A 54,886-nucleotide genomic window follows, 5' to 3' on the forward strand; every position below is an offset into this window, starting at 1 on the left:
ACATCGCGCTCTGGACCGACGTGCTGCGCCGGGCCGAGCCGGAGTTCATCGCCGCGCCCGGCTCGCTGCTCACCTTCGCCGCTTGGCGGGCGGGCCACGGGTCGTTGGCGGCGGTGGCACTGGAACGCGTGCTCACCCTGCACCCCGGGTACTCGCTCGCCCTGCTCCTGGACGACCTGCTCCGGCGCGGCGTGCCGCCGGCACACCTGGACGGCTGGCCGGCGGTACGGCTGCCTGGCGTGGTGCGCCGTCGGAAGCGGGGTCGACGTGGCCCCCGCTAACTTCCGCTACCTGCGCGGGCGGCGACTCCGGTCACGAAGGCGTGCCAGGCGGTCGGCGTGAAGTTGAGGGTGTCGCCGTCACGGTCCTTGCTGTCGCGGACGAGGACGACCCCGGGCAGGTTGGCGGCGACCTCGACACAGTCGCCGCCGTTGTTGCCGCTCCTGGTGCTCTTGCGCCACCGGGCGCCGGTCACGTCCATGCTTCCGCCGCTTCCTTGAGCAGTCCCCGCGATCGTCCCCTGGGAAGTGCCTGTCCCCGGATGATTTCCCAACGTCGATCCAGCGTAGCAATTTCCGAGGGCTGCTCGATGATCTGTGCCTGGGCCTGGCTGTCGACGTGGGCGACCCGCCCGCCCTCGGCCAGTTCGGCGATCGTGAAAGGTCCGCCGAGTCCCGGGTACATGCCGACGTCGGCCGGAACGACGTGGACGTGGACCGACGGAAGGCCGGCGCACTCGGCGAGGTAGGCACACTGCTCGCGCATCAGGTCACGGTCGCCGTAGGCCGACCGGCGGAGCACGGCTTCGTCGATCACCGCGATCAGCAGAGGCGGCCGAGTGCGGCGCAGGATCGCTTGACGCGACAGTCGGGCGGCGACCAGGGCGTCCAGCTCTTCGGCCGCTAGTGGCTCGTCGGCCAGGGTCGCGCGTGCGTACGCCTCCGTCTGCAACAGGCCGGGCACCCAGGACAGCTGGTAGGCCCGAAGCGCTACGGACTCACGCTCGATGTCGGCCCACGGCCGGAACCACACCGGTTCGCGGCGTTTGAGGACGTCCGGCCAGAGGTCCCCTACGTCACGGCCGAGCAGGGCGGCGACACGGGACCGGTGGCGGGGTTGCGGGATGCGTCCCGGGTTCACCCACCGTTGTGCGGTCTTCGGGTCGACGCCGACCTGGCCTGCGAGGGACTCCGCCGTCTCGCCCGCCTCGGCCATCGCCGCGATGAGGACGTGGTTCATGCCGCCTCCACTGAGGACGTCCAGGATTTCCGGTAACCATATCGCAACGCTGTGTAGCCGTCCGGCCGCGATCGACAGGATGGGGCCACGTCGATCGTCCACCTGGGAGGTTTCCGTGAGTCTCGTGGTCGGCAGCACGATCCGGGTGCCGGAGGACTCGTACCGGTTCGGCACCGGACCGCTGGTCCTGCACATCTCCGAGGTGCTCGGCCGTACCGTGATCGAGGGGCACGAGTGGGCCGAGCTGCGCGGGCGGGAGGTCCGCGAGGACGGCTCTGTCGCGGTCCGCGAGCGCTACGCCTCCGTGCGTGTGGACCGGGTCCGAGTGGTCCCGCGGTGAGCCGCGTCCGGGCGCACCTGCCGACGCGGCCGACGTGGCGCTGTGCGGCCTGCGGCATCGCCTGGCCCTGTTCCCCGGCCAAGCTCCGCCTGCTCGGGGAGTACCGGACCGACCGTCCGGCCCTGCTGATCTACCTGGCCACCCTCCAGGCGGAGGCGGGGGACGACCTGGCCGCGCTCGACGGCACTACCTCGCCCATCGACCTCAACGATCGCTTCATCTCCTGGGCGCGCGTTCGCACATGACCGATCCGCGCGCCATGCGGGCGATTGCCCACCCCACCCGGTTACGGAGGCATCGGTGCGGCACCTGGGAGGCCATTCCGCTCGGTGCCGTTAGCGCGGGCGTCGCCAGCGAGCACCTCGGCACCACGCCGACGCTCGTCGCGGTCGGTGCCGCGTACCTCCTGGCGGTCCTCACGCCTGCTCGGCGGCCCGTGGCGGACCATGGCCCGGCACTGTTGGCGGGCGGCCCTTCATCTACCGCAGGCGTTGAAAGGGGACCTTTCCTTGCGCCGCGTCCGTCGAAGGATGTACGCGCTGTTCGTGCCCCAGGGCGAGTGCAGCGGCGCTCCGGCAACGGACGATTGGTCGGTGATCGGAATCGGAAGTGACCGCCGGTGAGCGCCGGCCTGCTGCTCTCCCTCGCCGGCCTGGCGCTGATCGACAGCACCAGCATCGGCACGCTGTTCATCCCGGTGTGGCTGCTGCTGGCTCCCGGGCCGGTCAGCGTACGACGGATCCTGACCTACCTCGGGACGATCGCCGGCTTCTACCTCGGGGTGGGCCTGTTGCTGTTCTGGGGCGGCAGCAGCCTGGCCGACCTGCTCGACGGCGCCCTGGACACCCGGCCGGTGCTGTGGGGGCAGCTCGTGCTCGGAGTGGGCCTGTTCCTGCTCAGCTTCCGGTACGGCGGGAAGCGCAGGACGGGCGGCGGCGGTGCGGTCCTGCGGTGGCGTGACCGGGCGACCGCCGGTGACGCGTCGGTGCGCTGGCTGATCGGGCTGGCCCTGCTCGCCGCGCTCGCCGAGGTGGCGACCATGCTGCCGTACCTCGGTGCGCTCGGCCTGCTCGCCACGTCCGGGCTCGGCGGGCCGGCCGTGGCGGGGGTGCTCGCTGCGTACTGCCTGGTGATGGTGCTGCCAGCGGTGCTGCTGCTGGCGGCCCGGGTGGCCTGGCCGACCTGGATCGAGCCGCTGCTGGCACGTCTCAACGGCTGGATCACGCGGACGTCGGGCAGCACCCTGGGCTGGGTCCTCGGCATCGCCGGTTTCCTCATCGCCCGCGACGCCGCCGCCCGTCTGGGCCTCTTCGAGGGGTGAGGATCAGGCGGCCAGAGCGACCCCCCACAGCAGCGCGAGCCCGGCGAAGAAGCCGATGGTGTGGATGGTCTTGTCGTGGGCGGCCGGTCTCGTGGTGAGTTCGGGGACCAGGTCCGCCAGCGCGATGTAGATGAAGTTCCCGGCGGCGAACGGCACCAGCACCGCCACGTCGAGACGCCCGGCGAGCCCGTACGCGGCGACCGCGCCGACCAGCACCGCCGAGGCGGAGATCAGGTTCCAGACCAGGGCTCGTCGCCGGCTCCAGCCGCTGTGCACCAGGATGCCGAAATCGCCCATCTCCTGCGGTATCTCGTGTGCCGCCGCGATCAGCCAGGTGACGATGCCGAGCCGGACGTCGGTGACGAAGGCGGCGCCGATGGCGAGCCCACCGATGAGGTTGTGCAGGGCGTCGGCGATCAGGATCAGGTATCCGACCGGCCGGTGTGCCCCAGGCGGGCGGTGGCAGTGATGCCAGTGGAGGAACTGCTCCAGAACCAGGAAGGCCAGCACCCCGGCGGCCAGCCACGTGTAGACGGCGAGGTCGTTGCCGAGCCTCGCGACCGACTGCGGCAGCAGGTGGAACAGCGCGCCGCCCAGCAACGAGCCGGCGGCCAACGCGACCAGCGGTAGCACGATCCGCTCGAAGATCCGTTCGGGCAGGACGAGGGTCAGGCTTCCGCTCAGCGCCAGGAGGGTCATCGCCGTGCCGGCCACGATGATCCAGGCCAGTGTCGGCACGGCTGTTCACCTCCTCCTGCCGGCCGTCAGGTGCTGAGCTCAGTGCACCACGCGCTGCGGGTTGGCGTAGACGTTCATGGAGCGGCCGCGCAGGAAGCCGACCAGGGTGATGCCCGCCTCGGCGGCCAGGTCGGCGGCGAGCGTGCTCGGCGCCGACACCGCCGCGAGCAGCGGTACGCCCGCCATCCACGCCTTCTGCGTCAGCTCGAAGCTGGCCCGTCCGCTGACCAGCAGCAGGTGACCGGCCAGCGGCAGGCGCCGCTCGCGGACCGCCCAGCCGACCACCTTGTCCACGGCGTTGTGCCGGCCCACGTCCTCGCGCAGCACGACGAGTTCGCCGTCCGCCGTGAACAGCCCGGCAGCGTGCAGGCCGCCGGTCCGGTCGAAGGCGTGCTGCGCCGCGCGCAGCCGCTCCGGCAGGTCGACCAGGACCGCCGCCGGCACCCGCAGCGCGTCGTCAGCCACCGCGAAGAGCGACCGGGTACGCACCGCGTCGATGCTCGCCTTCCCGCAGACCCCGCAGGAACTGGTGGTGTAGAAGTTGCGGGCCGGGTCGGTGGCCGGTTCCGGCACGCCGGGCGCGAGCACGACGTCCACCACGTTGTACGTGTTGGGTGTCTCCGCACCGGCGCAGAGCTGGGCGGTGTGCACGTCGTCGGCCGACCGGATCAGCCCCTCGGTGAGCAGGAAGCCGACTGCCAGGTCCAGGTCGTCCCCGGGCGTACGCATGGTGACCGCCAGCGGTCGCCGCCGCCCGGGACCCGCCGGGCCGACCCGGATCTCCAGCGGCTCCTCCACGGCGAGGGTGTCCCGGCGGCGGACCGAGGTGCGCCCCTCCGCCGCGTCGAGGTCGATGCGCAGTACGCCGCGCCGGTCAGTCGCCCGTCCCATTCCGCCATCCTGCCTCCGGCGGCCGGGGTGATCCACTCGATCTCCGGGAGCGGGTCGATCCACCCGATGCCGCCGGCATGGCGGCATCCGGGACGCGGGACACCGCGATGCCGCCGGCATGGCGTGCGGAACGCCGGAGACCGCACTGCCGCCGGCACCCGGCGGCAGCGCTGGCGGCTACGGTGGCCGGGTGAGCGCGTACGCGGCGGTGGTGCTGGCCGGCGGTGCCGCCCGGCGGATGGGCGGCGTGGACAAGCCGGCCCGGCCGGTCGGCGGCCGGCCCATGCGGGACCGGGTGCTGGCCGCGGTCGCCGACGCAGCCCCGCGCATCCTGGTCGGCCCGGCGGCGGCGGTGCCGGATGGCGTGCTGGTCACCCGGGAGGAGCCGCCCGGCGGCGGGCCGGTCGCCGCGACCGCGGCCGGGTTGGCCCTGCTCCCCGGGGACGCGACCGTGGTCGCCCTGCTCGCCGCCGACCTGCCGCTGCTCACCCGCACCGCGATCGGCGACCTGCTGCGCCACCTCGACAGCGGGTCCGACGGCGTGTGCTTCGTCGACGAGGCGGGGCGGCGGCAGACCCTGTGCGGCGTGTGGCGGGTCGCCGTGCTGCGCGGCTCGGTGGACCGGCTCGCCGCCCGCCGGGCACCGGGGCGTACGTCGACAGCCGGCCTGGCCGGGGCGCCGCTACGGGCGCTGCTGCACGGGCTGACCGTCCAGGAGGTGCCGTGGCGCGGGGAGGGCCCGCCGCCGTGGTTCGACTGCGACACTGACGAGGACGTACGCCGGGCGGAGGAGTGGGCACGATGACGGTGATGGACGAGTGGGTCACGGCGGCCTGCGCGGAACTCGGCCTCGACCCCGCCCAGGTGCCCGTCCCGACCGTGCTCGACCTCGCGAAGGACGTGGCCCACCAGGTTCTGCGCCCGGGCGCGCCGGTCACCGCGTACCTCCTGGGGCTCGCGGTCGGCGCTGGCGCGGACCCGGTCGGCGCCGCGGCCCGGCTCCGCGACCTGGCCGCCAACTGGCCCGTCGAACTGGGCGCCGAAGGCCCCGGCGACCACCCGGCCTGACCGCGCGTCCCTGCTGTCCGATCCCGGTCGGCCCTGATTCGCACCACCCGGTCCGTGGGTAGGGTGACCTTGAACGGACGGAGGCGATCATGACGGCGGACCACCCCCCGACGCCGGCCGGCGGCCTGCCGGAGCACCACGAGTCGATCCTGCTCGACGAGCCGACCACGGCCGACCTGCGGGCGAAGGTGACGCAGGCCTGGCGGGAGTTCGCCCGGGCGCTCGCCGAACGACTGGGCTCGCTGCCGGCCGGAGCGCACGTCGACCTGACGCTCGACCCGACCGCCTCCGGCACCGGCGACGCCGTCTACTCCATCGGCATCGACGTGGGCCCCGACGGGACGCTCGCCGCCAGGGCGGTCGGCAATGCCGGCCTGCCCGCGGGCTACCGGCTGGACCGTGCGGCCGTGGCGGACATGGTGGCGCTCGGTTGGTCACCGCCCGGTGTCGTCGAGGGTTCCGGCGAGCAGTTCGGCCTGGACGGCACCGCCGCCGAGGCGACCCAGCTCGCGGCGCTGTTCTCCCGCACGCTGCGTGACGTCTACGGCGCCCCGCACCCGGCCTTCCTCGTGTACCTGATCCACGACGCCGACGGGGAGCCGCTGGAGGGCGCGCCGCTCGGCACCGCGCGCAGCGAGTTCGGCGTGGACCGCGACGTCGAGGCGGACCTCGACGAGGCGCTGAACGCCGCGCAGCCGGCCAAGGACGACGTGCTCGGGCTGGCCGAGCGGGTCCGTACGGTCGTCTCGACGATGCTCAAGTCGGATTCCGACCGGCTCCAGGTCGACTCGGACGGGGACATCAACATCCGGGCCGGCTCGGCGATGGTGTTCGTCCGGGTCCGGGACAATCCGCCGCTGGTCGACGTCTTCTCCCCGGTGCTCACCGAGGTCGAGCCGACCGAGCGGCTGTACGTGAAGCTGTCCGAGCTGACTAACCGGATGCCGATCGGCCGGCTCTACTGCGCCGACGACACGGTCTGGGCGTCCATCCCGGTGTTCGGCCGCAACTTCCAGGCCACCCACCTCATGCTCGCGGTGCAGGTGATGACCGGCCTCGCGGACGAGCTGGACGACCGGCTGCACGGCGAGTTCGGCGGGAAGCGCTTCTTCGGCGAGGGGGACAAGCCGGTGAAGCGCGAACCGGGCGAACACCGCACCGGCATGTACCTGTGACGTCGCGGCGCCGGCCGGGGACCTGACGATGGGTGAGGCCCGGAACCCCGAACGACCGGGCCCCACCCACCGGGGGAGGGAGGGTCAGGTCGAGGGGAGCCAGGCGAGGCTCCGTGCGGTGCCGGGGTCGCTGGCCCGCAGGCCCGCGTCCGACACGGTCCACAGCACGCCGTCGACGAGCAGCGACCGGGTGACGGCAGCCGCCGGGTGGGTCACGGCACCCTGCTCGGCGATCGTGTCGCCGGCGACCCGGAACAGGCGTACGCCCTGGTCGACCGGGACGGCCAGCAGCCCGGTTCCCGGTTCGTACAGGAAGGCGTGCGGGTCGTGCTCGGCCCTGGACCAGCCGCCGGGCCGGTGCCAGCGGTCCAGCCGGGCCGGCCGGGCGGGATCCCGGACGTCGAAGAGGGAGACCTGGACGCCCTCCGCCCGGCCGTTCCGGTCGGCCTCCTGCCCGACCCCGAGCAGCCGGCCGTCCGCGACGGGGTGCAGGTACTCCGAGTACCCGGTGATCTTCAGCTCGCCGGCGACCTTCGGGGCGGCGTGGTCGGTGAGGTCGAGGGCGTAGAGCGGGTCGGTGCGCCGGAAGGTCACCACGTACGCGGTGCCGCCGAGGTAGCGCACGGAGTAGATCCGTTCGCCCCGGCCGAGCCCGGTGACCGCGCCGACCGGCACCAGGGCGTCGGCCGTCCGGCGCAGCACGTGCACGCCGGACTCCGAGGTGCGCTCGCCGGTGCCGGTGGTGGTGGCCACCCGCAGGTGGCCCTCCCACTCCGACAGCGCGTACTGGTTGACGAGCCAGCCCGGCACGGTGCCGGCGGCGACGTAGCGTGGGCGCCCGGGGGATCCGGTGTCGAACTGGTAGATGTCGGTGACGAAGGGACCGGTCGGCCGCAGCCACCGGCCCGGGACCGGCTCGCCGCCGACCACCCGCTGCGCGGCCAGGTAGAGGCTGCCGCCGGTGCCGTAGACGGTGTCCGCGTCGGCGGCCACGCTGACCGGGTCACCGTCGGCGAGCCGGTCGGCCGTGAGGTCGAAGCTGAGCACGGTCAGCACCGAGGAGCCGGTGGCGGTGGCTGGCCGGCTGAGCCGGTCGCAGCCGACCCGCCCGGTCCGCTGTTCCGCCCCGGCCGTCCACTCGTACGCCGGGAGCCACGCGTCGATCCCGGCGGCGGCGACGGCGGCCCGGTTGGCCGTGGTCCGGACCGCCTCGTCGCTGGCGGGCAGGTATGGGAACGCGACCCGGGCGCCGGAGCGGACCACGACCCGGGCGGTGGCAGCGGTCTGCCGGGCGTCGACGGTGCCGCCGTCGATCCGGTACGTCCCGAGCACGCGGGGAGCGCCGGCCAGGTCGACCAGCACCAGCCGGGTGCCGGGCAGCCGGGTGGGTGCGAAGGGCTTCTCGGCGGGCCGTCCCTCGGGTACTCGGATCGCCGGCCCGGCGGGGGACATCGCGGAGTCGGTGAGCACCAGGGCGCGGTCGCCGTGCAGGAACAGGTCGTGCTGCGCCCAGCGGAGGTCGGCGGCACCGTCGCCGGCGAGGTCGAGCCGACCGGTGATCCGCCGGGTGGCGGGGTCGACGACCCGGAGGACGCCGCCGGTGATCGTGATGATCCGCCGACCGTCGGTCTTGACCAGGTCCGGCTCGTCGACGCCGCGTTCCTGGACGTTGGTGCCGGAGTACGCCTTGGCGCCGGCCTGTTCCGCCGTGGCGCCGGCCCGTTCCGCCGCACCGGCGGCTGCGGGCTGCATGTCGAGCGTGCGGCGGCCCGGCCACGCCGTCCCGTCGTCGGCGAAGCCCCACGGGCCGACGTGCGTGGCGGCCGCGGCGCGCAGGTCGGCGAGCGCGTCGGCGCAGGAGTCGAACGAGACCAGCCGGAGCGGGGTGCCCGGTCCGGTGGGTGCCGACCGGGGGGTGTGCGCGGGTGTGGTGGCGGGCAGCACGCTGCTCCCCGCGAGCAGGGTGAGGGCGAGCAGCGTGCCCGCCGCGACGGTCGGCCGTGCCGGTGTCATGCCCACTCCGACGCCGCCGGCCCCCGCCCGGTTCCCGGTAAGGAAGGGCCCCTTTTAACGCCTCCGGTAGAGGAAGGGACCCTTCCAATCACCCCCGGGCCGGTTCAGCCGGCCGACGGGCCCACGCCGGGCGATTCCACCAGCCGGGAGAGCACGATGGTGCTGCGGGTGGAGGTCACGAAGGACTCGGCGCGCAGCCGTTCCAGCGCCGCCTCCAGGTGGGCGATGTCGGCGGCGCGCAGGTGGACGAGGGCGTCCGCCTCGCCGGAGACGGTGTACGCGCCGACCACCTCGGGGTGCCGTCGGGCGGCCACTCCGATCTGCGCCGGGGTGGTCCGGCCGGCGCAGAACAGCTCGACGAACGCCTCGGTCGTCCACCCCACGGCGGCCGGGTCGACGACGGCCGTGAATCCCCGGATGACCCCGGCCGAGCGGAGCCGATCGACCCGTCGCTTGACCGCCGGAGCGGAGAGTGAGACCCGTTGCCCGATGTCGGCGTACGAGGCACGGGCGTCGGCGACGAGCAGCGCAATGATTCGCTGGTCAACCGCGTCTATCTGCAACGTTCCGCCTCCGGGAAGCAATGGTTGTGGCTGTTACCGATGTTCCACGGTACCTACCCTTGGTCACCGTGAACCAGCAGCGAGTGCCGCGAAAGCGGACATATCTCATGTGCTCGCCCGAGCACTTCGCGGTCGAGTACGCGATCAATCCGTGGATGGACGTGACCACCGCGGTCGACGCGGAGTTGGCGGTCAAGCAGTGGGACCGGCTGCGCGAGACGCTGGTCGGTCTCGGCCATGAGGTGCACCAGCTCACCCCCGAGCCGGGCCTGCCCGACATGGTGTTCGCGGCCAACGGCGCCTTCGTCGTCGACGGCACCGTCTACGGCGCCCAGTTCAAGCACGAGCAGCGGGCCGCCGAGGCGGCCGCCCACCGTGCCTTCTACGAGGCGCAGGGCTGGCGGTTCATCGCGCCGACCGTGACCAACGAGGGCGAGGGCGACTTTGCGTACCTGCCGGAGGCGCACGGCGGCCTGATCCTCGCCGGGTACGGCTTCCGGACCGACCCGGCCGCCCATGCCGAGGCCCAGGAGGCGCTCGGTCGGCCGGTGGTTTCGCTGCGGCTGGTCGACCCCCGCTTCTACCACCTCGACGTGGCGCTCGCGTCGATCGACGACACCAACATCGTCTACTACCCGGGCGCCTTCTCGGTGGCCAGCCAGAAGGTGCTCGCCCAGCTCTTCCCGGACGCGGTCGTCGCCGACGACGAGGACGCGCTCGCGTTCGGCCTGAACCTGGTCAGCGACGGCCGCAACGTGGTGCTCAACAGCGAGGCCACCCGGCTCGCCGGGAAGCTGAAGGCCGCCGGCTACCAGCCGGTGCCGGTCGAGCTGGCCGAGCTGAAGAAGGGCGGCGGCAGCGTGAAGTGCTGCATCGCCGAGCTACGCCACTAGGGCCTTCGTCACGACCCGCAGGCCGGCCAGGGACTTCGACAGACCCTGGCCGCGGCTGGCGACGGGACGTCGAGAGGCGTCCCGGCGCGGAGCACGAAGGGCCGGCCTCCCCCGCCAGGGGAGGCCGGCCCTTTCGCGTCGGTTCCGGCCCGGAGGCCGTCGGTTCAGCCCAGGGTGGCCAGTTCGGTGATGAGGACGTTCGACAGCACCTGGCCGTCCATCTGGACCTCGCGCAGGTACCACTTCTGCTGCGGCGTACGCGGCTGGTTGAACTGCCACACGCCACGCGGGCTGTCGATTTGGCCGACCCGGCCGAGCGCGAGGTTCACCTGCTGCGGGGTGGGTGAGTCGCCGGCGATCCGGATCGCCTGGTCGAGCACCTGCGCCGCGTCGTAGGACGCCATGGCGTACGTGGTCGGCGAGCTGCCGTGCTTCTTGCGGTACGCCGAGGCGAAGAGTCGGTTCGCCGCGTTGTTGATGTCGGCGGAGTAGTTCAGGGCGGTCTGGATGCCCAGCGCGTCCCCCGGCGTGTTCTCGAAGCTCTCCAGCACCTTGCCCTCGGTGAGGAAGCCGGGGGCGTAGACAGTGCCCCGGAACCCGGCGTCGCGCAACTGCTTGATGAACTTGACCGCCGCCTCGCCGTTGAAGAAGCAGAACATCGCGGTGGGCTTGGCGTCGAGCGCCTGATCGATGTCCGTGGCGTAGTCGGCCCGTTCCGCGACGGCGTCCGTCGTCCAGGTCACCGGGTCCTCGATCCGGCGGTCGGACTCACCGAACTCCTGCCGGAAGCCGCGCAGCACGTCCTCGCTGGCGAGGCCCTTCGGCATGACGATGGCCAGCTTCGCCGACGCCGGGAGCCGCGTCCGCAGGTAGCTGCCGAGCGCACGACCGGCCTCGTCCAGCACGTACGACGTCCGCCAGATGTAGACGACGCTCTGGAGGCTGGTCGGCGAGGCGTTGGACCCGACGAGTGGCACCCGCGCCTGCTCCACCGTGTCCCGGATGCCGAGCATGACGGCCGAGCTGGCCACCCCGGTGAGCGCCAGCACACCCTGCTTCAGCAGGCCCTCGACGGCGGCCTTGCCGCTCTCCGGCTTGCCGCCCTCCTCGGCGGTCAGCAGTTCCGTCGGATGGCCGCCAAGCTGCGCCTGGTTGAGGTCGAGGAAGAGCTGGAAACCGTTGATGATCTCGGTGCCGATGACCTTGAGGTCGCCGGTCTGGGGCGCCACCAGGCCGATCTTGATCGGGCTCAGCGTCGGGGTGGAATCGGCCCCGCTGTCGTCGGTGCCGCATCCGCCGACGAGTCCGGTCGTACCGAGCGCGGCCAGCAGTTGTAGGGCCCGCCTGCGGTTCATCTGCGACACCGAGTTCCTTCCGAAGGGGTGCAGGGGCGGGTCTCGCCCCTCCGGCGTTCTACCTGCTCCGCGACGCTCCGTCAATGCCTAATGATCTTCATGCAATGACCGCAACGCAGCGGCAACCTCGGACCAGGCCGCGGACTCGGGGTCGATCAGGCCGAAGTGCTCGCAATCGGGCAGCTCAACGAGGCGTACGTCACTTCCGGCGGCCTGTGCCGCAGCCGCGAACTCCCGGCTCATGCCGACCGGCACCTGGCGGTCGAGTGCACCGTGAACGATCACGCTCCGTGTCCGAATGGGCACCAACGATCGTGGATCACAAGCGGCGTACCGGTCCGGTACGTCGGCCGGGCCACCGCCGAGCAGCGCGGCGACCGCACCGGAGTCCAGGTCCAGCCGGTACGCCTCGGCCAGGTCCGCCACCGGCGCGAGGGCCAGCACCGCGCCGACCTCCACCGGCGCGACCGCCGCCACGAAGAGGGCGAGGTGGCCACCGGCCGAGTGGCCGACCAGGATCGGCGCGCCCGCAGCCACCCGGCCGGGCAGCGCCTCGGCAGCCAACCGCGGCAGCTGGGTCACCGCGGTCAGGACGTCGGCGAGGGTTCCCGGCCAGCCGCCGCCGGGTTGCCCGGTCCGGCGGTACTCCACCTGGGCGACCGGGTAGCCGAGCGCGGCCAGCGCGTTGGCGAGCGGACCGGTGTGCCCCCGGTCGTACTCCGCCCGCCAGAAACCCCCGTGCACGACGACCACCAACGGCAGGGCCGGTCCGCTGCCGGCCGGCCGGCGCAGGTCCGCGATCTGGTCCGGGTGGTCGCCGTACGCGACGGTGACGTCCGGCGCCGGCGCGGGGCGGGTGAGCACGGCTCGCGGGTCGCTGGGCATGCCCGCGACGGTAGCGCGCCACCGGCACCCGATCGTCGTCGACAGCGGCTCCCGGGGCGCATCCCGGCGGGCGACTGGGTAAAGATGGACCCCATGACCGAAGCGCACTCCGTTGGACAGAACGACGAGCCGGACCAGGACGGCACCGGTCGCTCCGGCACCGTGGTGGTGGTCGGGCCCGACGGCCGGCCGGTCGGCACGGTGCAGACCGACGAGGGGCCGGGAGAGGACCCGTCCCGCCTGGTCGAGCAGCCGGCCAAGGTGATGCGGATCGGCAGCATGATCAAACAGCTGCTGGAGGAGGTCAAGGCCGCGCCGCTGGACGACGCGAGCCGGCACCGCATGCGGGAGATCCACGAGCGGTCGATCGTCGAGCTCAAGGAGGGGCTCGCCCCCGAGCTGCGGGAGGAACTGGAGCGCATCTCGCTGCCCTTCACCGAGGAGAAGGCACCCAGCGAGGGCGAGCTGCGGATCGCGCACGCGCAGCTCGTCGGCTGGCTGGAGGGGCTCTTCCACGGCATCCAGGCGGCCCTGGTGGCCCAGCAGATGGCGGCCCGGGTCCAGCTGGAGCAGATGCGCTCCGGCCGGCCCGCGCTGCCCAGCGGGCCGGGCGGAATGGTCCCCGGGATGCCCGGCATGGGCCAGCCGCAGGGCGGCGAGGGGCACGGCACCGGCCAGTACCTCTAGGGCTCGGTCCGTGAGGCACGCCGGCGCAGCCGGGCCCGGCCGGTGCACCGGTGACCGAGCGGCCGGCCGGCTTCCGGCCGGCCGCTCAGTCCAGCCCGAAGACCTTCTCCAGGTACGCGGCGACACCGTCGGCGGTGTTCGCCGTGGTGACGTCGTCGGCGATCTCCAGGACCGAACGGTGCGCGTTGGCGACCGCGACTCCCCGACCGGCCCAGGTGAGCATCGGCACGTCGTTGGGCATGTCCCCGAAGGCCAGCACGTCGGCGGCGTCGATCCCGTGCCGCGAGCAGTACCAGGCCAGGCCGGCCGCCTTGGTCACGCCGGCCGCCGAGATCTCGACCAGCCCCGAGTACGACGAGTGCGTGGCCTCGGCCAGCCCGACCAGCGCCCGGGCGACCAGCGCGGCGAACGCGTCCGGGTCCTGCTCGCCGGCGCGGGCGAGCAGCTTCACCGCCGGGGCGGCGAGCAGCTCCTCCGGGGTCTCGACGGCTCGGATCGCCGCGTGGTCGGCGTCCCACCGCAGCGGGTAGTGCGTCTCGTGCCGCATCTCCCGGCTGTTGACGATCTCCACCGCGAAGGTCACCTCGGGCACCTCGGCGCGCAGCCGCCGGGCCACCTCGGCGAGGAGTTCCGGGGCGAGCGGATCGGCCCGCAGCACCTCGTCCGCCACCGGGTCGTAGACCACCGCGCCGTTGGCGCAGATCGCCGGCAGCGGCTCGGCGAGCTGGTCGTACACCAGCTTGAGCCAGCGGATGGGACGGCCGGTGACCAGCACGACCGGCGTGCCGCGCGTGGAGATCCGGGCCAGGACGTCGGCGGTCTGCGGACTCAGCGTCCGGTCGTCGCGCAGCAGCGTCCCGTCGATGTCCGTGGCGACGAGGCGGGGTGGCTCTCCCATCAGCGGGACAGTAGTCGATCGAGGTACACCGCTACCCCGTCGTCGTCGTTGCGCAGGGTCGTCTCGTCGGCCGCCGCGCGGACCGCCGGGTGGGCGTTGGCGACCGCCACCCGGGCCCAACCGGCCCAGGCGAACATCGGCAGGTCGTTGGGCTGGTCGCCGAAGACCAGCACCTCCGCCGGGTCGACGCCGAGCCGCTCCGCCACCACGGTGAGCCCGGTCGCCTTGTCGACCCTGGGCGGGCAGATCTCGACGAAGCCGAGCCCGGCCTGGGTGAGCGTGGCGACCTCCGGTGGGACGATCCGCCGCGCCACGTCGAGCAGCTCGTCGACGTGGTGGTCGGCGGTACGGGCGAACGCCTTGATCACGTCTCCGGAGAGGCACTCGGTCCGGGTGCGGGCCTCGAACCGGTCCTGGTACGGCCAGCTCGGGTGGTAGTCGCCCCAGAGCGGCGCGTCGTGCTCGTCCGACGCCTCCACCATCACGGTGAGCGGGCCGACCTCGGCCTCCAGGGCGGCCAGCAGGCCGGCCAGGACGGCGCCGGGGAGGCGCTCGTCACGCAGCACGACCGGCCCGCCCGGATCGCTCTGGTCGACCACCCGCCCGCCGCCGGCCATCACCAGGAAGTCCGCGGCACGGATGTCGTTGCGGGTCAGCTCGGTGAGCCGGGGGCCGCGACCGGTCGCGCCGACCACCGGGATGCCGGCGGCCCGTACCCGGTCGAGCACCTCATGGGTGTACGCGGAGACGGTCTCGTCGCTGCGGACGAGCGTCCCGTCCAGATCGGTCGCGATCAGCTTGGGCAGGCCCGGGCGGGTCATCGTTCCTCCTTCGCCCGCCGCCGTCGCGGCCAGCCGTTCCGGTCGTGTGACCCGGCGTGACGGCGGGCAGCAACCGTACCTCGCGGAAGCGGTCGCGACCATGGCGATCAGACGAATCCGGTGCCAACGGGGAACGACTGACCTGTGGTGATCGCGTCGGGCTGCCGCCGACGGGTCGCAGGCTGCCCAGGGCACGTCGCGGACGGCCCGCCCGGCCCCCGCCGCCCGACTCAGCCCGGCGGTTCCGGGCGGGTGAACGGCGTGGCGGGCCCGACGGTGAGGTCGGCCGGGGGCGGCAGGGCCTCACCGGGGTCGTCCCGCCGGGAGCGACGCCGCCGGGCCGGCGGGATCGACACACCGCTCTCCGTCTCGGCGGCGGGCGCGGCGGCGGACGGGGTGGGCAGGAGCGCCGCCCCCAGCAACGCACAGGCGAGGAACGCGGCGACCAGCCCGCGTCCGTACTCGATGGCGAATCCGTCCTGGCCGCCGTAGTAGATGGCCCGCAGGTCGGCGTCGCCGATCGTGATGGCCGCGGCGGTCAGCACGGCGAGCAGCGCCCCGGCCAGCACCAGGCCGGCGATGCGGGCGTTCGGGCGGGCCGCCTCGGTGCCCCGCAACGCGAGCGCGACCGCCACCACCAGCGCGAGCAGACCGGCCAGGTACGCGCCGCCGAACCCGCCGACGTTGGAGACCCCCTCGGGGAGGCGGAGCCCACCGCCGTCGGGCCCGGCGTTGGGCATGGTCAGCATCACCCACTCCCCGATCAGCGAGGCGAGGCCGGCGGCCGCCCCGAGGCCGGCGAGGACGAGGGGCAGGCGGCGGTCCCGGGCGAGGCCGGTGAAAAACTGCCCGGCCCGGCCGGGTGGCCGCGGATCGGACCCACCCCACTCCACGACGGCGGGGCCGTCGTCGGACCGGTCTTCCTGCCGGGGGATGGGGAGGTCCTGGGACATCGGGGGACATCCTTCCGCGCTGACGCCCGTTCCGTCGGTGCCGGCCGGAAGGCGGACCGGACCGGCCCCGAGGGGATTCGAGAGGCCGCACGGTTTCCCGACCGCCTCCGAGCGGAATCATGACACAGCCAGCGTCCGGCGGGCGGTACCGCGAGTGGCGGGTGCGCCGGTCGGTCGCCCCGGCGTCTGGTTTCGACTAGCGTCGGGTGCATGCCTATCCGTACCGCTTCCGCACGTTGGCAGGGCAACCTCACCGAGGGGTCCGGCACCCTCCGCACCGGCAAGGGCGGCCTGGAGGGGAACTACTCCTTCAAGTCGCGCTTCGAGGAGGGCGAGGGCACCAACCCGGAGGAGCTGATCGGCGCCGCGCACGCCAGCTGCTTCTCGATGGCCCTCTCCAAGCAGCTCGCCGACGCCGGCGCGACCGGCACCTCGGTGGAGACCAGCGCCAAGGTGCACTTCGACAAGACCGACGCGGGCATGACCGTCACCCGGATCGACCTGGAGACGGTCGGTCAGGCGCCCGGCATGGACGAGGCGCAGTTCACCAAGCTCGCCGAGGCCGCCAAGGAGAACTGCCCGATCTCGCGCCTGCTCTCGCCGGGCGCCCAGATCACCCTGAACGCCCGCCTCACCTCCTGACATCCGGTCGCCCGCACCGCCCGGGTTCCCCGGGCCGCCCGGTTCGCCGCACTTTCACGGGAGGAGTGACCATCCGGGGACGGATGGGCCTCCTCCCGTGGGGGTGGGCGGAACCGTTCCGGGGAACGCCGGGATCTTGCGGGTGCCGATCGGTGGGCAGAATGGGGGTGTGGCGGTGGAGATGAGCCGGGAGCGGTTCGAGGAACTGGTCGGCGAAGCCCTCGACGAGGTCCCGGAGGAACTGCTCGCCCTGATGAGCAACGTGGTCATCCTGGTGGAGGACGACCCGCCCCCGGGTGAGGACCTGCTCGGCCTCTACGAGGGGCACGCCCTGACCGAGCGGGGCTGGGACTACTCGGGCGTGCTGCCGGACCGCATCCTCATCTACCGCAACCCGATCCTGCGTATCTGCGACAGCGAGCACGACGTGGTGGACGAGGTCGCGATCACCGTGGTCCACGAGATCGCCCACCACTTCGGCATCGACGACCACCGCCTGCACGAGCTGGGGTGGGGCTAGGCCCTGGCGGCTGTCGGGACAGCGTCCGAGGCTCCGGTCGGCCGATGGCCGTCCGTTGCGCTGCTGACCTACCGTCGGGGCCAAGGCACCGCGAACTGTAGGAGGCACGTCCATGCGCAGCGAACTCTTCTCCTCGGAGAACCTGGAGAAGGAGTCCGCCCAGCCGGGTATGCGGCTGCAGAACTCCAAGATGCTCAAGATCGAACTCAACGGTGAGGCGATGGCCCGGGTCGGCTCGATGGTGGCCTACCAGGGGAACGTGCAGTTCCAGGCACTCGGCTCGGGCGGGCTCGGCAAGTTCCTCAAGCAGAAGCTCACCGGCGAGGGTGTCCCGCTGATGAAGGTCACCGGTCAGGGTGACGTCTTCCTGGCGGACTTCGCCAAGGACGTGCACATCATCGAGCTGGAGCCGGGCGACGCCCTCTCGATCAACGGTTCGAGCGTGCTCGCCTTCGACGCCACCCTCCAGTACGACATCCGCATGGTCGGCGGCGCCGGCATGGCGTCGTCGTCGGGCCTGTTCAACTGCGTCTTCTCCGGTCACGGCCGGATCGCCATCACGACCAAGGGCACTCCCGTCGTCCTCAACGTCGACGCCCCCACCTACGTCGACCCGCAGGCGGCGGTCTGCTGGTCCGCCAACCTCCAGACCGGCTACCACCGCGCCGAGCAGCTCGGCCTGGGCACGCTGCTCGGCCGGCGCACCGGTGAGGCGTTCACCATGAGCTTCGCCGGGCAGGGCTTCGTGGTCGTCCAGCCCTCCGAGGAGCCGCCGGTCATGGGCAGCGGCGCGCAGGAGCAGCAGGGCGGCCTCCTCGGCGGCCTGCTGAGCTGACGCGTGTCCGGGGCGCGCCGCGAGCGCGGTGCGCCCCCGGGTGCAGGCGGTCAGGTCAGGTCAGGTCGCCCCTGCGCAGCCGGGCCAGCCAGGCGGCGGCGTCGGCGTAGTCGGCATCGGAGAGGCCCGCCGGCGCGGGGACCGGCCGCTCGCCCGCCGCGGCGGTCCAGCGGTGCCGGGGGTACGACCCGAGGAAGCGGACGTCGGCGCACACCCGGCGCAGCGCCTGCAACGCCTCGCCGAGCCGTACGTCGGCCACGTGCCCGGTGCAGTCGAGGAAGAAGACGTACCGGCCGAGCGCCTCACCGGTCGGGCGGGACTCGATCCGCGTCAGGTTGACTCCCCGGACGGCCAGCTCCATCAGCACGGACAGCAGTGCGCCCACCCGGTCGTGGGCGATGTAGACGGCCAGCGAGGTCACGTCGTCCCCGGTCGGCGGCGGGGGCGGGCCCGGCCGGGACACCAGCGCGAACCGGGTCACGGCGTCCGGGTGGTCGGCGATCTTGTCGGCCAGCACCTCGAGCCGGTGCCGGGTGGCACCGATCGGGGCGCAGATCGCCGCGTCGTACTCGCCGGCCGCGGCGCCGGCCGCCGCCGCGCCGTTGGAGAGGACGTCCACCACCACGGCGTCCGGCAGGTGCGCGCGCAGCCAGTTCCGACACTGGGTGGACGCCTGCGGGTGGGCGGCGACGCTGCGCACCGCCGGCAGCGAGGTGCCGGGGCGGGCGCCGAGCACGAACTCCACCGGCAGGATCACCTCGCGGGTGATCACCAGCGGATCCCCCTCGGCGAGCTCGTCGAGGGTCACGCCGACCGCGCCGCCGATCGAGTTCTCCAGCGGCACCAGCGCCGCGTCCGCGTCCCCGGCCCGTACGCCCTCCAGCGCCTCACCGACACTGCGGGCGGGCGTACGGTTGGCCCGCTCGGCGGCGGGGATGGTACGCAGCGCCTGCTCGGCGAAGGTGCCCTCGGGCCCGAGGTAGACGAAGCGGGTCGGCGGTGTTCCCGGCATGGCGACAGCCTACGCACCGAAGCCGGGGACCGTGCCGGCGTCGCAGGCCAGGGTGCGGATGCCGACCGGGGCGGCGACCCGCACCTCCACGGTGCAGACGTCGGTCCCGGCGGTGACCAGGCGTGGTGCGCCGCCCAGGCCGCGGGTGACCACTTGGAGCGGCTCGTAGCCCGCCACGTCGAGGACGGTGTAGTGCCACTCGTCGGCGCAGAGCGGCCCGGTCTTCACCTGGACACGGACGTTGCCGGGCAGCACGTCGCGCCCGCGTACCAGGTCGGTGACCCGCTGACCGGACGGGCCGGCGGGGCAGGCGACGGCGACCAGGCCCGAGGAGGGTGTCGTCGTGGTGCCCGGCAGCCCGGGGAGCCCGGTCACCGGCGGGTTCGGGACCGCCGTGGCCGTGCCGGTCGGACCCGGCGTGGCGGTCCGGGCCGCCCGGGTGGGTGAGGGCTGCCGCAGTTCGGGCGGGGCGCCGCAGCCGGCCGTCAGCAGCACGGCCAGGAGGGCGACCACGGCGCGGGGGCGGGCGGTGGCACGGCGGGGCGGGGTGGGCGGCACGGACCGATCCTCAGGACATCGACGCTGACCGTTGTGGTGGGGGGCGAGCGTGCCCATCGTAGGAGCATCCGGCGGCCGGGTGAAGCCGGGACCGTCCCGGCGTCACAGCCCGGCCGCGCCGTGCCGGTGCCCGCCGTGACGCCGCGTCACGGTCTGGTGAGCACGCGGTGCCCGGCCCGGTCCAGGGCCGTGACGGCCTCGTCGAGGCGTACCGCGGGGACCAGCAGGTAGTCGGTGTCGTAGGTGGAGAACGCGACCACGCTGACCCGGGCCTCCGCCAGCGGGTCGACCAGCGCGGCCAGGGTGCCGGAGACGGCCAGGTCGAGCGGACCTGCCACCCGCAGGCAGCGCCAGGCGGTCTCCACGACGGCCTGCTCGGGCGCCCGGTCGGCTGGGCAGATCACCGAGACCCCGTCGGCGGTCCAGCTCACCGTGACGACAGCGCCGTCGCTCAGACCGCCGGCCAGGGCGGGCGGCAGGGCGGAGCCGGCCGCGAGGCGGCAGACGGCGTACTCACCCGGCAGCAGAGCGATATCCAGCATGAGGGCACCTTACGGCCTCGGCGAGCGCGTACCCCACCTTCGCCGCGTGCGGCGAACGCCACATGCCGCCGCAGGTCAGACCTCGGAGAAGAAGGTGAGCGAGCCGGCGACCACGCCGTCGGTGAGGACCGGGGTGGAGATCGCGTCGACGGTGGCGTCGGGCGCGTCCGGTGACGCCCCCTGGACCCGGAGCAGCCCGCGGGCCAGGCGGCCCGAGGTGAGGGCGAGCAGCGGCGGAATTTTGTCGATCTCCGGCTCGGTCAGCTCGCCCCGGTTGGCGGTGAAGTCGAGCAGGCGCAGACCACCGTCGAGCAACGGCCGCCCGATCACGTCCTGCGGAGCGCCCAGGCAGAGCAGCTCGCACCCGGACGCGGAGACGGCGATCACCCGGGTGTCGGCGTCGATCAGCAGGCACGGCTCGTCCGCCCGGCAGACCGTCGAGGACCACTGCCCAACGTTGTCGGACCCCTGCTCTGTCGATGTCCCTGCCGTCGGCACGAACACTTCCGAGAGCGAAAGTTCGACGTGGGCCACCGAGCCTCCTATGTACACCGACGGTCTGTCCACGCTAGCTGGTCCGGGAGCCGGCCGCTGACCGCGTTGGGGTCACCGGGCCGCCGGGTGCTGGTCCACGCCCTGACCGGGCGGCCGGCGACGGCGCGACCGGCGGGTGCCGTCCGGACCCGGGTCGCGTGGCGTCGCGGCTGACGTTACCGCCGGCCGACCGGCTTGTCAGCGGCCGTTCGGCCCTCGTCGTACCACCGGTAGTCGGCGGCCGGCCGGTAGGTGCCGTTGAGCCAGGTGGCCGGATGCTGGGCGACCCGCGAAAGCTTCTCGGCGGTGGCCGGGCTGATCCGGTTGCCGGCGGCGACGAGCAGCCGGTCCAGCTCCCGGTGTGTCGCCATCAGGCAGTCCTTCGGAAGGCCGTAGACGCTGATGACGCCGGAGCCGACGAAGGTCAGCACCGGCGTCACCGGGATCGGCAGGCCCACCGCATCGGAGAGGGCCTTGCTCGCCCGCTTGGCGTCGCGACGGGCCTCGGCCACGTACGGCGGGCGCTTGCCGTTGATCTGCACGACGTCGCCGGCCACCAGCACGCGGGCCCGGCCATGGTCGGCGATGGTGACCGCGTAGAGGCCGCTCGGGCCGATGGCGAGGAAGCCGGCGCGGTCGTCACCCGCCTGGTCCCGCAGCAGGTCCGTCGCGTCGGTGCGGGGCCACTCGATGACGTGCCAGGCGGGGCCGAGGTGGTCGAGCTGGCCCAGCGCCCGCGCGCCGGCCGCCTCCAGCCGCCGGGCCCCGCGCTCCGCCCGCAGGCGGCGGGCCCACTCCAACGGGGACGGACGGGCCGGGCTGAGAACGCCCTGGGGTTCCGTCCGGGGGTGCGGCACCGCGACGGGCGGCAGTGCCCGGGGCGACGGTACGGCTCGTCGAGCGGGGAAGACAGTCATCGCGACCTCCGGCAAAAGGTCCCTCGAAGTTATGTCCTCACTACCCTACGTTGCCAGTCCCCCCGGTCGGCAAGTTGGAGCGCCGGAGTGACTGTGGATGAATGCCGTATTCACGCACAGTTCTTTTGCCGGATGCCGCCAAACCCCTCCCACGACCGGTGCCGGGGACGTCGGCACCGGCCCCCGGTCCGAGTCGCTGCGACGGACGGCGGGACGCCGACCCAGGCCCTACGCTTCGATGGTGACCCACTACGTGGACAGCGAGGTCGGTCGGCTGGGCACGGTCATGCTGCACCGGCCGGGGCCCGAACTCGCCCGGCTCACCCCCCGCAACAACGACTCCCTTCTCTTCGACGCCATCCCCTGGGTGGGCCGCGCGCAGGAGGAGCACGACGCGTTCGCCGCCGCGCTGCGCGAGCGGGGAGTCGAGGTGCTCTACCTCGCCGACCTGCTGGCGGAGACGCTCGCCGTCGCCGACGCGCGCGCCGAGCTGACCGACCTGGTGCTGCGCTCCCCCCGGCTCGGCGACTCGCTGCGCGCCCGGGTCGCCGACCACCTCGCGTACCTCGACCCGGCGGCGCTGGCCGACGTGTTCATCGCCGGCCTGGCGCACGAGGAACTGCGGATCAGCCGGGACCGCCCCGGCGGCCTCGTCTACACCCTGATGGACCGGCACGACTTCGTCATCGACCCGCTGCCGAACCTGCTCTTCACCCGGGACTCGTCGGTCTGGATCGGTGACCGGGTCGCGGTCACCAGCCTGGCCATGACGGCCCGCCGGCGGGAGACCACGCTGACCGACGCGATCTACCGGCACCATCCCCGCTTCGCCGGCAGCGAGTTCGTGTACCACCCGGAGTTGGAGCACCTGGAAGGCGGCGACGTGCTCCTGCTCGCCCCCGGCGTGCTGGCGGTCGGCGTGGGTGAGCGCACCACACCGGCGGGCGCGGAGCGTCTCGCGCGCCAGGTCTTCGCCGCCCGGCTTGCGCACACCATCCTGGTCGTGCCGATCGCGCAGGAGCGCGCCACGATGCACCTCGACACCGTCTGCACGATGGTCGACGTCGACGCCGTGCTGATGTACCCGAACATCGCCAGCACGCTGTCCGCGTACACCGTCATCGCCGGCGCCGACGGCGAGGACCCGCGGGTGGACGGCCCGGCGCCGTTCCTGCGGGCCGCCGCCGACGCGATGGACCTGGCCCAGCTCCGGGTCATCGACACAGGTCTCGACCCGGTCACCGCCGAGCGTGAGCAGTGGGACGACGGCAACAACACCCTCGCCCTCGCGCCGCGGCTCTGCGTCGGCTACGAGCGCAACACGGAGACCAACGCCCAGCTGGAACGGGCCGGCATCGAGGTCATCCCGATCGCCGGCTCCGAGCTGGGCTCCGGCCGCGGCGGCCCCCGGTGCATGTCCTGCCCACTCGTCCGCGACCCGCTGCGCGGGTAAGGAAGGGCCCCTTATCAACGCCTCCGGTAGAGGAAGGGCCCCTTCCCGACCCGCTGCGCGGGTAAGGAAGGGCCCCTTATCAACGCCTCCGGTAGAGGAAGGGCCCCTTCTTAACGGGCCCCGCAGGGCGGCAGCCGGCCCCTCAGCGGAGGGTGAGCTGGCGGCCGAGCAGGCCGTGGCGGGCGCGCCGGGCCGCGGCGTCCAAGGGGGTACGCTCCGCCAGAGCCTCGGCGTAGCGCTTGGCGAAGTCCGCCACCGGCTGCTCCCACTCGCCGGCCGGGGTGTCCTCGGGCAGGTCCCACACCGGTACCAGGCGACCGTGCGCCCGGAACATGCCGGCGAACTTCGTCTGCTCGCCGAGCGTCAGGGCGCCGGCCGCGCTGAGTCGCGCCAGCGCGTCCAGCGCGGCGTCCTCGTCGTCGGGCAGCACCCACCGCACGTGCGCCTTCTCCGGCACCTGGCACCAGTACGCGGCCCGCGCCGCGGTCAGCCGGACGGTGGGGTAGATGGCGGCGTTGGCCCGCTCCAGCGACGCCTGCACGGTCGGGTCGTCCGCCGCACCCGGGTCGAGCCAGAACCCGAAGCCGTCGTGCAGGGTGATCTCCAGCGGCCCGTCGACCAGCATGTCCTGGAGCCGGGGGCCGGGGCCGGGCAGCGGCGGCACGGTGACCTGGCCACCGGGCTCGGTACGCAGTGCGCAGAGCAGCGCCTCGGCCAGGTCCCGCGAGACGTCGCCGGACTGCTGGTGCCGCTGGAGACCGATGAAGACCCGCCCGTCCGGCTTGGTCATCGCCGGCGCCGCCATCGGCAGCACGGTGGCCAGCAGGACCTCGCGGTCGCCGTACTCCTCGACGAGGTCCGGCGTGAGCCGCAGCGGCGCGGAGGCGGCCGGCACCAACTCGCGCAGCGCGATCCACTCCGGCTCGTCGGCCAGCCCCGCGAAGGGGCGGGGCACGAAGACGTCCCGCACCTTCTCGCGCTTACCGGTGGTGTCCGCGGCCCGCTGGCTCTTTCGACGCTTGCTCACGGATCGACAGCCTAGAGGCCGGCGCGGGCCGGCGTGGGGAGGACCCGCCTCAGCGGCTGTCAGCGCCCCGGTCCGGCGACCACCAGGTCGGGCCGGACGGACCCGGCCGGCTCGAACTCCGCCCAGACGGTCTGGCCGAGCCCGTCCCGGTCGACGCCCCAGCGGCTCGACAGGCCCGACACGATGTGCAGGCCCCGGCCGTCGATCGCGTCCGGGTCGGCTTCTCGCATCCGCGGCCCGGCGGCCGCACCGCCGTCGGTCACCCGCAGGTGGACGCGGGGGCCGGCGGGCGTGTCGCGGAGCCGCCAGGCCACCCGGATCACCCCGCCCGGAAGCGGGTCGGCGTGGCGTACGGCGTTGCCCACCAGCTCCGCGAGGACCGCCACGAGGTCCGCGAGCAGGGTCCGGCTCACGACCTCGGTCAGCTCGTCGGCGAGCCGGTGCCGCGCCTGCCGCGCACCCGTCGCATGGTGGGGCACCACCACGCACCACGCCCGTTCGGCACCCTGCGTCGACACCGTCGCCCCTCCACACCCCCCGCCACCGCCGGTCACCCGCGGGGCAGCCGCACCTCTGCGACCGTACCGCCACCGGCCTTCGGTCGAAGGGATACCCATCCATTCTGTTGTTCAACGATCCGGCGGACCAGATAGAGGCCGAGCCCCGCGCCGGGAAAGCGGCGGCGGTCACCGGACTCGCCCTGCCAGAACCGGTCGAACGCGCGCTCCACGTGCTCGGGGCGGACGCCGATGCCCTGGTCGGAGACCCGGAAGGAGACGGTCTGCCCGTCGGCCCCGGCGCTGATGCCGATCGGGGTGCCCGGTGGCGAGTACTTGCCGGCGTTCGTGCACAGCTCGGTCAGCACCGTCGCCAGGCTCGCCCGGTGGCCGAGCACCTTGGGTAGCCCCGCCGGCAGGTCCAGCGTGATGCGGCGGCGCAGCTCCGCCGGAAGGTCAGCCACCGCCGTGCACAGGGCGTCGTTGAGGTCGTACGGGGCCGACGGCTCCTCACCCGGGCCCGCCTCGGTCGCCGAGGAGAGCAAGCGGTCGACGAGGCGGGCCAGCTCGTTGGCGCGCTGGCCGATCACGCGGGCGGCCATCCGCCGGTCCGCGTCGCTCAGCGACTCCCAGTGGTCATTGAGGGTGTCCGCGTACCCCTTGATGACGGTGACCGGGGTCCGCAGCTCGTGGCTGGTGACCGCCACGAAGAGGTCCCGGTCGTTGTCACGGCGCTGCTGGTCGGTGGTGTCGCGGAAGGTGACCACCCGCAGCGTGCCGGGGCCGGGCAGCTCGCCCGAGGTGACCCGCAGCCAGCGGCCGTCCGGCAGCCGGTGGTCGAGCACCTGTCCGGGCGGGGGGAGGGGGAACGGCAGCGGCTGGTTGAGCGCGTCGGCGGCGGAACGGCCGGTCACCTGGGCGGCGGCCGGGTTCCAGAGCCGGACGTGACCATCGCGGTCGACCACGGCCAGCCCGTCGGCCATGGCGGCCACCACCGGGCCGTCGCCGTGCACCGGCAGGCCGCTCTGGTCGCCGTACATGTGGGCGATGCAGGAGGCGACGTACGTGACGACCGCGTGCTGGTCGGTGCCCGGGCCGTCGCCGTCGGAGGGGTAGAGGGCGTGCAGGCTCCCCACGGTGAGCCCGCCGATCTCGGCGCGGGACGCGACCATCCGGTGCAGGCCCCGGTCGGCCAGTTCGGCGCCGAGCCTGCCGGTGAGCCGGTCCACCCGGATCTCCCGGACGCGAGGTCCGGAGAGCAGGCAGGCGATGTCCGGGTCGTCGGCCGGAACGGGTCGGCCGATGGTCCAGTCGACGGCGCCGGTGGCGGCGATGATCCGGCCGCCGGTAGGTGCGAACTCGACGAACGCCACACCGGCCGCGCCCAGCGCGGACTGGGTGACCCGGAGCAGTTGGGTGAGGACCGGAAGGCCGGCGTCCCCAGAGTTGATCATCTCGATGACCACCGTGTGCCCGGCGATCAGAGCGGGAAGGTCCGTACGCTCCGGCATGCCCCGAGTGTGCCCCGCCGCGCGGATCTCCGGACACCCCCGTCCGGCCGGCGTAGCGCGTTAAGAAGGGGCCCTTCTACTACCGCAGGCGTTAAGAGGGGGCCCTTCCTTGCACGCGGGCCAGGGCTTGGGTCGGGCGGTCGGTGATGATGCCGTCCACCCCGGCGGCCAGTACCAGGTCCAGGTCGGCGGGGTCGTTGACGGTCCAGACGTACACCTGGTTGCCGGCCGCGCGCAGTGCCGGCACCAGGTCCGGGCGGGCCCGCACCAGCGCCACGCCGGGCCCGGCGATCCGGGTTCCGAACGGCAGCCGGCCCGGCCGCACCCGGCGGGGCAGCATCTCCAGCAGCAGCACGGTGGGCAGCGCGGGGGACAGTTCGCGGATCCGGCGGACCGCCAGCAGCGAGAACGACATCACCGTCACCTGGACCGGGTGCTCGGGCCGGGGTTCGGTCAGCCCGTACCGGCGCAGCAGCGCGACGAGCCGCCGTTCGACGTCCCGGCCGTACCGGGAGGGGTGCTTCGTCTCCACCAGCAGCCGGACCGGCCGGTTGGCGGCGAGGACCGCGTCCAGCAGCCGTTCCAGGGTGAGCAGCCGGGTGTGCGACTCGTCGAGCACCTCGTCGCCGTCGGCCGGTACGCAGCCCGGGTGCCAGGACCCGAAGTCCAGTGCCTCCAACTCGGCGAGGGTGCGGGCGCTCACCAGGCCCCGCCCGTTGCTGGTGCGGTCCAGGCGACGGTCGTGGACGCAGACGAGGTGACCGTCGCGGGTCAGCCGGACGTCGCACTCCAGCCCGTCGGCACCCTCGTCGAGCGCGCGCAGGTACGCGGCGAGGGTGTGCTCCGGAAGGTCGTACGACGAGCCGCGGTGCGCGAAGACCAGGGGTCGGTCCATGCGTTGCTCTCCGCTACAGGACCCGGCCCGGCTGCCCGTCCTCGCCGACCACGGGACGCCCGGCGATGGCCCACTCGCCCATCCCGCCCTCGACGTTGCGGACCTGGTCCCAGCCGTTGCGCATGAGGTATGCGACGACCTGGGCGGATCGTCCGCCGGAGCGGCAGATGACCGCGACGTCCCGGTCGGTGGGCACCTCCGTCAGCCGGGACGGCAGTTCCATCATCGGCAGGTGGTGGGCGCCGGGGGCGTGGCCGGCGGCCCACTCGTCGTCCTCCCGGACGTCGAGCAGGTACGTGTCGTCGGTGATCTCGGGGATGGTCACGGTGGGTACGCGGGGTCCGAACACGATTACCAAGCTTAGGGTCTTGGTGGCCCGTCACAACTGCGTCACCCAGCGCGGGTTGGCGCGGGCCCACCCTGGCACCCGGGTGCTCCGGACCGCCTCGAAGAGGCCGGCGCCGCCGTCGTCCAGCACCACGTACGACACCTGGCCGACGGTCTGCGGCCGGGACGGCACCTGGAGCCCGCGCAGGGCGTCGGCCGGCAGGTCGCGCAGCGCGATCACGAGGTCCTCCAGGGGTACGCCGTTGGTGTCCACGGTCAGGGAGTCGCCCACGGCGCGGATGACCTGGTCGAGCTTCACCGGGTTGGTCCGCAGCGCGGTCTCGCCGGTCCGGTCCAGGACGGCCCGCAGCAGTTGCTGCTGGTGGGTCTGCCGGTCGTAGTCGCCGTTCGGGAGGCCGTACCGCTGGCGGACGAAGTCCAGGGCGGTGCCGCCGTCCATCTGCTGGCACCCGGGCGGGAAGACCCGGCCGGTGTGGATCGACCGGACCTCGGTGTCGACGCACATGCGGACGCCGCCGAGGAGGTCGATGACCCGGCGGAAGCCGGAGAAGTCGATCAGGGCGGCGCCGTCGAACCGGAGCCCGGTCAGGCGGGCCAGTGTCGCGGAGAGCAGTCTGGTGCCCGGCAGTCCGCCGCCGCCGTGCTCGTACGCGGAATTGATTTTGTCCTGCCCGCCGCCGTAGCCGGCGGTGGCGGGGATGGCGACCAGCAGGTCCCGGGGTACCGAGACCAGGTACGCCTCCCGCCCGCCGGCGGGCACGTGGACGATGAGGATGGTGTCCGACCGCCGGTCGGCGGCGCTGCCGCTCCGCCACCGGTCGGTGCCGACGAGGAGGTAGTTGAGGGTTCCGTCCACGTCGGTGCGTTTCCGGCGGGCGCTCTCGTCGAGCAACTGCTCCTTGACCACGGCCCGGTCGTACCGTTCGGCGATCACCCGGAGGCCGACCACGGTGAGCCCGGCCAGCAGTGCCAGGGCGAGGCCGGCGCGGAGCAGGAGTCGGGGCCGGCGGGGCGGTCCGGACCGGACGCCCGCGCCGGCCCGCTCCCGTCCATCCCCCGACCTGGACGTGGTTCCTCCCCGCCACCCGCACGCGAATCCTCTTCACGTCAGGCTACGGTCCGGAGCGCCCCCACCGGGCCGGTTCGGTGAAACCCCCCGGTCACTTCCGGGTGGAGAGCACCTCCGGGTTGGCGACCACGAAGTCGGCCAGCCGGTCCTCCTTGACGGCCCGGAACATCTCCAGCGTCTGCTCGCTGAGCGACTCGCGGTTGTTGCCGTTGCCGTTGAAGGTGCCGCCGTTCGTCCGCAGCATCGTCAGGTCGCTGCCGGTGACCCCGCGCATGGTGAAGATGAAGTCGATGACCGGTACGCCGCCGGTGTCCAGCACGAACGCGTCGCCGGCCGCGTCGATCAGCTTGCTGATCTTGGTTGGGCTGGTCAGCGTGCCGTTCTGGGTCGCCTTCTTGGCCATCGCCTTGATCAGCTGCTGCTGGTTCTGCTGCCGGTCGTAGTCGGCGTTCTTGAGGCCGTACCGCTGGCGGGAGTAGTCCAGCGCCGCCCAGCCCTCCATCTCCTTGCAGCCCTTCTTGTGCACCACCGGGGTCATCGGCTTGCCGGTCTTCTTCGCCTCCGCGTTCCACATCGGCTTGCCGTCGACGTACACCATGTGGTGCGACTTGACCTCCTGGCTGACGCAGATGCGGACCGAGCCCAGGGTGTCGATGATGCGCTTGAAACCGCCGAAGTTGATGATCGCGGCACCGTCGAAGCTGATGCCGGTCATCTGCTTGATCGTCTGAGCGGTCAGCTGCGCGCCGCCCTCCCAGCCGCCGCCGTTGCGGGCGCCGGCCTGGAACGCCGCGTTGATCTTGTCCACCCCGCCGTGGAACCCGCTCTTCGAGAAGGCCGGGATCCGCACCTCGGTGTCGCGGGGAATCGAGATCAGGTACGCCTGGTCGTGGGTCGCCGGGATGTGCAGCACGATGATGCTGTCCGCCCGGACGTCATCGGGTGCCCACGACTGCCGGGCGTCCACCCCGAGCAGCAGCATGTCGATCGGGCCGTCGAGGTTCGCGCCGCCCTCCGCGCCCGACTTGCCGGCGTCGCCGAGCAGGTTGCGCTGGTCGATGTTGCCGGTGGCCCGGTCGATCATCACCTTGCCGCCGACGATCGCGACACCGCTGGTCAGCATCAGGACGGCACCGAAGATCAACGTGATGCGCGCCCACAGCGGGTCCTTGCGGCGACGCTTGCGGCTGGCGGGGGTGGTGGGCGGACGACCCTTCCCGGGCTGCGCCGGAATGGTTGCGGACATCCGGACCGACGCGTGGGGGGCATCCAGCGACGGCGGGCGACCGCTGGTCTGAACCGGCATGCGTGCTCCAGTTCGTGATCGGGGGCGGGATCACTGTACGGACGCTTTCCCGTCCTGGCGAGTTCACCCCACGGTCAAATGCCGTTATCCAGACCGCCCGATGGATAAATCGACCGAACGGAGGGGTCGGAAACGACCGGTCGACGGCTGGCACCCGGCATCAGGGATGCTCAGCCGCCGACCGGTGACGACCGCCGTCGATGCGGCGGGTGGCGCGGTCAGTTGCCGCCGTCGCTCTTCTGGTTCGCCTTGACCCAGTCCGTCATGGTGTCCCTGGCCATCGCCTGGTACATGGAGAGCGCCTTCTCCCGGTCCGAGACCACCACCGACTCGCCGTTGATCGTCTGGCTGCCGTTGTGCGGGCTGGTCACGAACGTCAGGTTCTCCCCGCGCAGGTTGCGGAACTGCACCGCCATGTCGACCAGGGAGAAGCCCTCGTCGACGGTGACCGCGGCGGTAACCGCCTTCAGGAAGTTGTTCAGCTTGACGGGGTTGGAGAGCGTCCCGGTGCTCGCGGCCTTGTCCATCAGCGCGCGGAGGAACTCCTGCTGGTGCCGCATTCGGTCGAAGTCGCCGTTCGGGAACTGCTTGCGCTGCCGGATCCAGTCCAGCGCCTCCGCGCCGTCCATGTGGTTGACGCCCTTGGTGAACGTCCGGTACGGCTTGTGGATCGAGGTGACCGTCTTCTCCACGGTCAGGTCGACGCCGCCGAGCGCGTCGGTGACCTGCTTGAAACCGGCGAAGTCGATCGCCATCACGTGGTCGAGCCGGACGTCGGTGAAGCACTCCACGGTGCGTACGGCCAGGGGCAGGCCGCCGAACGCGAACGCCGCGTTGATCTTCCCGCGCCGACCCGAGCCGCAGTCCGCGTTGGCGCTCTCCGGGATCGGCACGTACAGGTCACGCGGGATCGACACCAGGTAGGCCTGCTGGTGGTTGCTCGGGATGTGCATCACGATGATCGTGTCCGCGCGCCACTTGCTGGCCTCGTTGACCGGGGCGTCCGGGTCCCGCGAGTCGCTGCCGACCATCAGGATGTTCAGCGCGCCGTCGACCGCCTTGGCCGGCCGGCCACCGGTGATCTGCGAGAACGGGTCGGTGCGCCCCAGGTCCTCGTTGAGGCCACGGGCGTAGAACCAGGCGCCGGTGCCGCCGAGCAGCGCGAGCACCAGCACCGCGATGCCGGCCACCAGACCGATCCGGCCCCAGCGCGGGCGGGGGCCACGGCGCCGGGGGCGGCCCGAACCGTCGTCCCCACCGCCGAAGTCGCCGGGTCCACCGGGGCCGACGGGGCCACGGGGGCCACCCCCCGACGGTTCGTCGTGGTACGAGGGATACCACTGTGTCTCGGTCGACCGGGCGCGTCCAGCCGGGCCGGAGCCCGGCACCGGGGCGCGCCCGGCACTGCGGTGAAGCCGGTGGACACCCCCGGTGTGCGGAAGCGGGAAACCGGCGGGCGTGGTCGCTGACATGTAACTCAGGGTACGTACGTCCGGCCAGTGTCGCCCTGAAGCGGAGCCGGCGTCGCCACCGCCCGTCGCCGGCTGGTTACCCCAGCCGCTCGCGGAAGTACGCGATCGTGCGCCGCAGACCCTCCTCGGGCGCGATCCGCGGTTCGTATCCGAGCAGTTGCCGGGCGAGCGTCAGATCGGGGCGACGCATCTCCGGATCGTCGGCGGCGCGGGTGATGTAAGTCACCTCGGAGCTGCTGCCGCAGAGTGACACGATCGTCTCGGCCAGTTGCCGCATGCTCATCTCGTGCTCGGTGCCGCAGTTGATCGGCCCGGTCTCCGTCGAGTCGAGCAGCAGCAGGATGCCCCGCACCAGGTCGTCAACGTAGCAGATCGAGCGCGTCTGGTTGCCGGTGCCGTGCACGGTGATCGGCTCGCCGCGCAGCGCCTGGGAGATGAAGGTCGGGATCGCCCGCCCGTCGTCCGGACGCATCCGCGGCCCGTACGTGTTGAAGATCCGGACGATCGCGACGTCCAGCCCCCGGCTGCGGTGGTACGCCATGGTGGCGGCCTCGGCGAACCGCTTCGACTCGTCGTAGACGCTGCGGACGCCGATCGGGTTGACGTTGCCCCAGTACGTCTCGCGCTGCGGGTGCTCCTTCGGGTCGCCGTACGCCTCGGAGGTGGACGCCATCAGGAAGCGCGCGCCGTCGGCGACCGCCCGCTCGAGCAGGTGCAGGGTGGCGACCGAGCCGACCCGCAGGATCTCCACCGGCAGCTTCTCGAAGTCGGTGGGGCTGGCCGGCGAGGCCATGTGCAGGATCGCGTCGAACCGCTCGGCGAACGCGGGGTGGTGGGTCGGCAGACCGTCCGAGATGTCGGCCTCGACCAGCGTGAAGGTCGGCGTGTCGGCCAGGTGGGCGACGTTCTCCTTCGACCCGGTGACGAAGTTGTCGACCGCGACCACCGTGCAGCCCCGGCCGATCAGGACGTCGACCACGTGCGACGGCACGAAGCCGGCGCCGCCGGTGACGAGGATGCGGTGACCGGACCCGAAGCGCTGCACGACCTTCATGCCGGTCAGCCTACCGACCGGCCCGGCAGGTGACCCGACAAGGAAGGGCCCCCTGTTAACGCCTCGCGTTGTACAGGGGGCCCTTCTTATCACGCACCGAGCAGGCCGGCGCTCGTCGCACGGCCCACCCGGGGTGGTCAGTGCGCGCCCGCCCCGGTGAGCGAGCGCACCTCGAGTTCGGCGTACTTGTCCTCGTCGCGCTCCTTGGAGAGCACCGTGCCGAGCCATCCGCACAGGAAGCCGAACGGGATGGAGAGGATGCCCGGGTTCGACAGCGGGAACCACTGCCAGTCCTGCTCGGGGAACATCGCGGTCGGCGCCCCGGAGACCACCGGGGAGAAGAACACCAGGAAGACCGCGGCGAACAGGCCGCCGTAGATCGCCCACACCGCGCCGGAGGTGTTGAACCGCTTCCAGAACAGGCTGTAGAGGATCGCCGGCAGGTTGCCCGATGCCGCCACCGCGAAGGCCAGCGCCACCAGGAAGGCGACGTTCAGGTTCTGCGCGAAGATCGACAGCACGATCGAGATCGCGCCGATCACCAGCGCGGAGATCCGCGCGACCGTCACCTCCTGCCGCTCGGACGCCGTCCCGTCCTTGATGACGTTGGCGTAGAAGTCGTGCGCCAGGCTGGACGAGGAGGCGAGGGTCAGTCCGGCCACCACGGCGAGGATGGTGGCGAAGGCGACCGCCGCGATGACCGCGAGCAGGGTGGCCCCGCCGAGATCACCGCCGAGGAAGTCGACGCCGAGCGCCTCGGCCAGTTGTGGCGCGGCCGTGTTGCCGGCCCGGTCCTGCGCGGTGATCGCCTCGCCGCCCACCAGCGCCGCGGCGCCGAAGCCGAGCGCCAGGGTGAGCAGGTAGAAGGTGCCGATGATGCCAATCGCCCAGAGCACGCTCTTGCGGGCCGCCTTCGCCGTCGGCACCGTGTAGAAGCGGATCAGGATGTGCGGCAGGCCGGCCGTGCCGAGCACCAGCGCGATGCCGAGCGACAGCAGGTCGATCTTGTTGTAGAAGGTCTGCGTCGAGTTTCCAGCCACCTCGACGCCGTAGCGCAGCCCGGGTTCCAGGAAGGCGCTGCCCTTGCCGGACGACTCGGCCGCCTGGCCCAGCAACTCCGACAGGTTGAAGTTGAACTTGGCGAGCACCAGCACGGTCATGATCAGCGCGCCGCCCATCAGCAGGAACGCCTTGACGATCTGCACGTACGTGGTGCCCTTCATGCCACCGACCGTCACGTAGATGATCATCAAGGCGCCGACCATGATAATCGTGGCGATCTTGGCGGCGTCCGCGTCCATGCCGAGGAAGGTGGTTCCCGGCCGGATGCCGAGCAGCAGGGCGACCAGGGCGCCGGCGCCGACCATCTGGGCCAGCAGGTAGAAGATCGAGACCGTGATGGTGGAGACCGCCGCGGCCGTGCGGACCGGGCGCTGCCGCATCCGGAAGGCCAGCACGTCGGCCATCGTGTAGCGGCCGGAGTTGCGCAGCAGCTCCGCCACCAGCAGCAGCGCCACCAGCCAGGCGACCAGGAAGCCGATCGAGTACAGGAACCCGTCGTAGCCGTACAGGGCGATGATGCCGGCGATGCCCAGGAACGACGCCGCCGACATGTAGTCGCCGCCGATCGCCATGCCGTTCTGGAAGCCGGAGAAGGACCGGCCGCCCGCGTAGAAGTCGGTGGCCGTCTTGGTCTGCCGGCTGGCCCAGATCGTGATGGCCAGCGTCACCGCCACGAAGACCAGGAACAGCGTGATGGTGAGGTTCCGGGCGGTGGTGTCGCCCGCCTCAGCCGCGAGGACCGTGTTCATGGGTCACCTCCCCCATCTCGGCGCGGATCCGGTCGGCGACCGGGTCGATCTTCCGGTCGGCGTACCGGGAGTAGAGCCAGGCGATGAGGAAGGTGGAGACGAACTGCAGCAGACCGAAGACCAGGGCGACGTTGATGTTGCCGACGACCTTCGTGCCCATGAAGTCCCGCGCGTACGCGGACAGGATCACGTAGAGCGCGTACCACAGGAAGAACGCGACGGTCATCGGGAAGACGAAGCCGCGCAACGCGCGGCGCAACCCGGCGAACTCGTCCGACCGCTGTACGGCCAGATAGCGTTCCGCCGCCGACTCGGCGGGGGCGGACGCGGGTGTGTCCGTGGACATCTGTAGATCACCACCTTCACAGGCATCGGGGAGTTTCGCGCACGGTAAGGAGCGCACTCCCGACCCGGGAAGCGTGAGATCGGCGTCGGTCGACGGTTGCGCCGAACGGCACGATGGCTGCGCCGAGTGACCTGGCTCACTCCGGTGACCGGTCGGCGTCGGGTGCCGGCCGCGGTGCCGGGTGGTCACCTCCGAGCGGCGGCGACCTGGTCAGGTCAGCTCGCGGTACCGGCCCCGGTAGTGCAGCAGCGGGTCGGTCTCCTCCGCCAGTTCGACCGTCTCGATGGTGGCGTCCACCAGCAGACCCCAGCCGTACTCCCGGGCGTCGTCGAGCCGGCAACCGGCCCAGCCGCCCGCGTCCGACGGCACCGGGCCGTAGTCGGTCTGCGTCCAGGTGCCGGTGGCGAACAGACCGCCGGGGGACGGGAAGAGCCCGGCGAACCGGTCCGCGAGCTGCCGGTGCGACGGATTCAACGGCGCGACCGCGAAGCGGCCCGCCTCCTCCACCGCCGCCCACAGGTCGGCCTCCGGGTCGATCAGGCCGAGCAGCCGGTCCGGCTCGCCCTCCGCCACCAGCGTGGAGGAGACCGTCAGGCCCGCCGGCCCGGGAGCCGTCCACAGTGTCACCGGCGCCGCCAGCCGGCCACGCAACCGGCGTACGGGAGAGCGCCGGTCCACCGGTACGGCGAACGGGTCGGTGTGGTGGATCTCGGCACCCGGCTCATGATTCACGTGGAACATTCTGCCGTCCCGGGCCCGCGCCCAACCCAGGAAGCGCTCGTGCAGCCCGGTCGGCGGTGCGTGCCCGTTGAGCTGCGCGAGCTGGGCGGACGCCTCGGCCATCAGCGTCCCCAGGTAGATCAGCAGCGCCGGCCGGTCGTGCCGGTACTCCGCCAGCAGCGCCAGCCGGGCGGGCTGGCACGGCCAGTGCGCACCGCACGCCCGGCACCGCCACAGCGGCCGCATCGCCACATGCGGCACCCCCCGACTCACGGCTGTTCCGCTGGTCGCGGCTGGTTGCGCGAGATCTTGGAGATTTTCGGCCCCGGCGGGGGCCGCTTCTTTGCAAGATCTCGGCGACGACCGGCCGGGATGCGGATGGTGGTCACCAGCGACCGCCGTTGGCCCGCCAGGTCTGCGCCGGGGTCAGCCAACCGGCCCGGCCCGGTCGTGGCAGCGCCACCGTCGGCCAGGCCGCCCAGGCTGGTGGCACCGTCGGCCGGGCGGGGACCGGGTCCGGCGTCGTCGCGCCCGGCACGCCGGTCGGCACCGGCCGGCTCCTCATCCGGTACGACCCCAGCGCGGCGTTCCTCCGGAACGGTCTGAACACGGGTGGCCTCCTCCAGGTCGGGGGCCGCCCCGACCGGGGATTGACCGGGGCGGCCCGACGCAGGACCGGCCGCCGGGTCGTCGCCTCCACCGGCCGGGCCGCGCACCCTCCACCCTGGACTCGATCGCTCGGGCGGGGGAGGATGCCAGGGCTTACTACGCAGCGCCATCACGTACTTACGGAAGGCGTAAGGATGGAAATCGAGAAGTGGATACGGGCGCTCAAGGCCGCCCGAGCCGGTGCGGATGTATCCCAGGAAGGGCTGGCTGCCCTGATCAAGTGGAGCCCGTCTACGGTCGCCGCGATCGAGACCGGCCGTCGCCGGCCGACCGTTGAATTCGCGATGGCTGCCGACGAGGCCCTCGGCACGTGTGGCCTTCTTGCTGGCCTTCTGCGGGACGACGAAGGGTTGACCGGGCCGGCCTGGTTTGAGTCATGGCCCGGCCATGAGGAGCAGGCCGTCCGGCTGCTCGACTTCGAACCTTGCCTGGTGCCCGGCCTCCTGCAAACCGAGGAGTATGCCCGAGCAGTCGTCTCCGCCGGCGGGCTGCACCGGAGCGAGCGGGTGGAAGAGCTTGTGAACCTCCGAATGAGCCGGCAACGTCTGCTCCATCGGGAGCATTCGCCGGAGTGCGTGTTCGTCATCGACGAGAGCGCTCTGCGCAGACGCATCGGTGGGCCGGCCGTCATGGAGCGGCAGCTTGGCTGGCTCCTCGAAGCGGCGGAGCTGTCGCCGGTGCGCCTGCACGTCCTTCCACTCGACGTCGGCGCCCATGTCTCGATGGGCGGCGGCTTCCTACTCGCGGAACTGCCCGGCAACGACCGCCTGCTCTGCCTTGACACTGCGGCGCGCGGCCAGATCGCCGACCATCCGGAGTGGATACGCTGGGTGCAGCGAAAGTGGGAGCACCTTCTCGGGGAGGCGCTCAGCCAGAGTGCCTCCCTCGACCTGATCAACAAGTTAAAGGTGACGCCATGACGAATGCCCGGCCCTGCTGGCGCAGGTCTACCAAGTCGCAGGAAACCGGCAACTGTGTCGAGGTGGCGGACAACGTGCCTGGGGTAGTGCTCGTGCGGGACAGCAAGGATCGGTCAGGCCCGACGTTGACTTTTCGTCCGTCCGCTTGGCGGGCGTTCCTCGCCGCCACCCGTACCCGCTGACCCGCCGTCACCATGATCAAGTGATGTGCCGCTGGTCGGAATCCAGGCGGTCGCTCCAGCAGAGCATCATCTGATCGTGGAAAGGCACCCTGGGACGCGACCGGCTCAGCGGTCGGTGAGTGAGCGGCGGGCCGCCGCGAGCACTTCCGGGTCGGTGCAGCCGGCGGCGTAACCGGCGATGCGGCGGCGGATGTCGCGGCCGAGCAGCCACGTGCCGATCCGGTCGGCGAGCGGGCGCAGGAACGCCGGGCGGCACCGGAAGCTGTACCGCCAGGTGGCGACGGTGTGGCCGGGTTCGGGAGCGGGGGCGAACCGCCACCCGCCGGCGAACATCTCGAAGAACCAGGGGCCGCGCACCATCTTCATGCCGACGTTGGTGGGCGGCGCGAACGAGACGTACTCGCTGACCATCACGAGGCCGTGCCGCGAGCGGGTGAACGTCCGCACCCCCTTGCCGGGCCGGGTGGCGCCGCCGACGAAGTGCTGCTCCCGGACGAACGGGTCCCACCGGTAGCGCACCGGCGCGGTGGTCTGCGAGACCGCGAAGGCCAGCTCGGGTGGGACCGGAACGGTCGCCACCGCCTCGACGACAGGCACCCCAGCATTCTGGTCCCGCCCCGCAACTCAACTCGCGTCGCCATCTGGCCGAAGCGCCAGCGCTGACCTCGACGGCTGCACGTCACGTAGCCGCCCGATCGACCGTCGGTCAGTGACGATATGGTGCCGATGTTCTCGGACACAGAAAAACGGCCCCCGTGGGGGCCGTTCCTGCCGTATCTCTCGGCGTCGTATGGACCCACCATACACCCAACGCCGAGAGTCAGGAGAGGTGAACGTGGCGACAGTCGCTGCCTACATCGACGGCTTCAACCTGTACTACGGCATGAAGAACAAGTATGGCCGCAGGCACATGTGGCTCGACGTCGTTGAGCTCGTTCGCCAGCTCAAACCCAAGGACACCGTGACAGCCGTCCACTACTTCTCGGCGATCGTGAAGAACGAGCCCGTCGCCGCTCAGAACCAGACCAGCTACATCGACGCCATGAAGGTCCGCAACGGAGACCTGTTGCACGTGCACCTGGGACGATTCAAGGAGCGGACGATCAAGGACTGCCGCCGGTGCGGCAAGAGCTACACCTGCAGTTGCGGCCGGCAGTACAGAAGCTATGAGGAGAAGGGGACGGACGTCGCACTCGGTGCCATGATGGTCGCCGACGCCGCTCTCCGGATCGCCGACACCACCCTGCTCGTCAGCGCCGACACCGACCTCGCCCCCCGCGCTGGCCACCGTTAAGGCGGTCAATCCCGACCAGCGGATCTACCTCGCAATGCCTCCCGGGAACACGCGGGCCTCGAATCACCTGACCCGAGTCGGCAACCTCGGCCAGTTCTTCATCCGTGAGCGGGCCCTTCGTGACGCTCAACTACCGAACATCGTCGCGGACGCGGCCACTGGGCAGATCTATGCTCGCCCAGCCAAGTGGAGTTGAACCGGCGTCAGCGGCGTGGCGTCACAGTCGCCAGGAGTTCAGGCTGGCGCCGGTCGAGGACGTCGCCGGCCAGGTACGCGCCGAGCAGTGCCGCTCCCAGCCCGTACGCCGCACCGACCGGCAGGGCCAGCCAGAGCCACACGTCGCCGAGGAGCGCGGCGGCCACGACCATCGGGACGGCGGCGGCCGCCGAGGCGAGCATCGACAGCAGGGTCAGGAAGCTGCGGGCCACCCCGGCGCCGGTGTTGAGCGCGAACGGGTTGCTCGTCTCGGGCAGCGCGTACGCCCCGAGCACCGACAGGAACGTGTTGACCGCCAGCCCGGCGCCGTACGTGGCGAGCAGGCTGCCCGCCGTCATCCCGATCCAACCCGGCTCGCCCAGGATCAGGGCCAGCACCACGGAGATGACCACGACCAGCGGAAGCACGTAGATCGAGAAACCCGCCATCCGGGCGCGTAGCTCCACTTTGCCCGGTACGCCCGCGACCACGTGCGCCGCGTACGCGCTGCCGTCGAAGCCGAACTGGTTGGCCAGGGTCACCGCGGCGAGGACGCCGACGAACAGCATCGACAGGCTCACCAGCACCGGGGAGGACGTGTCCGGAGCGCCGAAGCCACCCGTGCCGTCGACGAGGTTCGACCCGCCCAGGTTGACCATGGCCGGCACGAACAGGCCGACCACCCCCAGCGTGACGAGGCTCGCCCGCCGCCGGGCGTCCCGCCACCAGTACCGCGCCTCCCGCGCCACCAGCGCGCCGAACCGGTCCCGCGGGAGCCAGCCGAGCGCGCGGGGGAAGAACTGCGCGACCGGGCTGCCGCTCGTCTCCGGCTGCCGGGTCGGGGCCTTGCCGCTGCTGGCCGCGCCCACCATCGCCGACTCCAGGGAGCGGGACCACCAGGCCAGCAGCGCCACCACGGCCAGCGCGGTGATCAGCAGCTTCACCGGCGCCGCCCACACCCGCCCCTGCGCGACGTCGATGCCCGCCGTCCACGGCGCGCCGAACGGCGTCCAGCCGACCACGGTCGCCACCGAGGCGAACCGGTCCCAGTCCGCGTCGCGCAGGGCGGCGGTCGCGGCCAGTTGCAGCGGGCCGAGCAGCGCGGCGACGACGGCCAGCAGCACGGCGGCCAGGTCGCGGACCCGGCGGGAGCGCAGCATGGTGGCGAACGCGCTGGTGACCGCTCGGGCGGCGGCGACGCAGAGCAGCAGACCCGCCACCACCCCGACGGCCTGCACCAGGGCGGCCGACCACCCGCCGAGCGCACCGGCGGTGACGACCAGGCCGGAGAGCGCCAGCAGCACGGCGACCGCCGGGACGCTCACCAGCGCCGCCGCGAACAGGCCGGTGACCAGGGTTCGGCGGGACAGCGGCAGCAGCGCGAACCGGGCCGGGTCCAGCGTCTCGTCGACACCGAAGAAGACCAGCGGCAGCAGCAGCCAACCGAGCACCATCAGCCCGCCGCCGAACGCGGCGACGAGCAGCGCGTACCGTTCGGCGTCGGCGAAGCCGGGGGCGGCGAAGAGGAAGAAGCCGGTCGCGGCGAACCAGAGCCCGACCAGCGAGCCGACCACGAAGAGGGCGATCCGCCAGCCCTGGCCGCGGAAGTTGTTGCCCATCACCCGCAGCTTGAGGCGGACGAAGTGCCGGGCGGACACCCGCCGCGCCGGCGCGGCGGAGCCCGTCACTGCGACAGCCACGCCAGCTCCTCACCGGTCGCGGTACGCCCGCCGACGACCTCCACGAAGACCTGCTCCAGCGAGCGGTCCCCGCGAACCTCGTCCAGCGTGCCGACGCGCTTGATGGTGCCCGCGGCGAGGATCGCGACGTGCGAGCAGAGCCGCTCGACGACCTCCATCACGTGGCTGGAGAACACGACCGTCCCGCCTCCGGCCACGTACCGCTGGAGGATGTCCCGGATCAGCGCCGCCGACACCGGGTCGACCGCCTCGAACGGCTCGTCCAGCACGAGCAGCCGGGGCCCGTGCAGCAGCGCGCAGGCCAGGCCGATCTTCTTCTTCATGCCGGCCGAGTAGTCCACCACCAGCGTGCGGCCGGCGTCGCCGAGGGCGAGCACGTCCAGCAGTTCCGCCGCCCGCTGGTCGACCACCGCCGGGTCCATGCCGCGCAGCAGACCGTGGTACGCGAGTAGCTCCGCGCCGCTCAGCCGGTCGAAGAGGCGTACGCCGTCGGGCATGACGCCGAGCAGTTGCTTCGCGCGGACCGGGTCGGCCCAGACGTCCTGCCCGAGCACCCAGGCGCGCCCGCTGTCCGGCCGGAGCAGGCCCACCGCCATCGACAGGGTCGTCGTCTTTCCGGCACCGTTCGGGCCGAGCAGGCCGTAGAACGAGCCGGCCGGCACGTCGAGGTCGACGCCCGCGACCGCCACCTTGTCGTCGAAGCGCTTGACGAGACCGCGCAGCGCGAGGGCGGGGTGCTCACCAGTCATGCGTCCGACCGTATCCGGCGGCGGCCAGCGGATCGCTCCCGCGCAGGGATGATCCACCGTCATCCCTGGGGCGTACCCGTGCAACCCGCTGGTCGCGCCGTGCGTAAGAAGGGCAGGACCTGGACGAAGGGGCGAGGTATGAACGCGGACGACGGGCTCGGCGGACTTGAGGAGCTGTTCCGGAACCCCACCGGGCAGATGGGCCGGCGGGGTCGGCGTGCGCGCCGTACCCGGATCGCCGCCGGTGTCGCCAGTGCCGTCGCCGTCGCCGCGGTCGTGGGCGGCGCGGCGGCCGTGGCGGGGCGACCCGTCGCCGCGCCGCCGCTGACACCAGCCGCGGACGCCCCGGCGCCGAGCGTGTCCCCACGTCGGACCACCGAGCCGAGTCCCTCGGCGGACGGGCCGACACCATCGCCCTCGCGATCCGGCACCGCCCGGCCGAGCTCCGGCACGCCGCCCCGGCCGGTCCCGGCCCGGGCGATGCTCCAACTCGCCGACCTGCCCGACGATTTCCGGTCCCTCAGGAGCGACGTGAGCGGCGACTGGCCGCTGGAGTCGCTGGGGATCCACTGCCGCGACGCCTCGCCGTCGCTGCTCGTCGGCGAGGTGCACCGACGTGACGTGCGGTACGACTCGCCGACCGACGTGCTCATCGAGCGGGTGACCCGCCATGCCGGCGATGCCGCCGTCACGGTGATGGGCAACGCGCGCCGGTTCGTCGCGGGCTGCGTACCGACCCGTCCGGACGACTCGCTCACCGTCCTGGCGGAGGGGCTGGGCGGCGCCGAGTCGCTGCTGGTGGGCTCGGTCATCGAGGACGAGCCGGGCCGCCTGCTCCTCGTCCGCCAGGGCGACCTGGTGGCGCAGGTCCGGCTGGACGGCCGGGCGACCAGGGCCGAGGCCCGGTCGTACGCGCGGGCGGTGGCGAGCCGGCTCTGCGCCGGCACCGACGCCTGCTGAAGGCGTTAAGAAGGGGCCCTTACAGCCGGAGGGCTTCGGGGGCGTGCAGGCGGAGCATCGTGGCGCCGATGCCGGCCGGGACGCGGCGGCGGGTCGCCATCGACACCGCCACCATCACGGTGAAGGCGAGCGGCACCGTCCAGGCGGCCGGCTGCGCGGTGAGCGTGGCCGGCCAGCCGGACAGCGGCGGCCCGAGCACCGTCACCAGCACCGCCCCGACCGCGGCGCCGCCGCCGGCCAGCACGCCGGCGGCGGCGCCGAGGTCGGTCAGCCCCCGCCACCAGATGCCGAGCACGAGCAGCGGGCAGAAGCTCGACGCGGCGACCGCGAAGGCCAGCCCCACCACCTGCGACACGTCCAGCCCGGACACGTTGAGCGCGAGCACCGCCGGGATCGTCCCGGCGATCACCGTGGCCAGCCGGAACCCACGGACCGAGCCCCGGCCCAGCACGTCGGTCGAGATGACCCCGGCGACGCTGGTGAGCAGCCCGGAGGAGGTGGAGAGGAACGCCGCGAACGCTCCCGCCGCGACCAGCGCGGCGAGCAGCCGCCCGGTCGTGCCGTCGCCGAGCGCCGCGCCGGGCAGCAGGACCACCACCGCGTCGGTCTGCCCGGTGACCAGCAGGTGCGGGGTGTAGATCCGGCCGAGGACGCCGTAGATGGTGGGGAGCAGGTAGAAGGTGCCGACCAGGGCCAGCACGACCAGGGTGGTGCGCCGGGCGGCGGCGCCGTCGGGGTTGGTGTAGAAGCGGACCAGGACGTGCGGCAGGCCCATGGTGCCGAGGAACGTGGCCAGGATCAGCGAGTACGTGGCGAACAGCCCCCGGTCGTCGTCCCCGGCGGTGCTGGGCAGCAGCCAGTCCGCCGCGTCGGTGGCCACCCCGGACACCTCGGGCACGGGGTCGCCGGCCGCGAACGTCAGTTCGTCGCCGGGGCGTACCTCCCGGGTCTGCCCGTCGGGCAGGGTGAGCGTCGCGGGATGCTCGACGACGACGGTGGTCGCGGTCCGGAACGCCGGCCCGTCGGGCGGGGTCACCGCCGGGCGGGCGTCGGCCTGCCACTGCAACGCCAGGAAGATCGCGGGTACGGCGAGCGCGGTCAGCTTGAGCCAGTACTGGAAGGCCTGCACGAAGGTGATGGCGCGCATGCCGCCGAGTGCCACGTTCCCGGTGACCACCGCCGCCACCACGAGGGCACCCACGGGGTACGGCGAGCCGGCCAGCGTGGCCAGCGTCAGGCCGGCGCCCTGCAACTGGGGTACGAGGTAGAGCCACCCGATGAAGATCACGAAGACGGTGGCGAGCGTACGCAGCCACCGGGAGCCGAGCCGCAGCTCGCAGAAGTCGGGCAGGGTGAACGCGCCGGAGCGGCGGAGCGGTGCGGCGACGAAGAGCAGCAGTGCCAGGTAGCCGGCGGCGAACCCGACGGGGTACCAGAGCACGTCGACGCCGTACTTGAGGATCAGGCCGGCGATGCCGAGGAAACTCGCGGCCGACAGGTACTCCCCGCCGATCGCGGCGGCGTTCCAGGTCGGGCTGACCATCCGGGACGCGACCAGGAAGTCCGACGTGGTGCGGGCGAGGCGCAGGCCGTAGAAACCGATGCCGACGGTGACCAGGGTGACCGCGACGATCGCCGGGACGACGTACCCGTTGTCCACCTCAGCGCTCCGGCCGCTGGACCAGGTCGGTGAAGTCCTGCTCGTTGCGCTCGGCCAGCCGCACGTACGCCCAGCCCACCGTGACCAGGAACGGGAAGGCGGCCACCCCGAGCAGCAGCCACGGCAGGTTCACCCCGAGCACGGTGACCCGGCCGACCGAGGGAGCGATGGCGAACAGCCACGGCAGCCCGCCGAGCCCGATCGCCACCACCAGCGAGAGCCGCAGCGCGAGGGAGAGCTGTGCGCGGACCAGGCCTCGGACCAGCGCCTCGCCGACGCGGGTCTGCTGGGCCAGCTCGGTGCGGGTGCGGTCGGTGCGCGTTTCCCGCCGGACCACGTCGGCCAGCACGATCCGGGTGCGCGCCGGCGGCCGCGTGGGTTGGGCCGGCACCCGGCCGGCGTCGTCACGCCCGGACGACGCCCCGGGCCGGGTACCCGCCCCGGGCGCTGGGACGGGATCGTCGGCAGCGGCCACTCCGGCAGTCTGGCCCGATCGACGGGAATGTCAAGCGGGTGCACAAGGGCCCTGTGGACAACCTGTGGAGAACGCGTCACCCCTGTGGATAACCTTCACCCCGAGGCAGGTGAGCTGCGGCGACGGCACTGGTCCGTTGTGGGTGGTGGTCGAAAGTGTCAGGGTGGGCGGATAGAGAGGAGGCATGACGGTGACCAGCCCTGTGCGCCCCGGCCGGGGAGACGCCTGGACGGTGGACGACCTCCAGGATCTCCCGGAGGACGGCCAGGACTACGAGATCTTCGACGGGAGCCTGCTCGTGTCCCCCCACGCCGACGTCCGCCACGGCGCGATCGCCAACCGCCTCCGCCGGCTCCTCGACCGGCAGGCGCCGCCCGGCCTGTTCGTAGGGCAGGACATCGGCGTGAGCGCCCGCCGGTCGTCGTACGTGGTGCCGGACGTCTTCGTGGCCCGGGAGAGCGCCCTGGAGCGCGGCGGCGCGGCCCTCGATCCGGCGGACGTGCTGCTCGTCATCGAAGTGATCTCGCCGAGCAACGCCGGCCGTGATCTCGTGCTCAAGCGCCACGAGTACGCGGTGGCCGGCATCCCCCGCTACTGGATCGTGGAGCCTCGCAAACAGAGCCTCACTGTGCTGGAGAACGTCGGTGGCGTCTATCGCGAGGCGGCACCGGTCACCGCGAGCGGCACCTGGCGCAGCGACCACCCGTTCCCGCTGGAGTTGTCGCTGGCCGACATCTTCTGACCGTCACATCGGGACCTTCCTCCCATCCGCGAGTGAAAGAGGTGGTAGAGGAGGGAGGTGACGGTCTCCGACGACGTCGTCGGCTCGACGAGGGTCACTCCAGTCCGACGCGCACGGGGTGGGCGGAGGCGGAGCCGAGCCAGGTGTGCGGGTTGCCCCACCAGCACCAGCCGAGCTTCGGTGCGCCCTGGCTGATCCAGATCGCCGGCACCCGCTTGTCGCCGCAGCGGGAGCCGACCAGGGAGAAGCACTTGTTCTTCGCCAGGGCCGGCGGGTGCAGCGTGACGAGGGCGAGGCCCTCGTCGATGGTGAGCGGCAGGCGGTCCTGACCGGTGATCACCTCCATCGCGGAGGCGGGGGCGAGGTTCAGGGTCTCCTCGCCCCGGTCGACGTCGAACAGGAGGTACGCCGGCCCGGCCGGCACCTCCAGCTCCTTGATCGGATCGAAGCGGGCCAGGTCGCCGTCGGGGTAGTGCCGGTCGATGATTCCGGGCTTGGTCCTGCCCGCCAGCGTCGTCAGCCCGACGCGCGCTTCGACGGGCACCAGCTCGCGGGTCACGACCAGCAGGAACGGCACGCGACCCTCGGTCGGGGCGGGGAGGCCGGCCGCGCCGGTGGCCGCGGCCGCCCGCAAGGGGGCGACCAGGTCGCGGAAGCTCGCCGGGGTCAGGCCGGCCAGGGCCGGGTAGCCCAGCTCCACCAGCCGGTGCACCTGGCGGTCGAATTCGGCGGCGGGGTCGAAGGGGGTCTCGGTCACGGGCAGCCTCCTCGCTCTCGTACGGCCTACCGTACAGTGTACGAGGAGCGGCGGTTATTCCCGTTCCGCCGATCTCGTCGTTCGGGGCCCCGCTCCGGCGGCGGGCGTCGATACGATCCCGCCCGTGCTGCTCCCCCTCGTGGCCGCCGCCACCGTCGCCGGGGCCGGCTGGGGGCTGCTACTGCCCGGGCTGATCGACCGGTACGCGGTGGAGTGGCCGGCCGGCCGGCCGAAGCCACCCTGGCGCTCCGCCTGCCCCCGGTGCGCGACGGCGATCCCGCCCTGGTGGCGGTCGTCCGGCCGGTGCCCGGGGTGCGATCGGCGGCCCGTGCCGGGGCGGTGGGTCACCGTGCCGTTCTCCGCCGCCGCCTGCGGTGCCGCCGCGGCCGCCCTCGGCCCGACCTGGGCGTTGCCGGCGTTCCTGCTGCTGGCGGCCCTCGCCGTGCCACTGGCGCTGGTCGACCTGCGGGTTCTGCGGCTGCCCGACCCGCTGGTCGGCGCCGCCTTCCTCGGCGGGGTGGCGCTGCTGGTGGTGGCGGCGCTCGCGGAGCAGGCCGTCCCGGCGCTGGTACGCGGTGCGCTCGCCGCGCTCGCCTGCGCCGCCGGCTACCTCACCCTCGCCCTGCTGCCCCGCTCCCAGCTCGGCTTCGGCGACGTGAAGCTCGGCGCCGTCCTCGGGTTCCACCTCGGCTGGCTGGGGTGGCCGGCCGTCGTGGCCGGCGTGCTGCTGGCCCCACTGGTGAACCTGCCGCTCGTCGCCGGTCTCCTGATCACCCGCCGCGCGGGCTGGCGAACCCCCGTACCGTACGGCCCGGCGATGCTCGCAGCCGCGCTCGTCGCCATGCTCCTCTAGGACGTGGCGGCGCGGCCCGGCTGCGCCGCCGGCCTAGCGGCTCCAGTCCTGCTTAGCCGCCCGGACCAGCTTGTCCTTCAACTCGCGGGTGTGCCGCCGGCTGACCGGCAGCTCCGTCGAGTCGACCACCACCACGTAGCCGGAGTTGACCAGCCGCAGCTCGGCGATGAGCTTCAACTGCACCAAATAGGACCGGTGGATCCGGACGAACCCGGCGTCCGCCCAGCGCTCGGCCAGGGTCGCCAGCGACACCCGGACCAGGTGCGAGCCCTCGGCGGTGTGCAGCCGCGCGTAGTCGCCCTGCGCCTCCACCCAGCGCACCGCCGAGCGGGGCAGCATGCGGGTCGTCCCGGCCAGCTCGACCGGGATCGTCGGGTCCTCCTCGGCCCGCGCCAGCGCCGCCGGATGACTGGGCACCACCCGCGATCCGATCACCCGGCGCAGCGACTCGGCCAGCCGCTCGGCCCGGACCGGCTTGCGGACGTAGTCGGTGGCACCCAGGTCGAACGCGTCCACCGCACCGTCGTCGTACGCGGTGACGAAGACGATCGCCGGAGGCCGGGCGAAGCGCCGCAGCACCCGGGCCAACTCCATGCCGTCCAGGCCGGGCATCCGGATGTCGAGGAAGACCACGTCCACGTCGTCGTCGCGGAGCACCCGCAGCGCCTCGGTGGCGTCCCCGGCGGTGTGCAGCCGGGCCACCCGCGGGTCGGTCCGCAGGTGGTACGCCAGCTCGTCCAGCGCCGGTGGCTCGTCGTCCACCGCCAGCACCCGCAGGAACCCGCTCACGACCCCGCCCGTACGCCGGGGTGGAACTTCGGCACGCGCATGCTGACCTTCGTACCGGAGCCGAGGCCGGTCTCCACCACCAGGCCGAAACCGTCCCCGAAGACCGACCGGAGCCGCTCGTCGACGTTGGAGAGGCCGACGTGGCCGCCCGGGTCGTCGCCCGGGTCGCCGCTGGCGCCGGCCAGCTCGGCGATACCCGCGGTCAGCGCGGCCGGGTCCATGCCCACTCCGTCGTCCTCCACCGTGATGTGGCACTCGGTGCCCGCGTCGCGGGCTTCGATGCTCACCATGCCCGTGCCGGGCTTCCGGGACAACCCGTGGCGCACCGCGTTCTCGACCAGCGGCTGGAGGCAGAGGAAGGGCAGCGTGACCGGCAGGACCTCCGGCGCGATCTGGAGCCGCACCTGGAGCCGGTCGCCGAACCGGGCCCGCTCGATGGTCAGGTAGCGGTCGATCGACCGCAGCTCCTCGGCCAGCGTGGTGAACTCGCCGTGCGCCCGGAACGAGTAGCGGGTGAACTCGGCGAACTCCAGGATCAGTTCCCGGGCCCGGTCCGGGTCGGTCCGGACGAACGAGCCGATCGCGGTCAGCGCGTTGTAGATGAAGTGCGGGCTGATCTGCGCCCGCAGCGCGCGGACCTCGGCCCGGGCGAGCCGTTCCCGCGACGAGTCGAGCTCGGCCAGGGCGAGTTGGTTGCCGGCCCAGTGCGCCGTCTCCAGGGTCGCCTGCACCAGGCCGGGCGCGGGTGCGCCGTCGGCGACGGCGACCAGCGCGCCGACGACCCGCCCGTCCACCCCGGTCAGCGGGGCGACCACCGCTCCCCGCACCGGGCAGTCCACCCGGTCGCAGTGCAGCTCGGCCTCCCCGAGCACGGTCGACCGGCCGACCGCCACTGCCCGTCGGGCCGCCGCGACCAACTGGGCCTCGTGGTGCGCGCCGCGGCCGTCGACGGCGCGCAGCCCGTCGGCGTCGGTCAGCGCCAGGCCGACCGCCCCGACCAGGGCCCGCAGATGACGCGCGGCCTTCGCCGCGTTCGCGGTGGTCAGCCCGGCCCGCAGTGGCTCGGCCGCGAGCCCGGCGGTGTGCAGCACCTCGTACGTGGCCCGCTGGGTGGCGGTGGCGATGCCCCGGCGGCCGCGCAGGCGTACCACCGCGAACAGGGCCGCGGTCAGCGCGGTGACCAGCGAGACGACGCCGACGACGGCGGAGAGGTTGCCACCCACGGTCGCGATCCTGACGGGTGGCGGCGGCTTCCGCTAGTACGCGCCCTTGCGGGCGACCACCACCCCGACCGTCCGCCACAGGATGCTCAGGTCGTACGCCAGCGACCAGTTGTCGACGTAGTAGAGATCCAGCCGGACCGCCTCGTCCCACGACAGGTCGGAGCGGCCGGAGACCTGCCACAGGCCGGTCATACCGGGCTTGACCAGCAGCCGCCGCCGGACGTCGCCGAGGAAGTCACCGTCGTCGGCGGGCAGTGGGCGTGGCCCGACCAGCGACATCTCGCCCTTCAGCACGTTGATCAACTGCGGCAGCTCGTCCAGCGACGACGCGCGCAGGAAGCGGCCCACGGGGAACACCCGGGGATCCTGCTTGATCTTGAACAGCATGCCGTCGGTCTCGTTCTGGTCGACCAGGCCGGCCAGCCGGTCCTCGGCGTCGACGTACATGGTGCGGAACTTCCAGACCCGGAAGGTCCGCCCCTCGTGGCCGACCCGGGGCTGCCGGAAGAACACCGGACCCGGGTCGGAGATGCGGATCGCGACGGCGATCACGAGGAAGATCGGTGCCAGCAGCAGCAGGCCGAGCCCGGCGGCCACCCGGTCGAGCAGGTTCTTCGCCAGCAGCGCCGGGCCGGAGAGGGTCGGCTCCTCCACGTGCAGCAGCGGCAGCCCCTCGATCGGGCGGATGTGCACCCGGGGGCCGGCGATGTCGGTCAGCTGCGGGGCCACGACGAGGTCGACGCCCGAGCCCTCCAGCTGCCAGGCCAGGCGGCGCAGCTCACCCGGCTCGGAGCTGGCCGACCCGCAGACGGCGATCGTGTCGCCGCCGACCTCGCGGACCAGGGCGAGGACGTCCCGCCCGGCGTAGATCGGAACCGGCGTCTCCACGCCCCGGGCCGCCGCGTAGCCGTCGGTGATGTGGATCGCGACCGGCACCAGGCCGGCGGCCGGGCTGCGGGTGACCGACCGGTAGACCTCCAGGCACTCCGGCAGGGTGCCCACCAGCACCATCCGGTGCCCGGCCTGGCCGACGTTGCGCCGGACGACGTGCAGCACGAACCGGGCCAGGATGCGACCCAGCAGGATCAGCAGCAGCGCGAGGAGCAGCGCGGTGCCGACCGTGAACCGGGACAGGTCGGTCTTGGTGGCGAACGCCAGGAAGGAGACGGTCGCGCAGACCGCCACGCCGCTGCGCATCACCCGCTTGAACTCGTCCGGCCCGAGGCCCAGGTAGCGCCGGTCGTACGACCGGTTGAACCAGAGGATGACCACCCAGCCGAGCGGCAGCAGGCCGAAGGCCACCGTGTAGAACCAGGTCGGATCGTCGTCGGCCTGGTAGAAGCCGGCCCGGGCCTGGTCGAAGGTGCGGATCGCGGTGAAGCTGGCGAACGCCGCCGCGGCGAAGTCCAGCAGCAGCAGGATGGCGGTGTACGGGCGGTGCCAGCGGGAGACCCGCCGCCGGGCCCGCGCCCACGCCGATCGGGGTACGCCGTTGTGGGTCGGCAGTGTCGGCGGCTGGATCTCGAAGCTGTCGACGTGCCGCACGAGTTTGCTCCGGCCTTCGTTGGATACCGGGCGCTGGAGGCTTGTCGTCACCTCACCCATGTCCTCCCGCATGACGCGAGCCGCTCACTCGGCGTGAAGGGCCCACGTCGCCCACCGTCCCAGTCTCCCACGCGGTCACCGCACCCGGACGCTCACCCGTGGGCGTGCGCGTCGGGACGAACCGCATGGCATCTGGCCGGCTCCGGACCATTTCAGAAGCCGGGGACCGAGCCACTATACCGATGGATGGGGGCCGTGGTGGAGACGCGACCCGGACGTTCGTCGCGCGGCGGCCGATTCCTCTCCGTAGTCGGTGAGGGTCGTCACTCACCGTACCAACCGGGACAACCGTCGGTCCGCGAGCGGCTTGCCGCCGGTCTGACAGGTCGGGCAGTACTGGAGGCTCGAATCGGCGAACGACACCTCCCGTACGGTGTCGCCGCAGACCGGGCAGGGCAGTCCGGTACGGGCGTGCACCTTCAGCCCGGACCGCTTCTCGCCCTTCAGCTCCGCCGCCCGCTGGCCCACCGACCGGGCCACCGCGTCGCCGAGCACGTCCCGGGTCGCGGAGTGCAGGGTGGCGAGCTGCTCGTCGGTGAGCCGGTTGGTGAGCGCGAACGGCGACAGCCTCGCCGCGTGCAGGATCTCGTCGGAGTACGCGTTGCCCACCCCGGCCAGCACCGTCTGGTCGGTGAGCACCCCCTTGACCTGGCCCTTCCGGCTGCGGATGCGGTCGGCGAAGGTGGCCGGGTCGACGGCGAGCGCGTCGGGACCGAGGCGGGCCACCCCGGGTACCGCCGCCGGATCGGTCACCAGGTACACGGCCAGGCTCTTCTGGGTGCCGGCCTCGGTCAGGTCGAAGCCCGAGCCGTCGTCGAGGCGTATGCGCAGCGCGACCGGACCCTTCCCCGGGCGCAGCGGTGCACTCGACGGGAACGCCTCGCGGTAGTGCAGCCAGCCCGCCCGGGCCAGGTGGACCACCACGTGCAGGTCGTCGCCGAGCAGAACGTCGAGGAACTTGCCGTGGCGGCGCGCGTCGGTGACCACCTGCCCGGCGGCGGCCGTGGGCGCCGGATCGTACGTCTTCAGGGCGCTGATCGCGGCGACCTCCAGGCGGTCGACACGCCGGCCCACCGCGCGCCGGCGCAGGTACTCCGCGAGCGCCTCAACCTCCGGTAGTTCGGGCACCAGCCAACGGTAGCCTCCAATCTCATGAAAATCGTGGTGGCGCACAACCGGTACCGGGAGGCCCAACCGTCCGGCGAGAACACGATCGTCGACGCGGAGATCGCCCAGCTGACCGCGGCCGGGGTGGAGGTTCTGCCGTTCCTGCGCAGCTCCGACGAGATCCCGTCGATGTCCCGGGCCGCCAAGGCGCTGCTGCCGATCTCCCCGATCTACGCCCCCAGGGCCCAGCAGGAGTTGAGCCACCTGCTGACCGAGCAGCGGCCGGACGTGCTGCACCTGCACAACCCGTACCCCCTGCTCTCGCCGTGGGTGGTGCGGACCGCGCACCGGCACGGCGTGCCGGTGGTGCAGACGGTGCACAACTACCGGCAGGTCTGCTCGTCCGGCCTGTACTTCCGGGACGGCATGATCTGCCAGGACTGTCGGGGCCGGGCGCTGGGCGTGCCCGCCGTCGTGCACCGCTGCTACCGGGGCTCGCGCGCGCAGAGCGCTCTGATGGCGACGACGCTCGCGGTGCACCGGGGCACCTGGCGGTCGGTGGACCGCTTCGTCGCGTTGACCACGGCGGTCGCCGACCACCTGCGTGACTACGGCATTCCGGACGAACGGATCGTGGTGAAGCCGAACGCGATCCCCGACCCGGGGGCGCCGGCCCCGCTCGGCACCGGTTTCCTCTTCCTCGGCCGGCTCTCGCCGGAGAAGGGGCTGGACCTGCTGGTCGACGCCTGGCGCCGGCACCCGGACGGCGCGCTGGGGCAGCTGCGCATCGCCGGTGACGGTGAGCTGCGGCCGCTCGTCGAGGCCGCCGCCGCGGAGCGGACGGACGTGACCTTCCTCGGCCCGCTGGACCGGGCCGGGGTCCGGGCCGCGCTCGAATCCAGCGCCGTGGTGCTGGCCACCTCCACCTGGCACGACGTCCTGCCGACGGTGATCATCGAGGCGCTGGCCGCCGGCCGGCCGGTGCTCGGCACCGCGCTCGGCGGCATCCCGTACCTGGTCGGCGCGGACACTCCGCGCGAGCCGGCCGGCACCGGCCCGGCCGCGTCCGCCTCGGCCGCCGCTCCGGCGACCGGGCCGGGCTCACCCCCGCCGGCGTCGGCCGCCGCCGTGCCGGCCGGAATCGTGACCGGCGAGGCGGGCTGGGTGGTGCCGCCGGAGCCGGCCGCCCTCGCGGCGGCCCTGCCGCTGGCCGCCGCCGGTGCCGCCGGGCTGGCGCCCGCCGCCCGCTCCCGCTACGAGCGCACCTTCCACCCGGACGTGGTGACCAAGCGCCTCATCGACATCTACGCGTCGGTCGCCCGGGGGGTCTAGCGGAGGCTGGCGCGGGCCGAGAAGGCGATGCTGGCCAGCAGGAAGCCGCCGTTGACGACCGTGAACGCGACCACCACCCAGAGCGTGAGTGCGGGCGCGAACAGCAGCACCAGCCCGGCCACGAAGATCACCGCGCCGTAGTCGCGGACCAGCTTCACCAGGCGTACGGGCAGCGAGGTCGAGGTGACCATGCTGGCCGCGTTCGGGCCGGCCTGCATCACCGACGTCACCAGGTTGACCATCCAGGTCCCGGCGAACGCCGCGATGAGCCAGGTCGGCGTCGACGGGGTCTGCGCCACGGTGGTCGCGGTGAGCGCCGCGACCAGGGCGATCTGGGCGGCCACGTCGCAGAGCACGTCGACGCGGGCCCCGGCGGCGCTGCCCTGGCCGGTGACCCGGGCGAGCTGCCCGTCGGCGCAGTCCAGGGCGTACGCGACCTGCCAGCCGACCAGCGCCAGCACCCCGACCAGCCAGGCCGGTACGCGGCCGGCGGCGACCGACTCGGCCAGCGCCACGACCGCCACCGAGGTGCTCAACCCGAGCACCAGATTGGTGATCGTCAGCGCGGTGGGCCGGAGCCCGAGCCGGTGGGCGACGACGGCGAACGCCGCACCGATCCACTGGCTGACCGACTCGCTGAACAACCCTCCGCCGCGGTTGGTCCGGTAGAAGTCGGCGACCGTCGGCCGGGACGGCTCAGCCAAGGTGATCACGGAGGGCGTCAAGGCAGTCTCCCAACCGGTTCCGGACGTCGTCGGCGGACAGGGCGAGGTGCTCGAGGATCGTGTAGCGGTCCGGGCGGGTCCGCGGGGCGTAGCGGACCGCCTCGACGAACTGCTCGTCGGTGAGCCCGACGTCGGCCGGGCGGGTGGCCAGGCCGTGCCGGTGCAGGCAGCGGGCGAGCTGCCCGAACCGCTCCAGGTCGCCCCGGAGCCAGGTGCAGAAGAGCGCGCCCAGCCCGGCCTGCTCCCCGTGCGAGCTGGTGCCGGGCCACAGGTGCTCGATGGCGTGGGAGATCTCGTGGTCGCCGCCGCTCGCCGGCCGGCTGGAACCGGAGATCGACATCGCGATGCCACCGAGGATCAGCGCCTCGGCCAGCGTGGTCAGGAACGCGTCGTCGGTGATCTTGCCGGGGTGGTTGAGCAGCGCCTCGGCGCCGGTACGGGCCAGGGTCACGGCGAGCCCGTCGATCGGCTCGCCACGGACCTCGTGGGCCAGTTCCCAGTCGGCGCAGGCGTTGAGGTTGCTCACCGCGTCGCCGATCCCGGCCTGGGTCTGCCGGTCCGGGCCGTGCTCCACGAAGTCGAGGTCGACGAGGACGGCGATCGGGATCTGGACGCCGTACGAGCCCTTGCCGCCCTCGTGGGTCAGGGACGCCACCGGGGAGGCGATGCCGTCGTTGGCGAGGCTGGTGGCGACGGTGACCATCGGGAGGCCGTACCGGGTGGCCGCGTACTTGGCGGTGTCGATCGTCTTCCCGCCGCCGATGCCGATCACCGCGTCGTAGTGGCGGCGACGGAGCCGGTCCCCCAGTTCGTTGGCGGAGTCGATGCTGCCGCCCGCCACCGTGAACACGTCGGCCGAGCCCAGCGTGGGCCGGCACAGGTCCACGATCTTCTCGCCCTGCCCCGGCCCGACCACCACCGCCACGTCGCCGCCGGCGGAGATCCGCCGGTCGGCGAGCAGCTCACCGAGGCCGGCGACCGCGCCGCGGCGGACCTCGATGGCGAGCGGCGTGGTGACGGTACGGGCTAGTAGCGGCACGCGATCTCCCGGGCGCGGGCCAGGTCGTCGTGGTTGTCGACCTCGACCCAGGAGACGTCGCCGATCGGCGCCGCGCGCACCTCGCCACCCCGGTCGGCGAACTCCTGGTAGCCGTCCTCGTAGTAGAGGTTCGGGTCCCGCCGCCAGGTCGCCTCGAGGGCGTCGGCCAACGCGTCGGCGACGTGCGGCTCGATGAGCGTCGCGCCGATGTACTCCCCGTACGCCTCGCCCGGGTCCATCAGCTTGGTGATCCGGGTGAGCTGGCCGGCGGCGTCGAAGGTGGTCTTCATCTCCTCCTCGGCCAGCGTCTTGATCGTGTCGATCGCCAGGAGGACGCCCGGACCGCGCCCGGCCAGCAGGGTCTTCTCCACGCTCACCGGGTGGACCGTGTCGCCGTTGACCAGGAGGACGCCCCGCGCGAACCACTCCCGGGCCAGCCACAGGGAGTACGCGTTGTTCCACTCCTCGGCCTTGTCGTTGGGCACGAGGGTGATCGTGACGCCGTGCCTCTTCTCCAGGTCGGCCTGCCGCTCCCGCACCGTGTCGGCGGCGTAGCCGACCACGACGACGATCTCGGTGAGCCCGACCTCGGCGAGGTTGCGCAGCGCGATGTCGAGGATGGTGGTGTCCCCGTCCACCGGCACCAGCGCCTTGGGCAGGGTGTCGGTGTACGGGCGCAGCCGCCGCCCGGCGCCAGCTGCCAGCACCATTCCGACCATGCCGGCATCATGTCCCGTTCGTCTGGCGTTCACCGGAGGAGGATAGCGCCGCGGTCCGGAACCGCCACCGGCAACCGGCAGCCCTCCGGCGCCGGTGCCGGGCGTCTAACCGGGCAGGGCCGCCAGGTCGGCGAGCATCGTCAGCCGCTCCTCGGCGGTCAGCACCACGTACGGTCCGGCCGCCCGGCGGTCGGTCTCCAGCTCGATGGCGAGGCGCTCCGGCCCCGACGCCAGATCGACGATGCTGGTGGCGGTGTGCCCGGCGGCCGTCCACGCCGCCGT

63 protein-coding genes (2 of these 63 cut by a window edge) are annotated in these 54,886 nt (G+C 72.8%); 20 read left to right on the top strand and 43 right to left on the bottom strand.

Annotated elements, in window-relative coordinates; genetic code table 11:
• On the top strand, window positions 1-281 hold the end of the coding sequence (locus AB0873_RS10465) for a DUF4192 domain-containing protein (RefSeq protein WP_366599385.1). The gene continues 805 nt to the left of window position 1, outside the view; the window shows 281 of its 1,086 coding nt (coding positions 806-1,086); the start codon falls outside the window, past its left edge; it ends in the stop codon at window positions 279-281.
• Here the strand turns inward: AB0873_RS10465 and AB0873_RS10470 are convergent.
• Window positions 278-481 (bottom strand): DUF397 domain-containing protein, encoded by a 204-nt coding sequence (locus tag AB0873_RS10470; RefSeq protein ID WP_155329654.1) that lies wholly within the window; start codon window positions 479-481, stop codon window positions 278-280. The two genes, AB0873_RS10465 and AB0873_RS10470, sit on opposite strands and share 4 nt — an antisense overlap.
• Window positions 472-1,239, bottom strand: a complete 768-nt coding sequence (locus AB0873_RS10475) for a DUF5753 domain-containing protein (RefSeq protein WP_366599534.1) — start codon at window positions 1,237-1,239, stop codon at window positions 472-474. The genes AB0873_RS10470 and AB0873_RS10475 overlap by 10 nt, the downstream gene beginning before the upstream one ends.
• A 115-nt stretch (window positions 1,240-1,354) precedes the next feature.
• On the opposite strand from AB0873_RS10475, the gene AB0873_RS10480 reads away from it, so the two are divergent.
• The 3 genes from AB0873_RS10480 (at window position 1,355) to AB0873_RS10490 (ending at window position 2,900) form a co-directional block, all read left to right on the top strand.
• Entirely contained in the window at window positions 1,355-1,579 is a 225-nt protein-coding gene (locus AB0873_RS10480; protein ID WP_155329655.1) for a hypothetical protein, read from the top strand.
• Window positions 1,576-1,824, top strand: coding sequence for a flavin reductase (locus AB0873_RS10485; RefSeq protein WP_155329656.1), 249 nt, complete (start codon window positions 1,576-1,578; stop codon window positions 1,822-1,824). Before AB0873_RS10480 ends, AB0873_RS10485 begins: the two co-directional genes overlap by 4 nt.
• A gap of 374 nt (window positions 1,825-2,198) precedes the next feature.
• A complete protein-coding gene (locus AB0873_RS10490) occupies window positions 2,199-2,900 on the top strand; it encodes a GAP family protein (RefSeq protein ID WP_366599386.1) in 702 nt (233 codons plus the stop codon).
• A gap of 3 nt (window positions 2,901-2,903) precedes the next feature.
• Here AB0873_RS10490 and AB0873_RS10495 read toward each other — a convergent pair whose 3' ends face one another.
• Both AB0873_RS10495 and fdhD read right to left on the bottom strand, forming a co-directional pair.
• Window positions 2,904-3,638: a ZIP family metal transporter gene (locus AB0873_RS10495; RefSeq protein ID WP_366599387.1), complete on the bottom strand. Its 735-nt coding sequence runs from the start codon at window positions 3,636-3,638 to the stop codon at window positions 2,904-2,906.
• Window positions 3,639-3,677: 39 nt separating this feature from the next.
• A complete protein-coding gene (gene fdhD, locus AB0873_RS10500; protein WP_155329658.1) occupies window positions 3,678-4,529 on the bottom strand; it encodes a formate dehydrogenase accessory sulfurtransferase FdhD in 852 nt (283 codons plus the stop codon).
• Between the two features lie 190 nt (window positions 4,530-4,719).
• Between fdhD and AB0873_RS10505 the strand changes: the two genes are divergently transcribed.
• The 3 genes from AB0873_RS10505 (at window position 4,720) to AB0873_RS10515 (ending at window position 6,772) form a co-directional block, all read left to right on the top strand.
• Entirely contained in the window at window positions 4,720-5,334 is a 615-nt protein-coding gene (locus tag AB0873_RS10505) for an NTP transferase domain-containing protein (protein ID WP_366599388.1), read from the top strand.
• Window positions 5,331-5,597: a DUF6457 domain-containing protein gene (locus AB0873_RS10510; protein ID WP_366599389.1), complete on the top strand. Its 267-nt coding sequence runs from the start codon at window positions 5,331-5,333 to the stop codon at window positions 5,595-5,597. Before AB0873_RS10505 ends, AB0873_RS10510 begins: the two co-directional genes overlap by 4 nt.
• 89 nt (window positions 5,598-5,686) lie before the next feature.
• Window positions 5,687-6,772, top strand: a complete 1,086-nt coding sequence (locus AB0873_RS10515; protein WP_366599390.1) for a hypothetical protein — start codon at window positions 5,687-5,689, stop codon at window positions 6,770-6,772.
• Window positions 6,773-6,856: 84 nt separating this feature from the next.
• On the opposite strand, the gene AB0873_RS10520 is transcribed toward AB0873_RS10515, so the two are convergent.
• A complete protein-coding gene (locus AB0873_RS10520) occupies window positions 6,857-8,785 on the bottom strand; it encodes a beta-propeller domain-containing protein (RefSeq protein ID WP_366599391.1) in 1,929 nt (642 codons plus the stop codon).
• Window positions 8,786-8,889: 104 nt separating this feature from the next.
• Window positions 8,890-9,348, bottom strand: a complete 459-nt coding sequence (locus tag AB0873_RS10525) for an Lrp/AsnC family transcriptional regulator (RefSeq protein ID WP_155329663.1) — start codon at window positions 9,346-9,348, stop codon at window positions 8,890-8,892.
• Between the two features lie 59 nt (window positions 9,349-9,407).
• On the opposite strand from AB0873_RS10525, the gene ddaH reads away from it, so the two are divergent.
• Window positions 9,408-10,241 (top strand): dimethylargininase, encoded by an 834-nt coding sequence (gene ddaH / locus AB0873_RS10530; protein ID WP_366599392.1) that lies wholly within the window; start codon window positions 9,408-9,410, stop codon window positions 10,239-10,241.
• Window positions 10,242-10,405: 164 nt separating this feature from the next.
• On the opposite strand, the gene AB0873_RS10535 is transcribed toward ddaH, so the two are convergent.
• Complete coding sequence (locus AB0873_RS10535; RefSeq protein ID WP_366599393.1) at window positions 10,406-11,605, bottom strand: ABC transporter substrate-binding protein; 1,200 nt, start codon at window positions 11,603-11,605, stop codon at window positions 10,406-10,408.
• A gap of 78 nt (window positions 11,606-11,683) precedes the next feature.
• Entirely contained in the window at window positions 11,684-12,481 is a 798-nt protein-coding gene (locus AB0873_RS10540) for an alpha/beta hydrolase (protein ID WP_366599394.1), read from the bottom strand.
• An 84-nt stretch (window positions 12,482-12,565) separates the two neighbouring features.
• Here AB0873_RS10540 and AB0873_RS10545 point away from each other — a divergent pair, with 84 nt between their 5' ends.
• Entirely contained in the window at window positions 12,566-13,168 is a 603-nt protein-coding gene (locus AB0873_RS10545) for a bacterial proteasome activator family protein (protein WP_366599395.1), read from the top strand.
• An 85-nt stretch (window positions 13,169-13,253) separates the two neighbouring features.
• Here AB0873_RS10545 and AB0873_RS10550 read toward each other — a convergent pair whose 3' ends face one another.
• The 3 genes from AB0873_RS10550 to AB0873_RS10560 all read right to left on the bottom strand — a co-directional run bounded on the left by AB0873_RS10550 (window position 13,254) and on the right by AB0873_RS10560 (window position 15,840).
• Window positions 13,254-14,066 (bottom strand): HAD family hydrolase, encoded by an 813-nt coding sequence (locus tag AB0873_RS10550; protein WP_366599396.1) that lies wholly within the window; start codon window positions 14,064-14,066, stop codon window positions 13,254-13,256.
• Window positions 14,066-14,887 carry an HAD family hydrolase gene (locus tag AB0873_RS10555; RefSeq protein ID WP_366599397.1) on the bottom strand — a complete coding sequence of 274 codons (822 nt, stop codon included), beginning with the start codon at window positions 14,885-14,887 and terminating at the stop codon, window positions 14,066-14,068. The genes AB0873_RS10550 and AB0873_RS10555 overlap by 1 nt, the downstream gene beginning before the upstream one ends.
• Before the next feature lie 230 nt (window positions 14,888-15,117).
• Window positions 15,118-15,840, bottom strand: coding sequence for a hypothetical protein (locus tag AB0873_RS10560; protein WP_366599398.1), 723 nt, complete (start codon window positions 15,838-15,840; stop codon window positions 15,118-15,120).
• Window positions 15,841-16,050: 210 nt separating this feature from the next.
• Between AB0873_RS10560 and AB0873_RS10565 the strand changes: the two genes are divergently transcribed.
• The 3 genes from AB0873_RS10565 (at window position 16,051) to AB0873_RS10575 (ending at window position 17,837) form a co-directional block, all read left to right on the top strand.
• Entirely contained in the window at window positions 16,051-16,482 is a 432-nt protein-coding gene (locus AB0873_RS10565; protein WP_366599399.1) for an OsmC family protein, read from the top strand.
• Window positions 16,483-16,657: 175 nt separating this feature from the next.
• The gene (locus AB0873_RS10570) at window positions 16,658-17,002 is read left to right on the top strand and encodes a metallopeptidase family protein (protein WP_366599535.1); all 345 of its coding nucleotides are present in this window, start codon (window positions 16,658-16,660) and stop codon (window positions 17,000-17,002) included.
• A gap of 112 nt (window positions 17,003-17,114) precedes the next feature.
• The gene (locus tag AB0873_RS10575; protein WP_155329671.1) at window positions 17,115-17,837 is read left to right on the top strand and encodes an AIM24 family protein; all 723 of its coding nucleotides are present in this window, start codon (window positions 17,115-17,117) and stop codon (window positions 17,835-17,837) included.
• A 55-nt stretch (window positions 17,838-17,892) separates the two neighbouring features.
• On the opposite strand, the gene pheA is transcribed toward AB0873_RS10575, so the two are convergent.
• The 5 genes from pheA to AB0873_RS10600 all read right to left on the bottom strand — a co-directional run bounded on the left by pheA (window position 17,893) and on the right by AB0873_RS10600 (window position 21,400).
• Window positions 17,893-18,849: a prephenate dehydratase gene (gene pheA / locus AB0873_RS10580; protein WP_366599400.1), complete on the bottom strand. Its 957-nt coding sequence runs from the start codon at window positions 18,847-18,849 to the stop codon at window positions 17,893-17,895.
• A 9-nt stretch (window positions 18,850-18,858) separates the two neighbouring features.
• Entirely contained in the window at window positions 18,859-19,407 is a 549-nt protein-coding gene (locus AB0873_RS10585) for a hypothetical protein (RefSeq protein ID WP_366599401.1), read from the bottom strand.
• A 146-nt stretch (window positions 19,408-19,553) separates the two neighbouring features.
• Window positions 19,554-19,949, bottom strand: coding sequence for an ACT domain-containing protein (locus tag AB0873_RS10590; protein ID WP_366599402.1), 396 nt, complete (start codon window positions 19,947-19,949; stop codon window positions 19,554-19,556).
• 75 nt (window positions 19,950-20,024) lie between these two features.
• Window positions 20,025-20,483 carry a hypothetical protein gene (locus tag AB0873_RS10595; RefSeq protein WP_366599403.1) on the bottom strand — a complete coding sequence of 153 codons (459 nt, stop codon included), beginning with the start codon at window positions 20,481-20,483 and terminating at the stop codon, window positions 20,025-20,027.
• 176 nt (window positions 20,484-20,659) lie between these two features.
• Window positions 20,660-21,400 carry a hypothetical protein gene (locus AB0873_RS10600; RefSeq protein ID WP_366599404.1) on the bottom strand — a complete coding sequence of 247 codons (741 nt, stop codon included), beginning with the start codon at window positions 21,398-21,400 and terminating at the stop codon, window positions 20,660-20,662.
• 238 nt (window positions 21,401-21,638) lie between these two features.
• Between AB0873_RS10600 and AB0873_RS10605 the strand changes: the two genes are divergently transcribed.
• A complete protein-coding gene (locus AB0873_RS10605) occupies window positions 21,639-22,853 on the top strand; it encodes an arginine deiminase (protein ID WP_366599405.1) in 1,215 nt (404 codons plus the stop codon).
• Window positions 22,854-22,995: 142 nt separating this feature from the next.
• On the opposite strand, the gene AB0873_RS10610 is transcribed toward AB0873_RS10605, so the two are convergent.
• From AB0873_RS10610 to AB0873_RS10670, 13 genes are all read right to left on the bottom strand, one after another.
• On the bottom strand, window positions 22,996-23,880 hold the full coding sequence (locus tag AB0873_RS10610; protein ID WP_366599406.1) for a DUF5926 family protein: 885 nt from the start codon (window positions 23,878-23,880) through the stop codon (window positions 22,996-22,998).
• 59 nt (window positions 23,881-23,939) lie between these two features.
• Window positions 23,940-24,365 (bottom strand): ATP-binding protein, encoded by a 426-nt coding sequence (locus AB0873_RS10615; RefSeq protein ID WP_366599536.1) that lies wholly within the window; start codon window positions 24,363-24,365, stop codon window positions 23,940-23,942.
• Between the two features lie 65 nt (window positions 24,366-24,430).
• Entirely contained in the window at window positions 24,431-25,888 is a 1,458-nt protein-coding gene (locus AB0873_RS10620) for an ATP-binding protein (protein ID WP_366599407.1), read from the bottom strand.
• A gap of 91 nt (window positions 25,889-25,979) precedes the next feature.
• Entirely contained in the window at window positions 25,980-26,783 is an 804-nt protein-coding gene (locus tag AB0873_RS10625; protein ID WP_366599408.1) for a glycerophosphodiester phosphodiesterase family protein, read from the bottom strand.
• Between the two features lie 13 nt (window positions 26,784-26,796).
• Window positions 26,797-27,132 (bottom strand): rhodanese-like domain-containing protein, encoded by a 336-nt coding sequence (locus AB0873_RS10630; protein WP_366599409.1) that lies wholly within the window; start codon window positions 27,130-27,132, stop codon window positions 26,797-26,799.
• A 30-nt stretch (window positions 27,133-27,162) separates the two neighbouring features.
• A complete protein-coding gene (locus AB0873_RS10635) occupies window positions 27,163-28,098 on the bottom strand; it encodes an LCP family protein (protein WP_366599538.1) in 936 nt (311 codons plus the stop codon).
• 193 nt (window positions 28,099-28,291) lie between these two features.
• Entirely contained in the window at window positions 28,292-29,506 is a 1,215-nt protein-coding gene (locus tag AB0873_RS10640) for an LCP family protein (protein WP_366599410.1), read from the bottom strand.
• A gap of 218 nt (window positions 29,507-29,724) precedes the next feature.
• A complete protein-coding gene (locus tag AB0873_RS10645; RefSeq protein ID WP_366599411.1) occupies window positions 29,725-30,978 on the bottom strand; it encodes an LCP family protein in 1,254 nt (417 codons plus the stop codon).
• A 76-nt stretch (window positions 30,979-31,054) separates the two neighbouring features.
• Window positions 31,055-32,032 carry an NAD-dependent epimerase/dehydratase family protein gene (locus AB0873_RS10650; protein WP_366599412.1) on the bottom strand — a complete coding sequence of 326 codons (978 nt, stop codon included), beginning with the start codon at window positions 32,030-32,032 and terminating at the stop codon, window positions 31,055-31,057.
• A 137-nt stretch (window positions 32,033-32,169) separates the two neighbouring features.
• Window positions 32,170-33,843 carry a cation acetate symporter gene (locus AB0873_RS10655; protein WP_366599413.1) on the bottom strand — a complete coding sequence of 558 codons (1,674 nt, stop codon included), beginning with the start codon at window positions 33,841-33,843 and terminating at the stop codon, window positions 32,170-32,172.
• Complete coding sequence (locus AB0873_RS10660) at window positions 33,821-34,189, bottom strand: DUF485 domain-containing protein (protein ID WP_366599414.1); 369 nt, start codon at window positions 34,187-34,189, stop codon at window positions 33,821-33,823. Before AB0873_RS10660 ends, AB0873_RS10655 begins: the two co-directional genes overlap by 23 nt.
• 210 nt (window positions 34,190-34,399) lie before the next feature.
• Window positions 34,400-35,155, bottom strand: coding sequence for a flavin reductase family protein (locus AB0873_RS10665; RefSeq protein WP_366599539.1), 756 nt, complete (start codon window positions 35,153-35,155; stop codon window positions 34,400-34,402).
• Between the two features lie 139 nt (window positions 35,156-35,294).
• A complete protein-coding gene (locus AB0873_RS10670) occupies window positions 35,295-35,519 on the bottom strand; it encodes a hypothetical protein (protein WP_366599415.1) in 225 nt (74 codons plus the stop codon).
• A 193-nt stretch (window positions 35,520-35,712) separates the two neighbouring features.
• On the opposite strand from AB0873_RS10670, the gene AB0873_RS10675 reads away from it, so the two are divergent.
• Together AB0873_RS10675 and AB0873_RS10680 are read left to right on the top strand one after the other, a co-directional pair.
• Window positions 35,713-36,498, top strand: a complete 786-nt coding sequence (locus AB0873_RS10675) for a helix-turn-helix transcriptional regulator (protein WP_366599416.1) — start codon at window positions 35,713-35,715, stop codon at window positions 36,496-36,498.
• Window positions 36,495-36,680 (top strand): DUF397 domain-containing protein, encoded by a 186-nt coding sequence (locus AB0873_RS10680; RefSeq protein ID WP_366599417.1) that lies wholly within the window; start codon window positions 36,495-36,497, stop codon window positions 36,678-36,680. The genes AB0873_RS10675 and AB0873_RS10680 overlap by 4 nt, the downstream gene beginning before the upstream one ends.
• 105 nt (window positions 36,681-36,785) lie before the next feature.
• Here AB0873_RS10680 and AB0873_RS10685 read toward each other — a convergent pair whose 3' ends face one another.
• Window positions 36,786-37,277, bottom strand: coding sequence for an SRPBCC family protein (locus AB0873_RS10685; RefSeq protein WP_366599418.1), 492 nt, complete (start codon window positions 37,275-37,277; stop codon window positions 36,786-36,788).
• A gap of 232 nt (window positions 37,278-37,509) precedes the next feature.
• On the opposite strand from AB0873_RS10685, the gene AB0873_RS10690 reads away from it, so the two are divergent.
• Window positions 37,510-37,974 (top strand): NYN domain-containing protein, encoded by a 465-nt coding sequence (locus AB0873_RS10690; RefSeq protein ID WP_366599419.1) that lies wholly within the window; start codon window positions 37,510-37,512, stop codon window positions 37,972-37,974.
• A gap of 203 nt (window positions 37,975-38,177) precedes the next feature.
• Here the strand turns inward: AB0873_RS10690 and AB0873_RS10695 are convergent, their stop codons facing one another.
• Window positions 38,178-39,869: an ABC transporter permease gene (locus AB0873_RS10695; RefSeq protein ID WP_366599420.1), complete on the bottom strand. Its 1,692-nt coding sequence runs from the start codon at window positions 39,867-39,869 to the stop codon at window positions 38,178-38,180.
• Window positions 39,854-40,618, bottom strand: a complete 765-nt coding sequence (locus AB0873_RS10700; RefSeq protein ID WP_155329695.1) for an ABC transporter ATP-binding protein — start codon at window positions 40,616-40,618, stop codon at window positions 39,854-39,856. The genes AB0873_RS10695 and AB0873_RS10700 overlap by 16 nt, the downstream gene beginning before the upstream one ends.
• A 138-nt stretch (window positions 40,619-40,756) precedes the next feature.
• Between AB0873_RS10700 and AB0873_RS10705 the strand changes: the two genes are divergently transcribed.
• Window positions 40,757-41,578, top strand: coding sequence for a hypothetical protein (locus AB0873_RS10705; RefSeq protein WP_230688921.1), 822 nt, complete (start codon window positions 40,757-40,759; stop codon window positions 41,576-41,578).
• 19 nt (window positions 41,579-41,597) lie between these two features.
• On the opposite strand, the gene AB0873_RS10710 is transcribed toward AB0873_RS10705, so the two are convergent.
• Together AB0873_RS10710 and AB0873_RS10715 are read right to left on the bottom strand one after the other, a co-directional pair.
• Window positions 41,598-43,238: a cation acetate symporter gene (locus tag AB0873_RS10710; RefSeq protein WP_366599421.1), complete on the bottom strand. Its 1,641-nt coding sequence runs from the start codon at window positions 43,236-43,238 to the stop codon at window positions 41,598-41,600.
• 1 nt (window position 43,239) lies between these two features.
• A complete protein-coding gene (locus AB0873_RS10715; RefSeq protein ID WP_155333992.1) occupies window positions 43,240-43,629 on the bottom strand; it encodes a hypothetical protein in 390 nt (129 codons plus the stop codon).
• 274 nt (window positions 43,630-43,903) lie between these two features.
• Between AB0873_RS10715 and AB0873_RS10720 the strand changes: the two genes are divergently transcribed.
• On the top strand, window positions 43,904-44,455 hold the full coding sequence (locus AB0873_RS10720) for a Uma2 family endonuclease (protein ID WP_366599422.1): 552 nt from the start codon (window positions 43,904-43,906) through the stop codon (window positions 44,453-44,455).
• Window positions 44,456-44,549: 94 nt separating this feature from the next.
• Here AB0873_RS10720 and AB0873_RS10725 read toward each other — a convergent pair whose 3' ends face one another.
• Window positions 44,550-45,212: a DUF5701 family protein gene (locus AB0873_RS10725; RefSeq protein WP_155329700.1), complete on the bottom strand. Its 663-nt coding sequence runs from the start codon at window positions 45,210-45,212 to the stop codon at window positions 44,550-44,552.
• 124 nt (window positions 45,213-45,336) lie between these two features.
• On the opposite strand from AB0873_RS10725, the gene AB0873_RS10730 reads away from it, so the two are divergent.
• On the top strand, window positions 45,337-46,065 hold the full coding sequence (locus AB0873_RS10730) for a prepilin peptidase (RefSeq protein ID WP_366599423.1): 729 nt from the start codon (window positions 45,337-45,339) through the stop codon (window positions 46,063-46,065).
• Window positions 46,066-46,098: 33 nt separating this feature from the next.
• On the opposite strand, the gene AB0873_RS10735 is transcribed toward AB0873_RS10730, so the two are convergent.
• The 4 genes from AB0873_RS10735 to AB0873_RS10750 form a co-directional block, all read right to left on the bottom strand.
• On the bottom strand, window positions 46,099-46,854 hold the full coding sequence (locus AB0873_RS10735; protein WP_155329702.1) for a LytTR family DNA-binding domain-containing protein: 756 nt from the start codon (window positions 46,852-46,854) through the stop codon (window positions 46,099-46,101).
• A complete protein-coding gene (locus AB0873_RS10740) occupies window positions 46,851-48,077 on the bottom strand; it encodes a histidine kinase (protein WP_366599424.1) in 1,227 nt (408 codons plus the stop codon). The genes AB0873_RS10735 and AB0873_RS10740 overlap by 4 nt, the downstream gene beginning before the upstream one ends.
• Window positions 48,078-48,110: 33 nt before the next feature.
• Window positions 48,111-49,682, bottom strand: coding sequence for a sugar transferase (locus AB0873_RS10745; RefSeq protein WP_366599540.1), 1,572 nt, complete (start codon window positions 49,680-49,682; stop codon window positions 48,111-48,113).
• Window positions 49,683-49,949: 267 nt separating this feature from the next.
• A complete protein-coding gene (locus AB0873_RS10750; protein WP_366599425.1) occupies window positions 49,950-50,810 on the bottom strand; it encodes a DNA-formamidopyrimidine glycosylase family protein in 861 nt (286 codons plus the stop codon).
• A gap of 24 nt (window positions 50,811-50,834) precedes the next feature.
• On the opposite strand from AB0873_RS10750, the gene AB0873_RS10755 reads away from it, so the two are divergent.
• Complete coding sequence (locus AB0873_RS10755) at window positions 50,835-52,121, top strand: glycosyltransferase family 4 protein (protein ID WP_366599426.1); 1,287 nt, start codon at window positions 50,835-50,837, stop codon at window positions 52,119-52,121.
• Here the strand turns inward: AB0873_RS10755 and AB0873_RS10760 are convergent.
• The 4 genes from AB0873_RS10760 to AB0873_RS10775 form a co-directional block, all read right to left on the bottom strand.
• Window positions 52,118-52,834 carry a CDP-alcohol phosphatidyltransferase family protein gene (locus AB0873_RS10760; protein ID WP_366599542.1) on the bottom strand — a complete coding sequence of 239 codons (717 nt, stop codon included), beginning with the start codon at window positions 52,832-52,834 and terminating at the stop codon, window positions 52,118-52,120. The two genes, AB0873_RS10755 and AB0873_RS10760, sit on opposite strands and share 4 nt — an antisense overlap.
• Window positions 52,818-53,885, bottom strand: a complete 1,068-nt coding sequence (locus tag AB0873_RS10765; RefSeq protein ID WP_366599427.1) for an iron-containing alcohol dehydrogenase family protein — start codon at window positions 53,883-53,885, stop codon at window positions 52,818-52,820. The genes AB0873_RS10760 and AB0873_RS10765 overlap by 17 nt, the downstream gene beginning before the upstream one ends.
• A complete protein-coding gene (locus AB0873_RS10770; protein WP_366599428.1) occupies window positions 53,873-54,604 on the bottom strand; it encodes a phosphocholine cytidylyltransferase family protein in 732 nt (243 codons plus the stop codon). The genes AB0873_RS10765 and AB0873_RS10770 overlap by 13 nt, the downstream gene beginning before the upstream one ends.
• Before the next feature lie 105 nt (window positions 54,605-54,709).
• On the bottom strand, window positions 54,710-54,886 hold the 3' end of the coding sequence (locus AB0873_RS10775) for a hypothetical protein (protein WP_366599430.1). 597 nt of this gene lie beyond the right edge of the window; the window shows 177 of its 774 coding nt (coding positions 598-774); the start codon falls outside the window, past its right edge; its stop codon occupies window positions 54,710-54,712.

Origin of the sequence: Micromonospora sp. NPDC047707 (assembly GCF_040704235.1) — a bacterium.
Classification (GTDB): domain Bacteria; phylum Actinomycetota; class Actinomycetes; order Mycobacteriales; family Micromonosporaceae; genus Micromonospora.

Bases quoted from the DNA above. Each gene is read 5' to 3' on its own strand.
- AB0873_RS10470 (WP_155329654.1), bottom strand. From the start codon at position 481: ATGGACGTGACCGGCGCCCGGTGGCGCAAGAGCACCAGGAGCGGCAAC.
- AB0873_RS10475 (WP_366599534.1), bottom strand. From the start codon at position 1,239: ATGAACCACGTCCTCATCGCGGCGATGGCCGAGGCGGGCGAGACGGCG.
- fdhD (WP_155329658.1), bottom strand. From the start codon at position 4,529: ATGGGACGGGCGACTGACCGGCGCGGCGTACTGCGCATCGACCTCGAC.
- AB0873_RS10510 (WP_366599389.1), top strand. From the start codon at position 5,331: ATGACGGTGATGGACGAGTGGGTCACGGCGGCCTGCGCGGAACTCGGC.
- AB0873_RS10515 (WP_366599390.1), top strand. From the start codon at position 5,687: ATGACGGCGGACCACCCCCCGACGCCGGCCGGCGGCCTGCCGGAGCAC.
- AB0873_RS10520 (WP_366599391.1), bottom strand. From the start codon at position 8,785: ATGACACCGGCACGGCCGACCGTCGCGGCGGGCACGCTGCTCGCCCTC.
- AB0873_RS10540 (WP_366599394.1), bottom strand. From the start codon at position 12,481: ATGCCCAGCGACCCGCGAGCCGTGCTCACCCGCCCCGCGCCGGCGCCG.
- AB0873_RS10545 (WP_366599395.1), top strand. From the start codon at position 12,566: ATGGACCCCATGACCGAAGCGCACTCCGTTGGACAGAACGACGAGCCG.
- AB0873_RS10550 (WP_366599396.1), bottom strand. From the start codon at position 14,066: ATGGGAGAGCCACCCCGCCTCGTCGCCACGGACATCGACGGGACGCTG.
- AB0873_RS10555 (WP_366599397.1), bottom strand. From the start codon at position 14,887: ATGACCCGCCCGGGCCTGCCCAAGCTGATCGCGACCGATCTGGACGGG.
- AB0873_RS10560 (WP_366599398.1), bottom strand. From the start codon at position 15,840: ATGTCCCAGGACCTCCCCATCCCCCGGCAGGAAGACCGGTCCGACGAC.
- AB0873_RS10565 (WP_366599399.1), top strand. From the start codon at position 16,051: ATGCCTATCCGTACCGCTTCCGCACGTTGGCAGGGCAACCTCACCGAG.
- AB0873_RS10575 (WP_155329671.1), top strand. From the start codon at position 17,115: ATGCGCAGCGAACTCTTCTCCTCGGAGAACCTGGAGAAGGAGTCCGCC.
- pheA (WP_366599400.1), bottom strand. From the start codon at position 18,849: ATGCCGGGAACACCGCCGACCCGCTTCGTCTACCTCGGGCCCGAGGGC.
- AB0873_RS10590 (WP_366599402.1), bottom strand. From the start codon at position 19,949: ATGCTGGATATCGCTCTGCTGCCGGGTGAGTACGCCGTCTGCCGCCTC.
- AB0873_RS10600 (WP_366599404.1), bottom strand. From the start codon at position 21,400: ATGACTGTCTTCCCCGCTCGACGAGCCGTACCGTCGCCCCGGGCACTG.
- AB0873_RS10605 (WP_366599405.1), top strand. From the start codon at position 21,639: ATGGTGACCCACTACGTGGACAGCGAGGTCGGTCGGCTGGGCACGGTC.
- AB0873_RS10620 (WP_366599407.1), bottom strand. From the start codon at position 25,888: ATGCCGGAGCGTACGGACCTTCCCGCTCTGATCGCCGGGCACACGGTG.
- AB0873_RS10625 (WP_366599408.1), bottom strand. From the start codon at position 26,783: ATGGACCGACCCCTGGTCTTCGCGCACCGCGGCTCGTCGTACGACCTT.
- AB0873_RS10640 (WP_366599410.1), bottom strand. From the start codon at position 29,506: ATGCCGGTTCAGACCAGCGGTCGCCCGCCGTCGCTGGATGCCCCCCAC.
- AB0873_RS10645 (WP_366599411.1), bottom strand. From the start codon at position 30,978: ATGTCAGCGACCACGCCCGCCGGTTTCCCGCTTCCGCACACCGGGGGT.
- AB0873_RS10650 (WP_366599412.1), bottom strand. From the start codon at position 32,032: ATGAAGGTCGTGCAGCGCTTCGGGTCCGGTCACCGCATCCTCGTCACC.
- AB0873_RS10655 (WP_366599413.1), bottom strand. From the start codon at position 33,843: ATGAACACGGTCCTCGCGGCTGAGGCGGGCGACACCACCGCCCGGAAC.
- AB0873_RS10660 (WP_366599414.1), bottom strand. From the start codon at position 34,189: ATGTCCACGGACACACCCGCGTCCGCCCCCGCCGAGTCGGCGGCGGAA.
- AB0873_RS10665 (WP_366599539.1), bottom strand. From the start codon at position 35,155: ATGCGGCCGCTGTGGCGGTGCCGGGCGTGCGGTGCGCACTGGCCGTGC.
- AB0873_RS10675 (WP_366599416.1), top strand. From the start codon at position 35,713: ATGGAAATCGAGAAGTGGATACGGGCGCTCAAGGCCGCCCGAGCCGGT.
- AB0873_RS10680 (WP_366599417.1), top strand. From the start codon at position 36,495: ATGACGAATGCCCGGCCCTGCTGGCGCAGGTCTACCAAGTCGCAGGAA.
- AB0873_RS10700 (WP_155329695.1), bottom strand. From the start codon at position 40,618: ATGACTGGTGAGCACCCCGCCCTCGCGCTGCGCGGTCTCGTCAAGCGC.
- AB0873_RS10705 (WP_230688921.1), top strand. From the start codon at position 40,757: ATGAACGCGGACGACGGGCTCGGCGGACTTGAGGAGCTGTTCCGGAAC.
- AB0873_RS10745 (WP_366599540.1), bottom strand. From the start codon at position 49,682: ATGGGTGAGGTGACGACAAGCCTCCAGCGCCCGGTATCCAACGAAGGC.
- AB0873_RS10755 (WP_366599426.1), top strand. From the start codon at position 50,835: ATGAAAATCGTGGTGGCGCACAACCGGTACCGGGAGGCCCAACCGTCC.
- AB0873_RS10770 (WP_366599428.1), bottom strand. From the start codon at position 54,604: ATGGTCGGAATGGTGCTGGCAGCTGGCGCCGGGCGGCGGCTGCGCCCG.